This is a genomic window from Fluviispira multicolorata (genome assembly GCF_009208585.1).
Lineage (GTDB): Bacteria > Bdellovibrionota_B > Oligoflexia > Silvanigrellales > Silvanigrellaceae > Silvanigrella > Silvanigrella multicolorata.
Genome location: NZ_WFLN01000007.1, coordinates 115,344 through 173,014 on the forward strand (window position 1 = coordinate 115,344; position 57,671 = coordinate 173,014).

At 32.0% G+C, this 57,671-nt stretch carries 47 protein-coding genes and 3 tRNA genes (2 of these 50 cut by a window edge); 12 read left to right on the plus strand and 38 right to left on the minus strand.

Translation table 11 applies throughout. The annotated features are described in order from the left end of the window. Positions 1-1,232 carry the 3' portion of a methyl-accepting chemotaxis protein gene (locus tag GCL57_RS09530; RefSeq protein WP_152213116.1) on the plus strand. It extends 745 nt beyond the left edge of the window, so only the last 1,232 of its 1,977 coding nucleotides appear in the window; its start codon lies beyond the left edge, outside the window; its stop codon occupies positions 1,230-1,232. Continuing rightward, positions 1,233-3,254, plus strand: coding sequence for a methyl-accepting chemotaxis protein (locus tag GCL57_RS09535; protein ID WP_152213117.1), 2,022 nt, complete (start codon positions 1,233-1,235; stop codon positions 3,252-3,254). An 11-nt stretch (positions 3,255-3,265) separates the two neighbouring features. Here the strand turns inward: GCL57_RS09535 and GCL57_RS09540 are convergent, their stop codons facing one another. The 9 genes from GCL57_RS09540 to GCL57_RS15080 all read right to left on the minus strand — a co-directional run bounded on the left by GCL57_RS09540 (position 3,266) and on the right by GCL57_RS15080 (position 14,824). Beyond that, positions 3,266-4,339, minus strand: a complete 1,074-nt coding sequence (locus GCL57_RS09540; protein WP_152213118.1) for a response regulator — start codon at positions 4,337-4,339, stop codon at positions 3,266-3,268. Positions 4,340-4,390: 51 nt separating this feature from the next. Further along, the gene (locus GCL57_RS09545; protein ID WP_152213119.1) at positions 4,391-5,224 is read right to left on the minus strand and encodes a CheR family methyltransferase; all 834 of its coding nucleotides are present in this window, start codon (positions 5,222-5,224) and stop codon (positions 4,391-4,393) included. 5 nt (positions 5,225-5,229) lie between these two features. Beyond that, positions 5,230-5,598: a response regulator gene (locus GCL57_RS09550; protein ID WP_152213120.1), complete on the minus strand. Its 369-nt coding sequence runs from the start codon at positions 5,596-5,598 to the stop codon at positions 5,230-5,232. A gap of 3 nt (positions 5,599-5,601) precedes the next feature. After that, positions 5,602-6,414 carry a hypothetical protein gene (locus tag GCL57_RS09555; protein WP_152213121.1) on the minus strand — a complete coding sequence of 271 codons (813 nt, stop codon included), beginning with the start codon at positions 6,412-6,414 and terminating at the stop codon, positions 5,602-5,604. Positions 6,415-6,422: 8 nt separating this feature from the next. After that, positions 6,423-7,523 (minus strand): chemotaxis-specific protein-glutamate methyltransferase CheB, encoded by a 1,101-nt coding sequence (gene cheB / locus GCL57_RS09560; protein ID WP_152213122.1) that lies wholly within the window; start codon positions 7,521-7,523, stop codon positions 6,423-6,425. Between the two features lie 45 nt (positions 7,524-7,568). After that, positions 7,569-8,054 carry a chemotaxis protein CheW gene (locus GCL57_RS09565; protein WP_152213123.1) on the minus strand — a complete coding sequence of 162 codons (486 nt, stop codon included), beginning with the start codon at positions 8,052-8,054 and terminating at the stop codon, positions 7,569-7,571. Between the two features lie 2 nt (positions 8,055-8,056). Next, positions 8,057-10,891, minus strand: a complete 2,835-nt coding sequence (locus GCL57_RS09570) for a hybrid sensor histidine kinase/response regulator (protein ID WP_152213124.1) — start codon at positions 10,889-10,891, stop codon at positions 8,057-8,059. Positions 10,892-10,929: 38 nt separating this feature from the next. After that, entirely contained in the window at positions 10,930-13,473 is a 2,544-nt protein-coding gene (locus GCL57_RS09575) for a chemotaxis protein CheW (protein ID WP_152213125.1), read from the minus strand. 163 nt (positions 13,474-13,636) lie between these two features. Beyond that, positions 13,637-14,824, minus strand: coding sequence for a methyl-accepting chemotaxis protein (locus GCL57_RS15080; RefSeq protein ID WP_152213126.1), 1,188 nt, complete (start codon positions 14,822-14,824; stop codon positions 13,637-13,639). A 335-nt stretch (positions 14,825-15,159) separates the two neighbouring features. Here GCL57_RS15080 and GCL57_RS09585 point away from each other — a divergent pair, with 335 nt between their 5' ends. Then, positions 15,160-15,531 (plus strand): response regulator, encoded by a 372-nt coding sequence (locus GCL57_RS09585; RefSeq protein ID WP_152213127.1) that lies wholly within the window; start codon positions 15,160-15,162, stop codon positions 15,529-15,531. A gap of 29 nt (positions 15,532-15,560) precedes the next feature. Here GCL57_RS09585 and GCL57_RS09590 read toward each other — a convergent pair whose 3' ends face one another. The 6 genes from GCL57_RS09590 to GCL57_RS09610 all read right to left on the minus strand — a co-directional run bounded on the left by GCL57_RS09590 (position 15,561) and on the right by GCL57_RS09610 (position 21,618). After that, the gene (locus GCL57_RS09590; RefSeq protein ID WP_152213128.1) at positions 15,561-17,030 is read right to left on the minus strand and encodes a FecR family protein; all 1,470 of its coding nucleotides are present in this window, start codon (positions 17,028-17,030) and stop codon (positions 15,561-15,563) included. Beyond that, complete coding sequence (locus GCL57_RS09595; protein WP_161597686.1) at positions 17,011-18,516, minus strand: methyl-accepting chemotaxis protein; 1,506 nt, start codon at positions 18,514-18,516, stop codon at positions 17,011-17,013. The genes GCL57_RS09590 and GCL57_RS09595 overlap by 20 nt, the downstream gene beginning before the upstream one ends. A gap of 77 nt (positions 18,517-18,593) precedes the next feature. Next, positions 18,594-20,417, minus strand: coding sequence for a bifunctional 2',3'-cyclic-nucleotide 2'-phosphodiesterase/3'-nucleotidase (locus tag GCL57_RS09600; RefSeq protein WP_152213130.1), 1,824 nt, complete (start codon positions 20,415-20,417; stop codon positions 18,594-18,596). Continuing rightward, positions 20,414-20,968, minus strand: coding sequence for a translation initiation factor IF-3 (infC, locus tag GCL57_RS09605; protein WP_211363250.1), 555 nt, complete (start codon positions 20,966-20,968; stop codon positions 20,414-20,416). Before infC ends, GCL57_RS09600 begins: the two co-directional genes overlap by 4 nt. Before the next feature lie 197 nt (positions 20,969-21,165). After that, a complete protein-coding gene (locus GCL57_RS14800) occupies positions 21,166-21,315 on the minus strand; it encodes a hypothetical protein (RefSeq protein ID WP_161597687.1) in 150 nt (49 codons plus the stop codon). Between the two features lie 217 nt (positions 21,316-21,532). Next, positions 21,533-21,618: transfer RNA gene (locus GCL57_RS09610), tRNA-Leu, on the minus strand. A gap of 167 nt (positions 21,619-21,785) precedes the next feature. Between GCL57_RS09610 and GCL57_RS09615 the strand changes: the two genes are divergently transcribed. Next, positions 21,786-22,253 (plus strand): STAS domain-containing protein, encoded by a 468-nt coding sequence (locus GCL57_RS09615; protein ID WP_152213131.1) that lies wholly within the window; start codon positions 21,786-21,788, stop codon positions 22,251-22,253. 9 nt (positions 22,254-22,262) lie between these two features. Further along, a complete protein-coding gene (locus GCL57_RS09620) occupies positions 22,263-23,258 on the plus strand; it encodes a sensor domain-containing diguanylate cyclase (protein ID WP_152213132.1) in 996 nt (331 codons plus the stop codon). A gap of 1 nt (position 23,259) precedes the next feature. Here the strand turns inward: GCL57_RS09620 and GCL57_RS09625 are convergent, their stop codons facing one another. The 4 genes from GCL57_RS09625 to GCL57_RS09640 are packed head-to-tail and all read right to left on the minus strand — an operon-like array spanning position 23,260 to position 26,148. Then, on the minus strand, positions 23,260-24,060 hold the full coding sequence (locus GCL57_RS09625; protein ID WP_152213133.1) for a hypothetical protein: 801 nt from the start codon (positions 24,058-24,060) through the stop codon (positions 23,260-23,262). A gap of 60 nt (positions 24,061-24,120) precedes the next feature. Continuing rightward, a complete protein-coding gene (locus tag GCL57_RS09630) occupies positions 24,121-24,774 on the minus strand; it encodes an RNA polymerase sigma factor (protein WP_161597688.1) in 654 nt (217 codons plus the stop codon). Continuing rightward, positions 24,767-25,831 (minus strand): AI-2E family transporter, encoded by a 1,065-nt coding sequence (locus tag GCL57_RS09635; protein ID WP_152213135.1) that lies wholly within the window; start codon positions 25,829-25,831, stop codon positions 24,767-24,769. Before GCL57_RS09635 ends, GCL57_RS09630 begins: the two co-directional genes overlap by 8 nt. 2 nt (positions 25,832-25,833) lie before the next feature. Next, positions 25,834-26,148 carry a hypothetical protein gene (locus GCL57_RS09640; RefSeq protein ID WP_152213136.1) on the minus strand — a complete coding sequence of 105 codons (315 nt, stop codon included), beginning with the start codon at positions 26,146-26,148 and terminating at the stop codon, positions 25,834-25,836. A gap of 395 nt (positions 26,149-26,543) precedes the next feature. On the opposite strand from GCL57_RS09640, the gene GCL57_RS09645 reads away from it, so the two are divergent. After that, positions 26,544-27,428: a hypothetical protein gene (locus tag GCL57_RS09645; RefSeq protein ID WP_152213137.1), complete on the plus strand. Its 885-nt coding sequence runs from the start codon at positions 26,544-26,546 to the stop codon at positions 27,426-27,428. A 20-nt stretch (positions 27,429-27,448) separates the two neighbouring features. Here GCL57_RS09645 and greA read toward each other — a convergent pair whose 3' ends face one another. The 8 genes from greA to GCL57_RS09685 form a co-directional block, all read right to left on the minus strand. Further along, the gene (gene greA, locus GCL57_RS09650) at positions 27,449-27,949 is read right to left on the minus strand and encodes a transcription elongation factor GreA (RefSeq protein WP_152213138.1); all 501 of its coding nucleotides are present in this window, start codon (positions 27,947-27,949) and stop codon (positions 27,449-27,451) included. A 282-nt stretch (positions 27,950-28,231) separates the two neighbouring features. Continuing rightward, positions 28,232-28,480 (minus strand): DUF1844 domain-containing protein, encoded by a 249-nt coding sequence (locus tag GCL57_RS09655; protein ID WP_161597689.1) that lies wholly within the window; start codon positions 28,478-28,480, stop codon positions 28,232-28,234. Positions 28,481-28,558: 78 nt separating this feature from the next. Next, positions 28,559-29,359, minus strand: coding sequence for a hypothetical protein (locus GCL57_RS09660; protein ID WP_152213140.1), 801 nt, complete (start codon positions 29,357-29,359; stop codon positions 28,559-28,561). A 70-nt stretch (positions 29,360-29,429) separates the two neighbouring features. After that, positions 29,430-31,244, minus strand: a complete 1,815-nt coding sequence (locus GCL57_RS09665; RefSeq protein ID WP_152213141.1) for a phospho-sugar mutase — start codon at positions 31,242-31,244, stop codon at positions 29,430-29,432. A 10-nt stretch (positions 31,245-31,254) separates the two neighbouring features. Continuing rightward, positions 31,255-32,256 (minus strand): hypothetical protein, encoded by a 1,002-nt coding sequence (locus tag GCL57_RS09670; RefSeq protein WP_152213142.1) that lies wholly within the window; start codon positions 32,254-32,256, stop codon positions 31,255-31,257. A 75-nt stretch (positions 32,257-32,331) separates the two neighbouring features. Next, positions 32,332-33,576 carry a hypothetical protein gene (locus GCL57_RS09675; RefSeq protein ID WP_152213143.1) on the minus strand — a complete coding sequence of 415 codons (1,245 nt, stop codon included), beginning with the start codon at positions 33,574-33,576 and terminating at the stop codon, positions 32,332-32,334. An 87-nt stretch (positions 33,577-33,663) separates the two neighbouring features. After that, positions 33,664-36,396 carry an alkaline phosphatase family protein gene (locus GCL57_RS09680; RefSeq protein WP_152213144.1) on the minus strand — a complete coding sequence of 911 codons (2,733 nt, stop codon included), beginning with the start codon at positions 36,394-36,396 and terminating at the stop codon, positions 33,664-33,666. Between the two features lie 9 nt (positions 36,397-36,405). Continuing rightward, entirely contained in the window at positions 36,406-38,325 is a 1,920-nt protein-coding gene (locus GCL57_RS09685; protein WP_152213145.1) for a hypothetical protein, read from the minus strand. 85 nt (positions 38,326-38,410) lie between these two features. Here GCL57_RS09685 and hutH point away from each other — a divergent pair, with 85 nt between their 5' ends. From hutH to GCL57_RS09700, 3 genes are read left to right on the plus strand one after another with little or no spacing between them, the layout of a single operon-like run. Continuing rightward, entirely contained in the window at positions 38,411-39,976 is a 1,566-nt protein-coding gene (gene hutH, locus GCL57_RS09690) for a histidine ammonia-lyase (protein ID WP_152213146.1), read from the plus strand. Continuing rightward, entirely contained in the window at positions 39,973-41,043 is a 1,071-nt protein-coding gene (locus tag GCL57_RS09695) for an SAM-dependent methyltransferase (RefSeq protein WP_152213147.1), read from the plus strand. Before hutH ends, GCL57_RS09695 begins: the two co-directional genes overlap by 4 nt. A 1-nt stretch (position 41,044) precedes the next feature. Then, positions 41,045-41,683, plus strand: coding sequence for a YigZ family protein (locus tag GCL57_RS09700; RefSeq protein WP_161597690.1), 639 nt, complete (start codon positions 41,045-41,047; stop codon positions 41,681-41,683). Here the strand turns inward: GCL57_RS09700 and GCL57_RS09705 are convergent. Then, positions 41,649-42,332, minus strand: coding sequence for a peptidylprolyl isomerase (locus GCL57_RS09705; RefSeq protein ID WP_152213149.1), 684 nt, complete (start codon positions 42,330-42,332; stop codon positions 41,649-41,651). The genes GCL57_RS09700 and GCL57_RS09705 overlap by 35 nt on opposite strands. 31 nt (positions 42,333-42,363) lie before the next feature. Between GCL57_RS09705 and GCL57_RS09710 the strand changes: the two genes are divergently transcribed. Beyond that, positions 42,364-43,470 (plus strand): S1/P1 nuclease, encoded by a 1,107-nt coding sequence (locus tag GCL57_RS09710; RefSeq protein WP_152213150.1) that lies wholly within the window; start codon positions 42,364-42,366, stop codon positions 43,468-43,470. Positions 43,471-43,476: 6 nt separating this feature from the next. Here GCL57_RS09710 and GCL57_RS09715 read toward each other — a convergent pair whose 3' ends face one another. The 3 genes from GCL57_RS09715 to GCL57_RS09725 all read right to left on the minus strand — a co-directional run bounded on the left by GCL57_RS09715 (position 43,477) and on the right by GCL57_RS09725 (position 44,133). After that, positions 43,477-43,812 (minus strand): TM2 domain-containing protein, encoded by a 336-nt coding sequence (locus tag GCL57_RS09715; RefSeq protein ID WP_152213151.1) that lies wholly within the window; start codon positions 43,810-43,812, stop codon positions 43,477-43,479. Between the two features lie 109 nt (positions 43,813-43,921). Continuing rightward, a tRNA-Pro gene (locus GCL57_RS09720) sits at positions 43,922-43,996 on the minus strand. A 62-nt stretch (positions 43,997-44,058) separates the two neighbouring features. Further along, positions 44,059-44,133, minus strand: a tRNA-Pro gene (locus GCL57_RS09725). A 109-nt stretch (positions 44,134-44,242) separates the two neighbouring features. Between GCL57_RS09725 and recD2 the strand changes: the two genes are divergently transcribed. Further along, entirely contained in the window at positions 44,243-46,591 is a 2,349-nt protein-coding gene (recD2, locus tag GCL57_RS09730) for an SF1B family DNA helicase RecD2 (protein WP_152213152.1), read from the plus strand. Here recD2 and GCL57_RS09735 read toward each other — a convergent pair. After that, positions 46,588-47,922: a deaminase domain-containing protein gene (locus tag GCL57_RS09735; RefSeq protein WP_152213153.1), complete on the minus strand. Its 1,335-nt coding sequence runs from the start codon at positions 47,920-47,922 to the stop codon at positions 46,588-46,590. The two genes, recD2 and GCL57_RS09735, sit on opposite strands and share 4 nt — an antisense overlap. Beyond that, positions 47,919-50,879 carry a TcdA/TcdB pore-forming domain-containing protein gene (locus GCL57_RS09740; RefSeq protein WP_152213154.1) on the minus strand — a complete coding sequence of 987 codons (2,961 nt, stop codon included), beginning with the start codon at positions 50,877-50,879 and terminating at the stop codon, positions 47,919-47,921. The genes GCL57_RS09735 and GCL57_RS09740 overlap by 4 nt, the downstream gene beginning before the upstream one ends. A 317-nt stretch (positions 50,880-51,196) precedes the next feature. Between GCL57_RS09740 and GCL57_RS09745 the strand changes: the two genes are divergently transcribed. After that, positions 51,197-52,102: a sterol desaturase family protein gene (locus GCL57_RS09745; RefSeq protein WP_152213155.1), complete on the plus strand. Its 906-nt coding sequence runs from the start codon at positions 51,197-51,199 to the stop codon at positions 52,100-52,102. A gap of 90 nt (positions 52,103-52,192) precedes the next feature. Here GCL57_RS09745 and GCL57_RS09750 read toward each other — a convergent pair whose 3' ends face one another. The 5 genes from GCL57_RS09750 to GCL57_RS09770 form a co-directional block, all read right to left on the minus strand. Further along, on the minus strand, positions 52,193-52,720 hold the full coding sequence (locus tag GCL57_RS09750) for a hypothetical protein (RefSeq protein ID WP_152213156.1): 528 nt from the start codon (positions 52,718-52,720) through the stop codon (positions 52,193-52,195). Between the two features lie 106 nt (positions 52,721-52,826). After that, entirely contained in the window at positions 52,827-54,653 is a 1,827-nt protein-coding gene (locus GCL57_RS09755; RefSeq protein ID WP_161597691.1) for a HEAT repeat domain-containing protein, read from the minus strand. After that, entirely contained in the window at positions 54,650-56,308 is a 1,659-nt protein-coding gene (locus tag GCL57_RS09760) for a hypothetical protein (RefSeq protein WP_152213158.1), read from the minus strand. The genes GCL57_RS09755 and GCL57_RS09760 overlap by 4 nt, the downstream gene beginning before the upstream one ends. Further along, on the minus strand, positions 56,305-57,438 hold the full coding sequence (locus tag GCL57_RS09765) for a hypothetical protein (protein ID WP_152213159.1): 1,134 nt from the start codon (positions 57,436-57,438) through the stop codon (positions 56,305-56,307). Before GCL57_RS09765 ends, GCL57_RS09760 begins: the two co-directional genes overlap by 4 nt. Before the next feature lie 55 nt (positions 57,439-57,493). Next, positions 57,494-57,671: the 3' portion of a hypothetical protein gene (locus GCL57_RS09770; RefSeq protein WP_152213160.1), read on the minus strand. Its footprint extends 614 nt past the window's final position; the window shows 178 of its 792 coding nt (coding positions 615-792); the start codon falls outside the window, past its right edge; its stop codon occupies positions 57,494-57,496.

A 57,671-nucleotide genomic window follows, 5' to 3' on the forward strand; every position in this document is an offset into this window, starting at 1 on the left:
ATTCTACAATGGATAAAGAAAATAACTATAAAAGGGATATGGAAGTCATTTTAAAACAAAATCTTTTAATAGAAGGCTTTGAACCTTCAAAATTTCTTTCTGTAGGAAGAATTGGTGAAGGTGTTTTCCCATTGGGTAAAGAAAAAAAAGACATGATAGTTTCTTACTCCCCCATTAATTCAAATAAATTTTTAAGAAGTTTGAATTGGAGTATAATGACAATGGATCCTGCAGAAGATGTGTTTAGTGACCTCAATCGTTTATCATATATTTCAGTTTTTATTATTATTTTTCTACTTTGTTTTTCAATAATATTTGTTTTAAAATTCACAGGTACTTTAACTAAAAGCTTTAATATTCTTTCTGATAAATTAAAGAAATCTTCTTCAGAGAGTGAGAATACGAGTAAAAAATTAAAGACTTCATTTACCCATGTTGCAGATACAGTTCGTGAACAGACGAAATCAATAACAGAAACAAATCAAATTATGGGAACCCTCACGGGTATGATTTCGCAAACAACCTCAAATGCAAATGAATGCAGTAATATTTCAAATCATGTTAAAAATGAAATCACTGAAGGCAATTTAATTATGGAGAGACTTGCAAATGCAGTTTCTGAAATAAGAGAGACAAATAAAGAATTAGAACAGATATCTGAAATGATAAATCAAATAAATACTAAGACAAATGTTATAAATGAAATTGTTATGAAAACGGAACTTCTTTCTTTAAATGCATCAATAGAAGCGGCTCGTGCAGGCGTACAAGGAAAAGGATTTGCCGTTGTTGCTGAAGAGGTTGGTCAATTAGCTAAAACAAGTGGAAAAACAGCAAGTGAAATAAGACATCTTATTGAAGGTGGAAAACATCAAGTAAATGAAATAATTGCAGCAACTAAAAATCGCTTAGAAGTGGGACAGAGTGCAAGTGATGTTGCACAAAAAATATTTGTTGAAATTGCAAATGAAATAACAGAATTACAAAGTAGAACAGACAATATAAAAGAAGCTACTAAGGAACAAAAGATTGGTATTTCGCAAGTAGCAAGTGCAATGACACAGATTGATAAATCAACAGAAAAAAATACGGTTGAAACACAAAAAGCTCAAAATGCTTCTGAGCAAGTTCATAAACAGAGTGAAGAATTATTTCAAATTATGACTGCAATTCAAGTTCTTGTTTATGGTGCTAAAAATGAGTTAATTAATTTAGAAGAGAAAGGAAAGTAAATGTCATTTTTATCTTTTCTTTCAATTAAAAAATTCAATACATTAAGGCTGCAGTCACGAATTATTTTTGTGTGTTTAGGTCTCTTATCTGTAATAGCTTTGTTCACAATTATCTTAAATTTTTTAGGTTGGTTTCATTCAAGAAAAGAATTAGTTGAAAAGCAAAATGTTTTACAATCTGCAACAACTCAGCTTATTTCAGGACGTTTTGCCAGTCGATATAACGAAGTAAAATCTTTTGCAACGAATCCAATTTATGAAACCATGAATGAAAATGCTATAACACATGTGCTTAATCATTATAGAAATTTCCAAGACATATATGATATAATTCTTTTTGTTGATAAAAGAGGAAAATTCATTGCAGCAAACTCATTAGGTATGGGCGGATCTAGAATAAATGAGGACGTTTTAAAAGAAAAAACATATGAGAATGAAGATTGGTTTATAAATGTAATGGAAAGTAAAACTTCTGATGACCCAGAAAGAAAATTAATGGGGACTTATGTTGAAGATGTACAAATTGATTTGATCTCTTCTATTGCTTATGGGGTTAAGAAATTAGGAAATAGCTTTAGCACTGCAGTCAAAAATTCAAAAGGTGAAATAATTGGAGTTCTTTCTGTTCGAGCAAATTTAATTTGGATGGAAGGAGAAATTCAATCTGCTTTTGAGTCGATTCGAAAACAGGGTGTTAATGAAATGGCAATAATGGTTATTAATAAAAAGGGACAAATTATTGTTAATTATGATCCTCATAGTAGAGGTGGATCAAAAGAAATTGTACGTGATTTTAGGGAAATATTAAATGTTAACTTAGCGAATGCAGGCTATGAACCAGCTATTCACTTAATTACAAAAAAAGAAGGAATGGGTGTTTTCGTAAATCCTTTGTTTGAAAAAAAGAAAGATATTGTTGTTTATTCTCTTTTAAAATCAAAACAAATTTTACCGACTTTGGGATGGGGTGTGATCACGCGTATTCTTGAAGAAGAAGCCTATCGTAGTGTTAATAATTCATTTCTTGAGACAATATTTATAATATTTATTATTTTTATAATTTCTTTTGTTTCATTATTTTTAATTGCTTTTTCTCTTGGGAAAAAATTTATTTTTGTTTCTGAAACTCTCGGTGATTCTGCATCTCAATCAGAACATACTAGCCTCGAACTTGATAATTCATGCAATGAAGTAAAGAAAATGACTATTGATCAGTCAAATTCTGTAAATCAAACTGCAGCGGCAATGGCTGAAATCACTTCTATGATCACCCGTACAGGAGAGCTTATAAATGAAAGTAAAGCAATTTCTGATCGAGCTAATGAAAAGTCTGTTGAAGGAACTATTTTAATGGATAAAATGGCCGAGGCAATTGCAGATATAAAGTCGACAAATCTTGAGCTCGAAAAAATGGAACAAATGATTTCAGTTATTATTAATAAAGCTTCTACCATCAATGATATTGTTTCTAAGACAGAACTTTTATCATTAAATGCATCCATAGAGTCCGCACGTGCTGGTGAGTATGGTAAAGGATTTTCTGTCGTTTCTGAAGAAGTTGATAGCCTTGCAAAAATAAGTGGAAATGCTGCAAAAGATATCTCCGTTCTTCTCACTGAAAGTCATATAAAAGTGAGTCAAATAATAAAAATAACTCAAGAGCGGGTGAATGAAGGATTGCAAGTGAGTCGGCGTGCTGTTGAGTCTTTTCAAAGAATTTCACTGGGTATTACAGAGATTAGGGATAGAACTAATGGAATTTATGATGGAACGAATGATCAGAAAGTAACAGTTCAGTCATCTGCTGTGTCTATGGATCTTATGAGCAATTCTGTGCATAAAAATAGTAAAGAAGCTGAAGAAACATCTAAAATTGCAAATGAAATGCGTAAACAAAGCAAAGAATTATTTAATGTTGCAAGTGAAATTCAAAATCTTATTTTGGGTGAAGGACAGCGCCAATTTAATAATATATCCGTAAAAAATAAAGAAATACTAAGAATTATTGGTAAAATTAAATAATAATAAAAAGATTATTTTAGATTTTCTTTTGAATAACTTTGCTGAGAATTTTTTTCAGCCGCTAAAAGTCTTGCTGTTGTTTGTTGAATTTCAGCTAAACATTCTTTTAGTAACTCTCGTTCTTTTGAGTGTTCAAATTCTGGATTTTTATCACTTATAAGTGAATCAATTTTTTGTATAAAGACAAATATTTTAAAACATGATTTTGAAATAGTTATGAGTTCATTCCATAAATTTTTTGAGCGCATAGCTCTTCCAATAACAAGTAAAATACTATCAATGGTAAATGGTTTGTCTATAAAATCAATAACTCCGAATCTAAGAAATTTCTGTACATGTTCGCGTGATATATTTCCAGAAACAAATACAATTGGTATATAAATATTAATATTTCGTACTTTTTGTGTAAATTCAAGCCCATCTATTCCTGGCATTTTAAGATCTGTCATTATAACATCAATATTTTGAGTTTTTAATATTTCTAAGGCGGTTGCTGCGTGGTCACATGTTGTAACATAATAATTTTCATTTTGTAGCATCTCTTGAATGCTTTCTAGAAGTTCATTATCGTCATCACAAACAAGTATACTTCCTTTTTTGTTTTCATTATTTTTTGATTGACTCACCTTGGGAATAAATTCAGTAGTAATTTTGTTTTCATACTTATTATTTTCTATTTTTTTATTTAATTTTTCTTCTAAAATAGCATCAATTTTATTTTCAGTTTTAGTTAAATGAATGAGTATAGCTTTTAAATTTTTATGCAGTATGGAAACAGCTTGTTTTAAGCAATCGTTGCCTTCTAAAAGTAGTTCAATAATTTCTTGAGTTGTATCTATTTTTCCATCACGAATTCCAACGAGAAGGGTTTCAAATTTATGGGTAAAGTTTGCAATTTCATGGTAACCAACTGTTGCACTCGATCCTTTAATTGTATGCATAATGCGTAATAATTTTGGCATTTTTGAAAAATCTTGAGGATTATTTTCCAATTGCATGAAAATGTTTTCTATGTCCTCAAGCATTTCACTTGTTTCTGCTAAGAACGTATAACGTATCTCAGATTCAAATGTTGCTTCGTTCATAATTATACTTCCTCAGAGGAATTTCAAAGTTATGAGCATTTTTAAAAAGAATCACTTTAATCTATGTACGCATATATTGCCATAAGTTTCAAAATCAAAGTCATTGGAAAGTTGCAATAAACTTTCTGCACCACCTAAAATTAAATATCCCCTTGGATTTAATAATTTTGCAAAACGTGCAATAATATTTTTTTTATTTTCTACGCTTTGATAAATTAAAACATTTCTACAAAATATAATATCAAATGTTCCGATATTAGGCCAATCATGTAATAGGTTTAATTGTTTAAATGTCATAAAAGTTGAAAGTTCAGGTTTGGCTTTATAACTTGGTAAACTAGATGTCTCTGTTATAATTTGCTCAAAATACTTAATCATCAAGTTTGCAGAGAGTCCCCTTTGTATTTCAAGTTGAGAAAATATTCCGCTAGAAGCCTGTTTTAATACTCTTTCGCTGATATCCGTTCCAAGTAATTCATACGATTTATTTATCCCTTTGGCTTTTAATTCTGCCATTATCATTGCTAATGTATAAGGTTCTTGCCCTGTACTTGTTGCTGCGCACCATATCCTAATTTTTTCACTCTTTTCCATTATTTTAGGAACAAAGTGCGATTTAAAAAAATCAAAGACTTTTGGATCTCTAAAAAAGGATGTTTCATTATTGGTAGCGGTGTCAAGAATAAGTAATTTTGCAGATTGATTGAGTCCATTTCTTTGAATGTCATTCCATAAAGAAAGAATATCTGGGAAATTTAAAAATTTAATTAGATTTTGCAGTCGACTGAATAATAAAAATTTATTTGTTTCATCGTATTGTATGCCTGTTTCTTTTTCAATAAGATTTGAAAAATATTTAAAAATATTGTCATTAAATTCTTCCATATTATTTAATATTCTCCTTCAAGGAGGGAATTGATTTTGCCTATGATTATATCTTTTGTAAAAGGTTTTATAATATAGTCTTTCGCGCCTTTTTGCATTGCATCTGTAATTTCGGGCATAGAATTTTTTGTTGTCATCATGAAGATCGTTTGGTTAGGATGATTTTTAATTATAATAGGTAAGGTATCAATACCGCTTAATTCTGGCATTTCCCAATCAAGTAAAATAAGATCTGCTTGAAAATTTGTTTCTTTTATTGCACTAATTGCTTCGAGTCCATTGTAAACATGTTGAAATTCTAAATTAGGCAAGTCTAGCATTTCTTCAAGCAGGCGATGAACAGATTTTGAATCATCCACTATGAGAATTTTCATGATTTATCCTTTTATTCTAAATGTTTCATTAAATTTATTTATCAGTATTTTTTGATTTTCATCTAAATTTATTTCATTATTAAAATTTTTAAGACAATTACAGTAATGAATAAGTACTTGTGCTGCAAGATCTATTATTTCAATAATTTTTTGTAATTCAATAGGTCCATTATTATCTATTATTTTTTGGAAATATTTTACGACTTCATTTGCAACTTTTTGACTATATTCTGCACCTAGAAAATTAGCTGCAGCTCTGACTGCAACAAATTCTGCTAAAGCTTTTCGTGTTTCTATTTTGATATTTTCAGCAGAAATATTTTCATCCTTCAATGCTATTATTATTTTTTGAATATTTGGTAAGATATTGTTATTAAAACAAGCAGTATATTCATTTGATAATGTTGGATTATGGGCTTCTGGGATTTTTATTTCTTTTATTGATGACCCTTTGAGTGTATTTATAATATCTGTATAGTGAGCAAATGCTGTTGAAAGAGAATCTAAATTAAAATATCCTTTTTGAATTAAGATTTCTCCAAATGGTTTATGTGTGCTTTGAATTTTTTTAGACACTTCTTGTGAGAAATTGTATGTCCAAAAACCTAAAGATTTAGCGCTACTACGAAAATCCATTCCTTCTTTTTGCTGATGAATTAAAATTTCTAATAAATCATTTTTACTTAGCATATTTAAACTGTAAATTATCTCCGCAGTAGAAGGAATATGACTTAGATGTTCTATAAATGCTTCTAAAAGCTGTTCAGGCTCAATTAACTTTTTATCTAAAAGAAATTCACAAAATAATTTAGGCATTGTTGGCCTCACGAAATCATTTTTATTAAATATTGAGCACACTCATCTAAATTTCCCATGCCATCATAAGCACCTGTGGCATGAACAGATCCAGGCATGCCCCAAACTGTTGATGATTCAGCATCTTGTATAATAATTTTTCCAGCAGCTTCTTTAATGGCCTTTGCTCCTATCATTCCATCTTCTCCCATTCCTGTTAAAACAAAGGCCACACAATTATTTCCATAAATTTTTGCGAGTGATTCAAATAAGGTATCAACTGCGGGGCGGACAGAATTGCGTTTGGGGCCTTGATCTAGGCAGATTACAATGTTTTGTCCATCTTTTGCCTTATCAATGCTCATATGAAAATCACCCGGTGCTACATATATGTGTCCTGCTAAGGCTGTTTCTCCATGCTTTGCTTCATGAGTGGGATGCCCGCTGATGACTGCAATTCTATTTGCAAGAGCTTCAGTAAATTTGGGTGGCATATGTTGGGTTAAAAATATTGGGATATTGAGAGGAACATTTTTTATTTTTTCAAATATCTTTTCAAGGGCAGTGGGGCCGCCTGTAGAAGATCCAAAACCAATAACTTTTGGTTTAGTGTTTGTAAGATTTTGATATGAGAATTTTTTTTCATAAATATTTTCTTGAGGTATGTTTTGAGTAGGTTCAATTGTTATTTCTTTGTCTTTTTTATTTATGTAGATTAAATTTCGATCAATTTTTGATTTAAACTGTAAAATTTTAGGAATCAATTCTTTTTGAATTCCTTCAAATGCTTCATCAAGTGAGCCTGAAGAGATTGGTTTTGAGATAAAATCTGAGGCACCTGCCCTTAACGCTGCGAGTGCGAGATCAATTCCTTCTCCTGTAGGAGTTGCAAAAACAATGACTTTTTGTAGAAATGATTTTTTTTTCATTTCTTCGAGCATTGTTATGCCATCCATAACAGGCATTTCTAAATCTAAAATTATAACATCAATTGTATTTTGCTCTAAACGTTCCAGTGCAATTTTACCGTTTGCAGCGCTTGTAACTACAACTATATCATTAATCCCTTCAAGTGCAGATTTTATTTGTGAGCGAAATACAACGGAATCATCTACTATAAGGACTCTCATATCCGTTCCTTTAAAACAAAAAAATATACAGTGCTTACAATAACTCTAAGTTTTATGATTTAAAAATTTTATTATATTATCAACATCAATAGCACTTAATAACGAATTAGAAATTTTATAAACGCCGATCATATAACGACGAATATTATCAGAAATTGTTTGAGGAGTTTGCTCAAAGTCTTCTTCAGATACTTCTATTACGTCGCCGATTTCATCAACTTGAAATGAGATTAACATACCATCAATTTTACAAACAATATTTATAAATTCATCTGGTAGCTGTTCATGAAAACCAAATAACTCCCTTAAACCAATTGCGGTTGCAACTTGCCCTCTTAAATTTATAAGACCTCTTACATAATCAGGAGCCAAAGGAATGGGGGTCATTGTCATGGAACGAACCACTTCTTGAACACGGCTCACTTCAATTCCATAGAGGCGATTGTCCAAGTAAAATGCTGAAAATTGTTTTGTATTAACTGACTTGTTATTAATTAATACTTCTTGGTTTTTAGATATATCTTCATGCATTTTTAATTCTTCTCCTTTGTTTTATTTTGAATAAGGATTAAATCCAATTCAGCAATAAGCTTTTCAGCACGAAGTTTTTCCAGATAACTTGAAAAACCAACACTTAATCCTTCTTGAATTTCGTTTTGAGTGTATTTTGTAGTAATTGCAATCATAGGAATTTTACTATGATTTTTTGAACTTCGGACGTGTTTTGCAAACTCAAGTCCATCCATTATTGGCATTTCAATGTCAGATAAAATAAGTGAAAAATGATTTTGTAAAGAGCTTTCAAGTATTTCTAGACCATTTGCTCCATCATAAGCCGTTTCTACTAAATATCCCGCTTCTAAAAGAATAGAATGAATGTATTTTCTAAAAAAAGAGCTGTCTTCAACAAGTAAAATTCTATGATTTTGACGTTTAATGATTTCAGTGACAATTTGAGGTTCGTGAACAATTTCTGAGTGAGGATGACTTTGTGATTCTAGATTTGATTTAACAATATCAATCATGCCAAATATATCTGCAATGACAATTATCTGCTCATTTGTTACGATTGTTCCTAAAATTCCAGGTCTGTCTTTAACAGATTGATCAATTTCAGATGATACTTCAATTATATCATAAATTTCTCTCACTTCAATTCCATAAGAAAAATGCCCTCTTTTAATAACAACAATAGGAGTTCTTTCTTTAATAATTTCTGTTTTAGAATTTTCAAAAGGCAACTCTAAAAAATCAGGAAGTGATAAAATAGGAAGGAGTGAATTGCGATAGCGAATTACTTTTTGTTCTCCAGAAAGTTCAAATCTTTCTGTTTCAAACTCTTCAAGTCTATTTACAATTGATAATGGAATGGCGTATGCACTTGGTGCTCCTGCGTCGATTAATAAATATTCACATATATCGGAATGATAATGATTTACTAATTTATTTTGAAAATGGCTTGAGGGTCGATCGTTTGTATGTACAATTGAAATTTTTGCTATTTCTGCAATCCCAAGTACATCAATTGTTAAAGCAACTGTGCCATCTCCCATTATTGTTGCACCTGAAAATACTTTTAAATCTTTTAAAAATTGTGATAATGACTTTACTACGATATCTGCAGAATCATTAATTTCATCAACAATAAGTCCAAATAAGAAATTATCAGCATTTAAAATAACAACATTTGATACTATATTTTCTTGATTTAATTTATTGTGCTCATCTTCAGCAAAATTAAGATTATTTCTCTTATTAAAAAGCACTTGTGCAAGAGAAATAACCGGTAATAATTTACCACGTAGTCTTAATACAGCTTGACCTTGTAAGTTTTCAATTTTTTCAGAATTTGTTTCAGAGTTATCAATACGTAAAAGTTCAACAAGTTTTGTTTGGGGAATTGCGAATTGTTGTCCCTCTGAATGAACAATAAGTGCTGGTATAATTGCTAGGCTGAGTGGAATTTTAATTATTATAGTTGTTCCTTTACCGGGTACGCTGAAAAGATCAACCAATCCACCAATGCGTTCCACATTGGTTTTAACCACATCCATTCCAACGCCACGACCTGAAATATTTGAAACAACATCTGCCGTTGAAAATCCAGGCGTAAAAATGAGCAGCTGAACTTCCTTTTCTGTCATTTTTGATAATGTTTCTTTAGTAATAATTCCTTTTTCAACAGCCTTAGCCCCGATTTTTTCTTTATCTATTCCTCGTCCATCATCTATTATTTCAATAATAACCTGTCCACTCTCATTATAAGCCTTTAGTATTATGAGCGCTGTTTCTTTTTTCCCTTCTTTTTTACGCTCTTCAGCCGTTTCGATGCCATGGTCAACTGCATTTCTAACAATGTGCATAAGCGGATCTTTTACGGCTTCAATGACAGTTTTGTCTAATTCTGTTTCGATTCCTTGCAAATTTAAATCAATTTTTTTTCCAAGTTCTTTAGATATATCTCTAACAACTCTTGTAAATATTGTTAATACATTGCCGATGGGTTGCATGCGTGTTTTCATGACTTCATTTTGCAACTCAGCCGTTAGAAGATTTAAGCGCTGACTCATTTTTAAAAAGTCTGTATCATCATCATTGAATTTGGCGTGCTGTAACAATTGATTGCGAATGAGAACAAGCTCTCCTACAAGATTCATTAGATTGTTGAGGAGATTGACTTGGACACGAATTGTTTCTGAAATTTGCTCATCTGAAACATTTTTTTTGTCACTTGTTTGAGGCTCTTCTAACTTGCTTTGAACAACGGGTCTTGTCGCTGAAGTAACCGATTGAACAGGGTTTTCAGCCATATCAAAAATTTCAAAGCTGGGTATTTCGGTATCATTTTTGTTTTCCACAGACACTGGTGTTGTCTCCTCAGTGCTTGGTTTTGCTTTGATGTATTCGAATGTTTCTTCGGTAAGCAGTATTTTATCTTTAGAAAGAGACTTTAAATTTGTAATGCTAAGTTCAACAGATGAGAGAAATTTAGCAAATATTTTTTCAAGTTCTTCGTGGCTGTCTGGCTCTTTTTTTAAATCTTTAATCTGATCAAGTGTAAATGTAATGAAGTCAAGGCCTATGTAAATGCTATCTAGTAGTTCTGGAGAAAGGTTTGTTTTTCCTTTGCGAATTGGATCTAAACAGGTTTCCATTACATGAGCGAGTCTTCCAATTTTGGCAAATCCAAATAATTGTGAAGAGCCTTTTAATGTGTGCATATCACGGTAAATAGCGGCTAATATTTCTTTATCTGATCCATTTTTCTCAACAATAGAAACATTTTTATTTAATCTTTCAAGCATTTCATAGCATTCATCGAAATATTCTGAAAGGGCAGATTGTTTTGCTTCTGGTGTTAGTGCCATTTTTTTAATTCCCTTAATACCTATAAATATGCAAAAAACTAAACTTTATACTTTTCTGAATTTTGAATGACAGTTGGGAGATCTAAAATTGTGACTGTTTTATCATTTATAAAAGTATTGCCAAGCACTCCAATTCTGTCCCTTATTTCGTCAAGTAAATTTTTTTCTCCTGCAGCAATATCAATAACATGTGGTACTTCTAAACCCATGTACCCTTCAGAATTATGGGTTACAATAATTGAAATATGTTCTTTATTCACTTCAGTGCTTGGCTTTTTTATATGGATATTTAATAGTTTTTCCATAGAATAGATTGGCATAACACTCTCACGATAAATAATTGCTCTTTCTGCACCACAATATTGAATTTTTTTTTCTTCGATTTTTTCAAGTCTAAATACTTGATTTATAGGTATTCCATAAAGTGTTTTTGATTCTAAATCAAATAGTAAATAGTCTTGCATTGAAGAATTTTTTTTATTAATTTCTGTAAGAAGGGTAGGTTCATTTTGCTTTTGAGTTACTTTAGTTTCAAAATTTTTAATTCCAGAATATTCAGCTAAGTTTTTAATATCTAAAATGAGTGAGACAGATCCATCTCCCATAAATGTAGCACCAGTATAAACTCCTTTATAATTAAAGCATGCATTTATTCTTTTTACTACAATTTCTTCAGAATCAAGTATTCCGTCAACATGGAGGGCAAATAAATACTTTTCTGCTTGTAAAATCAGTATTTCTGTGATGTTGTCAATTGTTAATTCTTGATTACATTTTGATATATTTAATAATTTTTTTAAATCAAGCAAAGGATAAAGAGTATTATTATAGCATAAAACTTGTTCTGAAGCAACTTTTTGAATCATAGTATGATAATTTTTATTTTCAATTCTTAAAACATGAAGAATATTATCTTGCGGAATTGCAAAACAGCGATCCATACACTTTACTAAAAGAGAGTGAATAATTAAGACAGATTTTGGTTTAGGTAAACGTATTTTAAAACTTGTTCCAGCATTTATTTGTGACTCAATTTCAATTTGACCTCCAACGGATTCAACAGAAGATTTAACCATATCCATACCAACTCCTCTGCCTGAAACATCTGTTAATGTTGCAGCAGTACTAAAACCAGAGGAAAATATTATTTCGAAAATTTGTTGATCACTCATTGCTTCAAGCACTTTTTCACTGAAAAGTTCTTTTTCTAAAGCTTTTTCTTTGATTTTTTTGGGGTTTATTCCTCTGCCATCATCACTTATTAGAATTTGTAACTCATTATTATCTTCAGAACAAAGAATATTAACTGTTCCATGCGCTGGTTTTTGTATAGCTAACCTTTCATGTGGCATCTCAATACCATGGTCAGCACTGTTTCGAATTAAATGTATAAGTGAGTTGCTACAAACTAAACTGAGACTATTTGCAACACGAATATTTTCTCCATTTATATTTATTTGGATTTCTTTTCCTAAATCACGAGCAAGATCCCTGAGAATTCTAGGAATAGGTTTAAAAATACCAGAGAGAGGCACTTTGCATAAATCAGTAATACTATTTTGTATGGTGCTATTTATTTTGTGCATTTCATCAAATAATTCTTCAAGAGACTGAATATCTTTATCATTATTGTATTTAACATTTAACGTATAGATAATCTTATTTATCATATTGCGAATTACTGTTATTTCTCCAGAAAATCCTGAAAGTTCATCGAGCATTTGAATGGGAACTGAGATGGCATCTTTGGGTTTTTGAGTTTGGAGGGGTTCTTGCTTCTTCTCAATTATGTTTTTTTGAGGAGGTTTTTGGATTTCGTTTAATTGATAATTAAGATCATTTAATAACTCTTGTAATTTAAATAAATGTAATTTTTTATCTTTAATACTTATAATTAACTCTTTAATTCTGTCTAAACCTATAAAAAGTATGTCATAAATATCATCCGTTAATATAATTTTTCCATTTAGCACAGGAGAGAAAAAATCTTCATATTTATGAATGTATTTTGCTAAAATATTGGAACTGAGACAGCTACTTGCTCCTTTTAATGTATGAACACCTCTTGCAATTGCTTTCATCGCACTAATATCTTGCCGATTGTAGTTTAGTGAAAGTAAATGAGGTTCTATTTCATCTAAAATACCGGATGCTTCTTCAATAAATGTTTTTTCAATAGCCCTATTTTCTATTATTGATTGAGCTCTTTTTTTAGATTCCTTTAGAATCATTATAGAAATGAGTTCTTCATTGAAAGGTTTATCAAAAAAACCACATATTTTAAGAGCAATTCCTTCGAGAGCCATATCTTTGGTAATTTGCCCGGACACAATTCCAAAAGGCACTGTTTCATTTATCTCGAGCATTTTTTTACGAAAATCAAAGCCCGTCATTTTAGGCATCACATAATCACAAAGAACTAAAACAATATTTGGCATGTCATTTGAAAAAATTTCCAGAGCGTTTTCTGGGGAGGAAGAATAAATTGGAATATATTTTGTTTTTGAAATCATATATTCAATTGCATCTTGATTGTCTTCTTCGTCATCTATCCAAAGAACTTTTAAATCTTCATTTTCCATTTAAAATACTCTTTATAAAATTGTATTTTAATATCGGCTCATATTGTTGATTTGTAATATTGAGAATAATTTTATAATTTTTTCCTATGCAATTTTTATCTAGCTTACTAATTTGAAAATAATTATTGAAATAATAAAACTTGATAAATTAATAAATTATATATTAGACCTTAATATTTTTTACGAGATTTTCTAAATTTAATGCCAATTCACTTAATGACTTTGATGCTAAAAGAAGTTGTGAAGATCCATTCGAGGTTTGCATAGCCGCTTCGGAGACAATTTTAACGTTGTCCGTAATATTTGATACGCCTTTTGCTGATTCTAGCACGATACGAGACACTTCATTTGTTGTTGCTGATTGCTCTTCTACCGATGCAGCGATTGCATTTGCAATGCTTGTTAATTTTTCAATAGATTGACTAATTAAAGAAACAGCATCGATTGAACTTTTTGAATCCGTTTGAATTCCTGTAATTTTATTTGTAATATCTTCGGTTGCTTTTGCAGTCTGTTTGGCAAGTTCTTTTACTTCATTTGCAACCACCGCAAATCCCCGACCTGCATCGCCTGCGCGTGCAGCTTCAATGGTTGCATTTAAAGCCAATAGATTTGTTTGTTGAGCTATAGAGCTAATTACTTTAATTACATTTCCTATTTCACGGCTGCTTTCACCAAGTTTAATAATAATTGTGTTTGTATTTTGGGCTTGTTTGAGAGCTAAAGAGGTATTTGTTGATGCTTCTGTTGCATTGCGTGCTATTTCTTTAATTGCCGATGACATTTCTTCCGCATTCGTTGCTACTGAACGCATGCCATGAGAAACCTCTTCAGATGATGCAGCCGTTGAGTTTGCGACTCCTGTTGTTTTTTCAGCGTTCACACTCATCTGTTTTGCTGTGGCATTCAATTCTTCTGCTGCTGCTGCAAGTTGGCGTGAAGCTTCTTTAATATTTTCTACCAGTTTTACTTTATCCGTAACAATATCCCAAGTTACCATGACTCCAATATATTTATCATTCTTGTCATAAATCGCAGAAACTAAAAGATCTAATTTTTCTGGTCCCACATTTATAATAGCCCTGTGGGGTAAATTTTTATCATTAGATAAAATGCGTCTTTGATGCGATGGAACTTTATGAAAGACATCTATTGAAGAACCAAGTATAGCATTGACTCGAATAGGTAGATATTTTTCAATTTTTAAAAGGGTTTCTCTGCTCGTTGGGTTTATATATTTAATTGTAAAGTCTAAGTCGCAATACAAAATATTGATTGGAGAGTTTTCAGCCATTCCAATATATTCTTCTTCGTTCAAAGTTTTGAGTGCAATCAGTTTGGCTTCTTCCATTCATTGCTCCTGACTTTCTTGAACTTTATAAATATCTAAAATTAATTTTCAATTTTAGATATTTATAAAATAACATTTTTTTGAGTGCCTCTGATATGAGTGTTAAAAATGAAAAAGTGTTAGAATTATGACAGTTATTTTAAAATAGTTTATGATAGGTAGATATTTATTTTTAAAATAAAGAATAAACAATTATATTTTAAAATAACAGGATAATTAGTATTAAATCGGTAGGATTTAGGAAGAATATTTTATCTTTTGAAAATAATATATTATTATTTTATAATAAATTAACAATATATCAATTCATATGATTTTAATTTAAAGAGGATCAAATGGGTAAAAAAATATTAATTGTTGATGATGCAAAAACAATACGCCAACAAGTTACTTTTACTCTTACAAAGAGTGGATTTGAGGTTATTGAAGCAGAAAGTGGTAAAGATGGTATTGCATTGCTAAACGCACATAGAGATATCGATGCAATTATCTCTGATATCAATATGCCTGAAATGAATGGTATAGAAATGATAATTGCAATCAAAAGCAATACTAACCTACCGCATCCACCCATACTCATTTTAACGACTGAAGGAGCTACTGATATTGTTGCGCAGGCAAAAAAAGCGGGAGCAAGTGGGTGGATTGTAAAACCATTTAAGCCAGAAATTCTCGTTGAAGCTGTTAAAAGATTAACGGGGTCTTAGAATTGAATTTAAGTTGTAAAAAAATCATATCAAAATAGCCAACCTATTTTTAAAATATTCCAAAATGGTAAAACTTGATGAGTAAAATAATCACTCATGTTATTTTGCACAGTGTTTTGAAAGTTTTTGTAAGTAGCAGAGTTTATAGCTTGAGAATATGCGTTTGGGTCTTGTGTATTTAGGTTTACGTTATTACTTTGACCACTCGCATGAAGAGGTATTTGTGCACCAAGTTCTGTACCAATTGTAAAACCATTGTCCCAAACAAATAACCAACCAAACTGCGGAGTAAAATAAGTTGTATTTAATTTTAAATTAGCATTAGCAGGAACACAAAAGTTTTGAGAACTGACTGTAACAAAAACACAAGTATTTGCTTCTAAATCAATCTTTCTTAAACCAAAAGCCGATCCTATAAAAAAACTTCCACGGAAAGGATAAATAACAGCTCTCACTTCAAAGTGCATAAATGAAGACTTAATATCATTTATGGGTGTTTGACTGTTATCATTTATTTTCTTTCCTGAATTTGGAAAGTCTTTCATATTCATTTTACTTGGAGATCCACCAATATTTGCGCTTAGCCCTAGAAAACGAAATAGACGCGCTTCCAGTCCAACAGAAAAGTATTGATAGAGTCCAACACTTAAGGTTGGCCCTAACCTAAATACTTCATTTTCTTCGTTTTTACTGCTGCTATTTACACTCTCATTTTCTTCTTTCTCATCATCATCATCATCATCACCAGCTGCCGCACTTCCTGCTGCCCCTGTAGCCGGAGTTGCTGGGGGAGTTGAATTTGTTTCATTTGATTTTGTATCTTCGTCTTTCTCATCACCACCGCTCTTTGTAAGCTCAAAACCTTCGGGTAAATCGAGAGCAAGATTTTTTATAAGTTCTGGTGTAACGGGTTTGGGTGGTGCGGGTGGTTTCTCTCCACGCATTTCACCCCATTGATTTTCCTTTACTTGGATAATTTTATTAGGGGCTGCTGGGTTGCTAAAATCAACTGTTCCCGAAGTAACAACAAGCTGAGTTTTTTCGAGCCCTTGTGCAACTATAACACCACCTGTTCCACGAATTCCCATGACAGCATTGTTTGTCTTATATTTTACGTCATTTTCAACATTTTTATCAGGCTTAACAAAAAAACGAATTTTTCCTTTAATATCTTCAAAAACACCGCTTAAATTTTTTTTATTGCTATCAAGTTTAAATTTATATTCTTTAATTTTGAGTTCGCTGTTATCATATAAAATAATATCTGCTCCATCAAAAAAAAGAATTTTAACTAGGCTTTTATCTTTGGTGACAATAGTATCTGAGGGATGTACAGGTAAATCTTTTTCAATAGGTGTTCTAGTTTCTTTATTAACGATTTCTGCAATTCCAATAACGTTTTCAACTCTTCCAATTTCTTCATCATCTGCAAATGCAAATAAAGAATAAAAAGTAATAATATAAATAAAAATAATTTTTTTAACGAGGTTTAGAAGCAATTTTCATTTCTCCAAAAATTATGTTTTCTGTTTTGAACGCTATATCTTTTAATTCTTTACTAATTTTAAATACATCGGTGGATGCAGAAATAGACTTTTCGGCGCTCTCCGTATTTTGAATTGCAGATGCGTCAATTTTTGCCATTGCACTTGCAATTTGTTTAACCCCTATTTCTTGTTCTCTTGTTGCATCTGTAATTTGAGTCATCTGAGCATTTATATCGTTCACATCTGTAGTTATTTTTTCAAAGGTATTTTTTACTTCAATTGTTTTATTTTGTCCTTCAGAAACTCTTTCTACAGTAAGTTGTAAAATTTCTTGTACACTTCCTCTGCTTTTTTCTAGCAAGTCTCTTATTTCATTTGAAGAACGACCACTTGTGTTTGCGAGATTTCCAACTTCTTCTGCGACGACAGCAAAACCTTTTCCATACTCACCCGCTCTTGCTGCTTCGATAGAGGCATTGAGTGATAGAAGTTCTGTTTTTGTAACAATTTCATTAATTACCATGGTTTTTGTTTCAATTTGCTTAATAATGGCTTCTATATCTGAAAGCCTTTGACTTGATTCTTGAATAGCTTCCATGGAAGTGACCATCCTATTTACGGATTCACCTCCTTGAGCAGTCCCCTCTGAAATTTTATGGGCTAAGGTTCCTGATTGAACAGTCAGAGCTGAAGTCCGTGTGATCATGCTTGTGACTTCAGCAATAGCCGCAGCTGTTTCTTGTATTGAATTTGCTTGTTCCTTTGACGAGTTTCCAACATTTTCACTCATTTGAGTGAGATATTTTGATTTTTTTTCCATGTTTTCAGCTGATTGGATAAGATCTTTGGATAATTTTGCAAGTGGAACAGAAATTAGATTGGCAAAGAATGTTCCACCAAACATTAGAAAAATCGCTAATATAGAAGAAATAGTAATAAGTTCAATAATATATTCAGTTCGCTGCTCATCAATATCATTGATATAGGCTCCTGTTCCTACAAACCATTGCCATTCAGGTATAGGTTTTACGAAAGCAATTTTTCTGAAAGTTCCTTCAAATCCAGGCTTTTTAGTAAAAAAATTAAAGTAATCGCCCTCCTTATTTTGTTTCATACTGCTCACAAGCAGAGCCATGGTCTCAGGTGGAGTGGGTTGGAGCTGTCCTTTGAATTCTGGGCGGGTTGGATTGACGATTTGGCGTTGATCAATATCATCAATAAAAACATAATTTGTCCCGTCATAGCGAGCATTTTCAATAATACCTTCAGCAGTTTCCATCGCGACTTTACGGGTCATCTTTCCATCTTGTTCTAACTTTATATACTTTTTTATTATGTTATATGAAGCTTCGGTGATATGTTTAATTTGAATTTCTTTTTCGTGCACCATTCTATCAAGAGCATTATTCATAATAAAGTATAGTATGATTGCGAAGATAATAATGATTAATATATTCCAGTAAATCATTTTTTTCTTAATACTGAGTTTATTAAACATCATTATCTCCCTAATCCAGTTTCAGATATAATTTTAAACGATGAATAGGAATAAAAAATGAATTGCTTTTAAGGGAATCAAAATTTTGTCGTATCGACTAAATATTTGACTCTTTTTGTTTTTGGTTCAGTGGATAAAACACTTAAGAATGGGGGGTGAAATGGAATGGAATCCATTGTGCTTTCAAAAAACACTTTTGCTTTGCAATAGGGTGTTGGAATAAGGGACCAACTTTTTGTGAGTTCGAGATCGAGAACTTTAATTCTTTTTATTTTATCGATCAATATATCTCTAAAAAATTCGGTTGAATCAACAATTGTTTTAATTTTATCAAAATTTGGGAAATTTCCTCCCCCTGATGCACGATAATTATTTGTGACGAGTGCAAATTGTTGTCTAGGCAATATTGGCTTGGAGTTATAAGTGAGATCTTTAATTCGATTTCCGAGTGGTTCCGTAACATCTATTTTATATTCAATATTTGAAATGCAATCGAAATTAAAAGAAGGATAAAAAGGATTTAAGAGCGAGATTTCTTTTTCAGAATCGATATCAATTTGTTGAAATGCTTGTGCCGAAAACTCAAGCCATTCTTTGATTTGATTTTTATTTATTAAAACAACTTTGAGTTCATTGTCATAAGGATAAAGATTTGAAATATCTTTTATTGCTAAAGGCCCTTTCTGGATATGAATATAAGGACTGCCATGTCCTCCTGTATTTACAGGTGCAAATGAACATAAAATAGGGAGGTTTTTCCATTTGCTATATTCAAGAATTCTTTTAGCAAACTCAACACCTGTTTCTTGAATGATTTGTGAAGTTAAAGTGTGTTGAAGAGTTGAAAACCAAGAATGAATATGTATGTTACTTTCTCCAACATTGGATCGAATATGAGAGAGCGTTTTTTCATTATCTTCTTGAATTATTGATAAGACTTCGGAGTCAGCTGTTGTTTCTTTTACATTATAAATTTCAGAAAAGCTTTGTTTTACTTTCCATTTTCCTTTTGTTTTTTCAAGTAGGAAACGGATAATTCCGAGATGACTTCCCCATGCTCCGGGCATGACGACAGGAATATCATTGATTTTACCTATGGTATTATCAACATTCATGTTTTCAAGTTCATTAAAAATTTTGCCACCCGGAAATACGCTGTGTGCATGTCCTGAAAGTATTGCATCAATTCCTTTGATTTTACTAATTTCACAAACGGCATTTTCAGTGCCCAAATTATATTTTAAAGGTAAAATTCCACTGTGAGCTAAGACAACAATAAGATCTACATTTTTTTTCTTTAATTCTTTAACCTGTTCTTTAACGGCATCAACTATTTCTTGAACAACTACTTTTCCAAGTAATATATGCTTGTCCCAAGTCATAATTTGGGGGGGAGTGACGCCCAGGAATCCAATTCTTATTGTTTCGTTACAAGTGAGTTTTTTCTCTAAAATAAAATGAGCTGGTAGAATTCTTTGCCCTCTTTTATTTTTAGCTTTTTTATCGAAGAAATAAACATTTGAACAAATATAAGGGAAATTTGCTTTTTGTATCACTCTTAATAAAAAATCAAGCCCATAATTAAAATCATGATTGCCAACAGTTGCGATATCATAATTAAGGGAGTTCATAACTTTAAATATAGGGTGGATTTCTGTTTCTTTAAGGGGATGCACCCTTGTTACGAGATCTGCTAAAGCGGAGCCTTGTAAAAGATCTCCATTGTCAACAAGGATATTATTCTCATATATTTTACGAAATTTTTTAATCAGAGTTGCGGTTTTTGCGAGCCCAAAATGTTCAATTTTGACATCATTGTAATAGTCGTGTGGCACGACATTGCAGTGAAGATCAGAGGTTTCTAATATAGCTAGCTCACAACTCTGATTTGGTGATGTCATACCTTGTCGCTTTTTGGAAGGAGAGTTACGACGAGGCGACGTCCTTCCATACGAGGTGCAGCCTCTTGTGTAACGATATCTTCAAGTCCAGTCATAAGCTCTTGTAAAGCTTTGTACCCAAGGTCAATATGGGACATTTCACGGCCACGGAATTTGACTCCAACGCGGACACGTGCTTTTTCGGATACCCATCTTTTGATGTGATTTTGTTTTGTTTCGATGTCATGTTTATCAATATTAGGAGTTAAATTGATTTCTTTGACTTCAATAACTACTTGTTTTTTCTTAGCTTCTTGTGCTTTTTTACTTTGTTGGTACTTGAATTTACCATAATCGATTAGACGGCACACAGGTGGTTTCGCGTCAGGTGAAACCTCAACTAAGTCCAGCCCTAACTCTTCTGCTCTCATGAGAGCTTCGCGGATTGGTAGAACACCAACTTGTTCACCCGTATCTGAAATGAGGCGAACTTCTGTGGCTTTAATACGATCATTAATACGTGGACCATCTTGAGCAGGGGTACGAGTTTGTTGGTTTCCCATTGGACGCATATTGTGTGCAATCTCCTTAAAAAATTTAATAAGATGAATGTATAGCATTTTTACTATATCAATCAGAATCTATCATGTCTTCTGCAAAAAATAAAAAAAGAGAAGAAAATTCTCAGCATAAACAGGTGAAATGCAATATTTAGCCTGTCGACGATTGAGAAATCTCTTCCCTAAAATGATAACTTTTAACAAGAATATTAATTTTTAAGCTCATTTGGCGTAGGCTTGTTAAGTGTGTACAAGCTTGGGGTTGTACCAGTTCTACGAAGTTTATTTTTATCTTTCTTGCCCATTTTTACCTTTTTGGCTTCGCGGCAGCGATTTGTCTTGTCGGTAGGTGAAGTCATGTCTAACCCCTTTAATTTATTGATAAAATAGAAATAGAACGAGTTTTCATTTGAAAATCATTCCTAGAAACCGAAACCATGCCTCATTTTTTCCCGTTTGACAAGGAAAATTTGGTATAGAATTGCTTATGGATGAACGGATATCTTAGAGAAAATTTAATAAATGAATGAAATAGAATAAGGTGAATAATAAGAATTTTAAGACAATTTCTTAAAATGGTGCTCCCGGGGAGAATCGAACTCCCACTTCCAAAGGAAACGCGATTTTGAGTCGCGCGCGTCTACCAGTTCCGCCACAAGAGCATTATTCACGAAAAGCTGCCTTTGCAGTATTTCTACGATCTACCTCTAACTCATTTAGTAATCGTTTCCTATAATGTCAAGAATCTCTCTTAAAAATCTTACTTCATTAAAAAATTGCTAAACTCTATTGAGAATACGAATGTGATTCTCTACGGGAGGGGAAAAAAGTGGAATACTCCATCATGCAGCAAGACGATGGAAAAATGATAACTTTAATGGGTCTTATAAATGAAGATTCAGAAATGACATTTAAAGATCTCGTTCTTGAGATTAAAGATATCAAAAAAGTTGGATTTAATTTTTCCCAAGTAAAAAGTATCAATTCGCTAGGTGTGCGTGCCTGGGTAAGTTTTTTACGATCTATTGAAGAAGGTCGGTCGCTTGTTTTTTATGAGTGTACTCCTGATGTTATTATGCAGATAAATATGATTCCAAGTTTTCTAGGGAAAGCATCAGTTTCTAGTTTTTTTGTGAATTATATTTGTGAAGTTTGTAATAAAGAAGAAAAAAAACTTATTGAAACCGCATCTCTTCCACCTAAAACGATTCCAAATGCTCCTAAATGCGAATCGGATGAGTGTGGAATGCAAACTGAAGAACTAGAAGATGAATATTTTGTTTTTTTAAAGCGCTGAGGTGATGATTTGGAGAATCAAAGTGTTCTCGACTCACGACTTATAGAAAAGTTTGAAATGCATCGAGACTTCACTCGAGTTTTTCTTGATGCATTTATATTAATAAATAGAGAGCAGAAAGTTTTAAAATTTAATTCGGCTTTTTGTCAGATTATTGAGCAAAGAGCAATCGACGTACGGAGAATTGGTTCGTTAAAAGAAATGCTTTTGACAACAATGCCCGGTACAGATCAATCTGCTATTGATCAATTATTAGAATCTTCTAATCCAACTCGAATCGATGAAGTTGCCGCAATTAATGTAACAAATAGAAAAGAAGTAACATTAATAATTAGCAGTTATCCATATTATGAAGATGATGGAAAAATGCTTGGTGCTTGTTTACTAATGCGAGATGTAACTGCTGAAACAAATTTGCAGACTAAATATAAAGATAAATCATTGCAGTCAATAACCGATCCTTTAACAGGATTATACACACGTCGTTACTTTGAAGATCAAATTTCTAAAGAAATTGAACGCTGTAAAATTAATAATATAAATCCAAAACTTGCTATAATTATGTTTGATCTCGATAAATTTAAAAATGTAAATGATACGTATGGTCACCAAGCGGGGGATTTTGTTTTATCAGAAACAGCAAAAATATTGAAAGAAAATGCACGAAGATCGGATATTTTAGGTCGCTATGGTGGTGAAGAGCTCTTAGTTGTTCTTTTTGATGCTAATGAACGTGGTACAGCTGTCACAGCAGAAAAATTTAGATCTGCTATTCAAGAGCATAATTATTTATTTCAGGGGACAAAAATTCCTGTTACAACAAGCGTTGGTGTTACTTTAATAAAAGCTGTGGATGATTCAAAGGAAGCTGCAATTAAAAGAGCAGATGAGTGTCTTTATCATGCTAAGGAAAATGGTCGCAATGTTGTTATTCTTGATTTCGGTGCAGGAAAAATTAAGGCTTTGGATTTTATTGCACAAACTCCTGATATTCTCCCACCTTGATTTAAGGATTAACAATTGAAGGATCTTCACTTGTTTGGAAAATATCGGAAGATGAACCGCCATCAGAAATATTTTGGGGCTGAACCATTGCATATCCATAGGCACCATCTTGCCATGCATAGATACGTCTTACTTTTCCGGTAGAAGATATGATTTTACGCAAGATTCTTTTCTTAGGGAAATCACTCTCATTTTTTTGTGATAATTTAACAATATACAGTGTGCTTGGACGATCCATATGAATATTAGAAGTTGCGTGTGGTAAGCCTGCTATTGGTTGCATAGAAATGCTCACACCCTGCTGTCCTTTTAAATAAAAAAAACGCCCTTCATTTGCTGTGTACTTTTGAGTGATTTTCTTTGGAATCACAGGCTCAAATGATTGATTTGGCAGTGACTCCAATGACAACTGGGGAAGGGCTGTTGCATCTCCTACAAGATCAAAGTCAGCTGGTAGAGTGCCCGCATCAGGTAAAAAAGCCATTTCCGAAAGAATGTCGTGATGGTTATTTTCGAAGCCACCTAAAAGCGAAAATGTGAGAAGGGCAGCTGCACTTGCGGCTACGCAGTGAGTCAATATATATTTTTGATTTTTTAATAGAATGGCTTTACATGTTCTAAAATATAATTTTCCCTTATTTATCGAAGATATTGATTTTAAGGGAGAGAGTTGGCGTTGTAAAAGCATTTGTTCAAGTTGTATCTTTTTATCTTTTGATAAGGAGTGTGTATCAAAATGACTTTTAATAGTTTTTTTCCAGCTATCGACATCCTTTTTATAGTTATTCTCATTTGGTAACATAAAACACACCTCAATGCTGAGACCATACTTATATAAGTATAAACGATTAAAAAAAGTTTTTTATTCCAAATTAGGTGAATTTGACTTCAACTTCTGGAGGGCACGTGAGAGCGTGCTCATAACGGTTCCCATGGGAATATCTAATATGGCAGAAATCTCTTTATAAGAATAGTCTTCAGCAGCAAGAAAAATGATGCTTCGTTGTCTATCATTTAATTGAGAGAAGCGTTTTTTCCATTGGTCATCTAGTGCAAGTTGATAAAATTTTTTTTCTTCATTTTTTAAATCAGAAACTGATGAATTATTTCCTTGTGTCAAATTAAAATCGCTTTGGTTTGTTAATTTTTCAAGTGTTTCTTCAGATGAATCTAAACTCCATTTTTTGTTGGATTCTAATTCATCAAGATAGGTGTTTTTTATTATTCGGTAGAGCCAATTTTTAAAATGATACTGTGTTTCAGTCTTTAAAAAAATTGAGTCGACATCTTGTTCATTTATTATTTGTGGATTGTATTTTAATACAAACTTTGAAAATGATTTAAGTGCTTTGAATAAGGCTGTTTGATGAATATCTTCTGCATTGACTTTATTGTTTGTTAAACTTACACAAAATCGAAACATTGGATCCCAATATTTTTTAGAATGTTGAACAAATAAGGAGTTCCAATTTAACTCATAATCAATAATATTTTCGACAGATTTTACATTATCCATTGTTACCATTTTTGAAAAACACCGATTCTTTGTATGTTCTTAATATTAACTTAAAAGATACTTTTCCAACCGCAGCAAGAGGTATTGCTAATAATATTCCATAAAATCCAAACCAATCTCCAAAACAGAGAACAGATAAAATGACGAGTGAAGGATGCAATCCAGAAAATCTACCAAGAATTCTTGGAGTGATAAAAAGGCCATCCAAACATTGTACAGCTAAAAAAGCCAATGACACAGATAAAATAAGATGGCTATCTGCAGCATTTGTAACTAACACAAAGAAACATAGAAAACTTCCTACAAGAATATCCATATATGGAACAAGTCTAGATATTCCAGTGAGTATGCCAACAGCAATAGCAGCAGGTAATCCTGCAATTAAAAATACGGTTGGATATAAAAAACAAAGTATCAAGATTACCAATGATTGTCCACGTAAAACGGAGCGTAATTTTTTATCTACTTCTTCAATAAATTCGATGAATATTGGTTTTATATCGATTGGTACAAGATCGAATATTTGTTTATGTATTTTGTTAAAATCCCTCATAAAGAAATAAGAAAAGAGAGGGGTAAATACTGTCATAATTAACAATGAAGCAATAAAGCGCGTACTTGCTCCAATTCTTGAGAGAAGCGTTTCACCAAAGTTTTCTAAATTTATAGGAATAAAGTCATAAATATTTAGTATTTTATACTGTTTTTGTCCTGTTATATTTGAAATAAGAAGCTGAATTTTTGGAACAAGATTAAGTTCAATATAGTTTTTGAAAGCCGGTAGTTTAGTAATTAAATTTTCTATTTGATTAAATAATAATGGAAAAAACAACCAGATTGCAAGGAAAGTAAGAATCCCAAGTATAATTATTGTAATAAAAGAAATAAGAGCTCTATTAATACCTTTATTTTCTAAGTATTCAAATACTGGATTGATAAGATAGGCTGCAACGAATGAAATAATGAGAGGGCCTATTACTATATTTATAAATGCAAATATAAAAACAAAGATAATGAAAAAGCTAATAAAAAATATTTTTCCTCTATTATTTTTCATAATTATTCTTTTTCTAAGCCCCTCAGTTTAAGAAGTTCTTCATCTGTTTCTTTTATCTCTTGGATAATCTCATAAAGTTCAGTTTCTTTTAGAAAACTATTAATTTCTTTTGGTAATCCATCCTGTTGTGCCTCATAAAGATTTCTCCCGAGTTCTGCAAAGAGTTCTTTTCTTTTTTGAATAAGTTTTACTTTGCCATACTGTTTTTTTGCTTCTTCAACTCCTCTTTTGATTTCACGTGTGCTGATTGTGGCTGCATCTGCAATGGACTCTTGAACTTTTTTCCAGTTGAATGAGAATTTACTTTGAGTGTTCATATTAATCACCTTTTCTCTGATTCTGCTTTTTCCGTTTCTACCTTAAGCAGGTTCCCAAAACTCATAGCAAATATGAAAAGTGGAATGTAGGCAAGTACTATCGCCGGAAAGGAGAAGGTATGAGAAACAATCGCAATCAACAATGCTGCTGTTGATAATGGAAATGTGTGATATAGAACAATTGATATTTGTCTATCGGGCTTTATTGCTCCTAAATCCCATAATAGACTTGTTCTGGAATTCTTTTCTCCTCTTTCTTTAGCGATCAAAATAAATTCGCGAATTAGAATAGAAAGAATAGAAAAAATTGCAATTTCGGGGAGTGGATAAATAAGATATAAAATGATTGCAATAAGATGAAAAGATATAAACGATAAGTGATGAAATTGGATTTTATGCAATATAAAAAAAAGAATGAGCAAACAGAACGACAAAATACTTCCATTCAGAGATACAAAAGGGTGGTGGTTGGAACTGAAAAAGATTGTAAAAAAAAGAATAAAAATAAAAGCGGAAAGAAGTTTATTTTTTATAATACTCATCATGCGATAAGATCTCCTTCTTTCTTTTCTTTTGTAAAGTTAATATCTTTACTCCTACTGAGTTTTAATTCTAACACGCTCTATGCACAAGATGAAACGGAAGAAAATACCTCCTATACACCTGTATTTCGTTCAGGGCATACTTTGTCTCTCTTAACATCTTGGGATCATTCTACTTGGAATGTGAGCCAAAACAGTGCTTCGAGCTTTGGAACAATATCTTCTCTTTCTGAGACACGTTTAGGAGTTGGACTGTATTTAAGATATGCTTATCACATAAATATAGTTTCAAATTTTGGCTTTTTTCTGGGTACGACGGCGGGACTGCTTTTACCTGTCTCAAATTATGGTAGTTTAAAACCTGTTTACGGGTACGCTTTTCCAACTGTTATGGGAGGGCTGTCATTAAATTTCAGTCAAAATTATCGACTCCTGACAGGAGCAGAGTATGGTGCGGCATGGTTCCCAGATATGACGATTTTAACCGATACAACATCTACTGCAGCATCAACATCACGTGCTCTTGCTCCTGTCCCTGACGTGTTTTCTTATTTTGTCGGTTTAGATTATTTTTATAAAAAAAACTTAGCACTTTCTTTTCAAACAGGATATCGTTTGACTAAGATAACTTGTCTTAATAATTGTTCATCAACCTCATTTTTAAATACCTTGTCAATTAATAATAAAAGTATATTTGCACAGTTGGGACTGACATTTCAGGTAAGTGAATTTCGATAGCAGAAGTAAACATAAGAGAATTAATCTATAAAGCGGATATCTTTAACTTCATAGTATTTTTCACCCCTTGGTAAGTTTACTGTGACTATGTCTCCAACTGCTTTATTAATAAGTGATTTTGCAAGTGGACTTGAAATAGAAATAGCATTGTTTTTAATGTCTGCTTCGAGATCTCCTACAATTCTATATGATTTTTCTTCACCTTTGCTATCGTCACTCACATCAACGAGAGAAACAAGAGCACCAAATACGACTCTATCGGTTCTTCCTTTACCACCCGTAATAACTTGTACACGTCCAAGCTTATCTTCAAGCTCCATAATTCGACCTTCGATAAAGCCCTGTTTTTCACGCGCAGCATGATATTCTGCATTTTCTGAAAGATCGCCTAAGGCACGTGCTTCAGCAATTTCAGAAATAACTTTTGGGCGATCGAGGGTTTTAAGGCGTTTTAGCTCTTCTTTTAATTTCTCATGACCAATCTGAGTAATGGGAATGGGAGCGTTTGTATCTATAGACATAAAAAATTACCTTTTTAAAATCTGTATAAAAAAAGAAACAAATCGATTGATTGCCATCTATGATGGAATAGCAAAATTCGATTCGCTAAAAAATTATCCCAAGTAAGAACTCAAGAATTTGTTTGGTTCATTGTAGTCTGAACCGAGCTCCTCTTCAATTAGGAAAGCATAATAATAAATTGCTCTGCGGGCTGAAGATTTACACCTTCAGCCCGCATAACAAAAATAATTGTATGCCATATCATGAGTTGGGATCAATGACACATAAATAGGATAGCATGCTTACTTCCGTGCTTCAACATACTTAAGTCGAAGGTCATAAAGTAAGCTTGAGAGCATTTCTTCTTCAGCTGCGGTTAGATTCCCTTTTGTCTTTTTCAGAAGAGTATCTAATATTTCTATATTTAAATGAGCAGTTTCAGTGTCTTTGCTATAGGTGTTGGTACCAGGAGTGGGATATAAACCCATAGCGACAAGAGCTGCATTGCCTAACGAGAGAATTAATATACTGAATGTTGAATGTTCTTGCATTTGCTTTGGCTCCAAGAAGAAAATACATTCTTGAGAACTACATTCACACAGTATCATGAGTCAACAGGTAGGCAAAGCTCAAGATGCGCGATCTGTTGCTTTATAAGATTTTAGTTTTTTCTTATCTTTTTCACGCAAGGACTGAGGGATTTTTTCTATGCTAAAAGCAACCCAGAGCTTTAAAATCACTCTCGATTCTGATGAACTGCAATCGATACCAAAGACTTTTTCAAACTCCTGTTCAAAAAGGCTCGACAGATGATTTTTGGGAAAGATAACCTCAAGGTAAATAGTATCATCCCAAACTACTGATAAGCTGGGAAAAATTTCGGCTTGCTTGGAAAGGTAGAGAGACTCTTCGAGAAAATTAAAAATAGCGGAATGTGTATGTGTTTCATTTTGTAACCAAGTATAAAAATGAATTGACTCTCTTGGAACTCTTAACACATGAATAGGATGGATTTTTTCAAATTTGGATTTGTATTTTAAAAAAATCTTCCTTAAAATAGGGGCCATGATTTTTTCAGTTGAACTTTGGGACTTAGAAAACTCATGCCAAGGAAAGCCAGAAAATCTTGAAAATATTTTTTCTCGTTGATTCATCGAAATTGTAAACATGTTAATTTGCCACACTGTGTGTGGTTCCTCGAAATGAATAATATAGCTTTCAACTGAAATACTTTGCCAGTCTGTCACTGAATAATGAGTTTCATCATAAGCATGTAAATCAGACTTGTCCAGATGTTGGTTTTCGCCAAATACTTTAAAGCGTATTCCTGATTCCCTTAAATTTAAAATCAATAAAAACGCTGCTCCAATAATGGCTGCAAACACAAGGATCACATCTCTGACAAGAATATCTTGTTCAAGACTTAACATAGAAAAAGCCCTCACAATTTTACTTTTCGGTAAAATAAAGGGCTTTCTAAAATAATTTCTTTATGTTCAGTTAAGGATTTTTTTGAACAAATTCATGGATTTCTTTGCTGAGAAGCTCAATTTTCATTAAAGTTTCTTTGTAAGCAAGCTCTACATCTGGCTTTTCTGTACAAACAGAAACATAAAATTTGAGTTTTGGTTCGGTTCCACTGGGACGCATTGAAATTTTACTCCCATCTTTGAGTAAAAACTGCAATACATTTGAATTTGGTATAGAAAACTTTAGCTGTGTACTTTTCTCAGTATAATCAAGTATTTGATTTACTGAAAGACCTCCCCAGCTTTGCTTGGGATTTGTCCTCATTTCTAACATCATGCGAGCAATTCGCTGTGCTCCTTCTTCGCCATAAAGATCAATGTTTATAAGCTCTTCGTGCCATGCTCCATGTATTTTAAAAAGATCAAAAAGATATTCGCAGACTGATTTGTTGTTCATTTTTAAAACAGAAATCATTTCAGAAGCTTGGCAGATTGCAGCGATAGCGTCTTTGTCTCTTACGTTGTTTGCAGGCATAAAACCAAAACTTTCTTCGGTGCCAAAAAGGTATTTATGGCTTTTACCCTCTGTTTCCCAGCTGCGTACAAGTCCTGCAATCCATTTAAATCCAGTTAAAGTATTAAAAATTTCAATATCATAGTGAGCACAGATGCGTGAGTGTAAATCAGAAGTGACAATGGTTTTTACGATTTTGTGCGTGCTTTCAAGTTTTCCGCTTTTTTTCATAAGCCCTAAAATAGAGTCTATTAAAAGAGCACCCGTCTGATTGCCATTTAGTAAAACATAGTCCCCTTGGGCTTGGTGAGATAAAAGCCCTTTGGCCATTTTAGGATCATAAACTGCCAAAGCCAATCTGTCAGAGTCAGGATCTGTTGCAAATACGCAGTCAGCTTTACGGTTCGTTGCATATTGGATTGCAAGAGAAAGAGCATCTCTTTCTTCTGGATTTGGTTTTTTGACTGTAGGGAAATTGCCATTGGGTTCCGCTTGTTCAGGAACAACAAACACATTTTTAAATCCCCATGACTCAAGCGCTCTCAATGCGGGAATTTTTCCGGTTCCATGTAGAGGAGTGTAAACTATATTTAAATCTCTTGTTATGTTTGGTGCTAAGGATAACTTTTTAATTTCAGAAAAATAATCAGTTAATAAATCATCATTAATATAATGAATTAATTTTTTATTCTCCGCTTCTTTGAAATCAATATATTTTGCTTCAGAGAAAGATAATACTGAAAACACTTCATTTAAAATACCTGCATCTTGCGGAGGAATGATTTGTGCGCCATCTTCCCAATATATTTTAATTCCATTGTACTCAGGGGGATTATGGCTAGCAGTGACACAAACGCCACTCAAGCAATTTAATTTTCTAATTGCATAAGATAAAGCAGGAGTTGTTTGTAGAGTTGGAAAAATATACACTGGAATATTATTTGCGGCTAAAACACAGGCTGTTTCTTTAGTAAATAAAGGTGAATTGTTTCTACTGTCATATGCAATAGCAACACCTCTATGAGTGTCTTTTGGGCAGTGCTTTGTAATATAATTTGCAAGCCCTTGAATTGATCTCCGAATAACGTAACGGTTCATGCGATTAGAACCCATACCCATCACTCCACGCATTCCACCTGTGCCAAATTCGAGATCACGATAAAAACGATCTCTTAATTCTTTTATATTTTTTTCTTTAATAAGTTCGCTAATTTCATTTTTATTTTCGATTGAAATAGAAGAATCGTTTAACCAATCAGCAATTCTTGATTTACAATCAGTGAGTGGTGAAAATAGTGGGGAGTTTAATTCATTTAAAATAGCGCTAAACATTTTATACCTTTCAGGGCTTGCTCATTTCTCTTTGAACCTGTTTTAAATTATTTTGAACTGCTAACATATCCGAGTAACCAGGGTAGTTTTTAATAATTCCTTGTAAAATTTGTAAGCATTGACTGAGAGTGTCTTTTCGAGTTGCCCCTGTTTGCTGACTTGCTCTGACAAATAATGCTCGTACTTTAAAACGTAAATTCATGACAAGATTTTTTTCTGCATCGGAGCGCAAGCGTTTTATGGAATCGCTCCTTTTATCGTTTGGAATGGTGTCTATTAATGCCAACGCTTGTTCAGGTGAATCATTGTCAAGCATTTGTTTTGCACTGCTGACGATTTGATCGATTGTTTGATTGGGAGCATCTGTTAATGCGCCTGAGTTGGTCATTTGTAAGCCGGGTTCTTGTGGGTTGAGTTGTAAGATTTGTGAATTTAAAGATGAAATATCAAGTTGTTGTGCTAATATTAAATCGCGTGCAACTCGTTTTTCTGTCAGTGCATTGTCTTTTTCACCCAATGCGATATAAAAATCAGATATGGTATTTTTGAGCCAAGCTTCATTGATAATTGGATATCTTAATTGAGTTGCTTTTAAAACGGCAATGGCATTGTGTAAGCGATTGGGATTATCAAGGCCCGCTTTTGCGTCGCACACATAGACAGCGGCTTGCGATAATGTTGGGTAAGAATCGATAGGAAAAGTTTTAGAATATTTATCTAAAGATTTTGCCAAATCAAGTACTGTTGAACAATTTTGTGAGATGAAATTATCTTCAATTTCTTTAAGTGTTGAAAGGATTTTTTCGAAATCTTTTTCAGTTAATACTATTCTTATAGGAGTTTGGGTGGTTGAAGAAGGTGGAGGATCAATTACAGAAGGAGCTGGTTTAACAGCCGGAGCATTTACAATACTTACGTTTTCTTTTTTACCTGTAAGGCTTGTGCAACCCGAAATAAGAAAAATAAAACCACTCAAAAGAATTGATTTTAAAAATATTTTTTTTTCTGACATACGAACCTTTTTTAAATAACAAAAAAATAAAAATACAAACTCAATCAAATAAATTTGTATTACATGGAATGAATGTTACCAGTGACAGGAGAGTCCTAGCAAGTGTCTGCGTTCAACAAACGTTTGTGTTGTGCTATTCACTGGCAATGAGTCGTTAATAACATAAGATGAATAATCGATCGATAAAAATGCAGCGTTAATTGATATGCCCCATGTTGCCCCGCCTTCCATGTAGCCTCCTCTGATTGAAAATCCTTGTTGAATAAGGACTTTTCCAAAGTAAAGCTCGGCACCTGCATGTAAAAGTCTATTTAAATCGACATCCTTAACTCCATAATTGTTGCCACCAAATGAAACTGGAATGGGATAAACATCGACTGAGAGTCTTAAATTCACTTTAGATTTTGCAACTTTTCCCCTTGGAGTTAAGGACAGTCCTATCCTAAGTTCTGTCGGATCAATTTTTGAAGTGTTTGGTGAAGTATCTGTACCTCCCTGTCGAATTGCCCCGCAAATATTTTCTGTATTTTGTGTCACTGGATTTTTATAAGTATTGATGCATCCTGTTGGAATATTTCTAACAGCAATTCCTAGAGTGGGGAACCAATAATCTGCAGCTGTGAACATCAAACCAGCATCGATTCCGACGGATGTGGTTTGGATCCCATTTTTCGTAATTTCGCTTGTGAGATCATTTGTTGAAGTAACATGGGTGGTATCCATTGTGCTGTTTTGATAATCCGTGCGATAATTGGGACGTATGGAAAGCCCATAGCGAAAGCCTCCGCGTTGGGTTGCGTTAGAAATTGCAATGGCAGCAGTGGCCGTTGTGGTGGAAATGGTATAAGCGTTATTCGGATTTGCCGTGTCTAAAAAAGCTACCTTATTCTCGCTTCGTATTGGAAATCCAATCATAAATGTTGGGGCAAATTTTCCTCCAAATATTATTTCTGGAAAACTCTGTAGTTCTAAATAGGATTGTTTTCCTGGTGTGTTTTTTGCTGCATTTATGAGATCAGTCCCCCATTCCAATGGATTTGCTTTCATATTATTGAGCATCAATTCATTGGCACCTATTTCAAAATCAGGAAATTTAATATCGCTTATAGCTTTTTTTGAAGCTGGGTTTCTTGTAGAGCTTAAACCTGCAGGATTTGCATAAATAGCTGTTTCATCATTGGAGAAGGCCGTAAAAGATTCTCCCATCCCCATGGCGCGCATACTGTGCCAATCCACTGGTAAAGTTTCTGCAAAACAATACATAGAAGATAATGAAGAAATGTATAAAAGCAGATATTTTTTCAGAAAACTTAACTTCATCCCTTCACCTCAAATAAATGAATCACTTTCATAAGGTGTCGGCATTTAAAATTAATTTTAGAAATGAAAAATTTTCCTAGGCAAGATTCAAAGCGGAGTCACAAAAAAGCCTATTTTGGTTCGATTTGTTAAAGTTGGATTGTCTAAGTTTTTTCCTTCGAAGATATCGATAGCATAAAAATTATCTTTGATTGCTTTTTGACTTTTCTTTAAATTTTTTTCATCAACTATAAAAATTTTTTCAAGATTTTGTTTAGTTACTGAATCAAAATAAAAGGGAATACTTTCTGAAGAGGTTAAGTAGTTTCCAAAATAAAAGTAAGGAAGTGAAGTGATATTTTTACGATATGAAAAACTTCCACCTAAAAATTCATCAATATTTGAGTAAAATGCATTTGCACCCTCATTTTTTTGATACCAGGTAAAAGTTATAAATTTATTTTTAATGGAGCAGGGAAAGAACTCTATCGATTTTTCTAAAATAATTTGATTCACAGGATAATTAGTTTGTACCCCAAATATCTGTTCCTTTTTTGGATTCCATAAAAATGAAGCACAATTATGCGCATCAGGCTTAATGAGCAAAGTGTATTTAAAGAATTTATTTATATTTATTGGTTCAAGAGATGTTTTTATATTTTCTTCATAGTCTTTTTTCTTTATATTTTCTAGCATATAACCATCAATTTTTGATTGCTTATTTGCGATGTTTTTTCCTACTGGTATTCCAACGTTAGTCAAAAGAGTAGCTGTAATATCATTGATATTTAAATTTTCAAATGTTAAATTTTTCTTAGGAATTAATCCTGGAATTTTCAATATTCCAGTGGCAATACTTCCCTTTTTTGAATCTACTTTTTCTAAAGGTTGTAAAATAAAAACAATTGTGCGATTTTCAATTTTTCTTGCTTTAATGGTGTCCATGATTTGTCCAAGTGCGCGATCAATATAAGATACTCTTGCTATGTCATCAATCTGAAAAGGATTGACAATAGAAGAAAAGCCTAGGGTTGAAATTGATTTACCGAGATCTTTGAGTGTAGGACGAATAAGTGTGGGATCTGTGTCGAGTAGAATATGTGCTAAAAATCTGGACTGTTGATTTTCTTGTGTCCAATTCTGAAAAGCCTCTACTGTTCTTGGAATATAAAGAGTTTGGTTATTTATTAAAATATATTCATTTGGTCCCCAGTTTGGAACTGCATCAATATTTTGAGATACGCCAGATAAATATGAAGAAATTACTTGGAAATCCTTTTGAGAGATGGAAGGTGATATATCTTTTGATTTTGTTTTAAATATTGCATCTAAGCCTTGAACTGGTAAATTTCTGTCATCAATTTGCATGTTTTTTCTTGAAAAAGCCCATTCGCTTTTTTCAAGCCAACGTCCATAAAAATTTGAAAAACCAGCTGATTCAGAAATTTGTTTATTAAAAAAATATGTTTCAGGATTTGCAATTCCAACGACATCGTATCCATATTTTCGCAATTCTAAATATGTATTTTTTTCTTTTTCATCATCAACTTCTTCTCTTGTTATTGGGATATTATCTGAGCTTAAATATTTTGAATCTGAGAAAATGAATCGTCTGAAGTTTTCACTTGAATTTTCAGATATCGAGATGCTTTTTGAAAAAACGGCTGATTGTTCTAATAAAGAATTTAATGTTGGGGATATTTTTGCAAGTTTTTTTCTGTTTTTTAGTAGTGATTCAGATATTTTTGGTGTTTGAATAATTACAATATTATAACCAAAAGCAGTGCTATAAGGCTCATCGGTCATAATTTGTGGATTTGTAATTTGAGTTAACGGATCTATAATTGTAACAGATTTTTTTGTTGGTTGATTTAGTTGAATAGGGGTTGGAGGTAATTCTTCAGGTTTTAAATCTTCTGGTTTTTGTTCATCCACAAACTTATCTACCTCTTCATCATCTTCTAATATTGTTTCATCTTCATTTGCTAATTTTACGGTCTTTTTTTGATTTGCTATAAGTATGGTTTTATTTACATTCCAAATTTTACTTTGGCTAGAAACACGAATAGGTGAACGAGCATTGTGCTCAGTGTGATTTACACTTGCATCTAAAATATAAAAGCTAGAAGATATGCTTATGATTTTTATATTTGTTGCGGTTGAGTCATTAATGGGAATAGAGAATTTAACTCTTTTCTGTACATCATCTTCTGTAAATGTCTTTGCCCAAATATATTGCCCAAGATTTATTCTAATACTACCAGGAGTTAATAAAAAGAGAGTAAAATTAAATGATCTTCGACCTCGCACAACAGGAATTGTTGCTTTTATTTCTTCTCCACCTAAGAGTATAATGCCTTCAATCAAGCGACTCCAATGGCTGTAAGGAAAAACAACTTGTGATGATTTTCTAAAAACGTTTGGATTGAGTGAGTTGTAAAATAATTTTTTTGCTGGGAGCATTGGCCATAAAAAAGAAGTGTCTTCAAGGGAAGTCATAAAGCGTGTATTTGATATCTCAGCATTTGAATCTAAAAAGAGATCATAAATAGGAGTATTTAAAATCTCCATTCTTTGCAGTTGCTTTTCCATTCTACGCAACTGTTCTGACTTTGCATAACGTTTGAGACGACGGCGTTCAAGGTTTTCTTGCTCTAATGCTGAAATTGGCCAAGGAGCTATAAAGCGGGAGGAGCGAGCTGTGCTAAAATTATTTGATATTGTTTGAACTGGAAAAAAGAATGAAATAATTAGAAAACAAATTAAAAATGTAAAAACAGTAATTGATGAGACTATAATATATAGTGATAATTTAGATAGTCTTGATGTTTTTAGAGCCATAACATTAACCTATTTAATTGAATATTGAATATAACTATAAAATTTACTTTTGACTTCACTTCCATATTTTTTTATAAACTGTTCTTTGTCTAATTCACTGAGGGTTTTAAACCCTATAGGGGTACCAATTATAATTTGAAAGACATCAAATTGTTTATAAAAATCATTTAAATTTCCATCTGTGATAGGATTCATCTTTTCAAAATTTTTGTAACTTCTTGCTGCCAGAAGTTTTTCAGATTCATATTTTTTAAGTTTATTATCTACATTTATAAAAATTTGATTGTGAATATTTTTATAAGAAAATTTATTTATATAATTGCCTTTATTAAAAATTCCTTCTCTCCGTAAAACTATATAAGATAACCCACTTTCGTTTTGGCAGAGTACTCCATATTTTACAGCTTCCTTTATACTTAAATAAAAATCTTTTTTTATTACTGGGAAATTATCTTTTTTTGAATCAATAGTATCCATAAGAAAATAAAATTTATTTTGAATACCTTGATTATGTGAAGTGAGTTCAAAATTAAAGAACATTGAATTACAATTTGTATTTGGGCTTTTTTTGATTAATTTTTGATAAATAATTTCTGGTGTTAATAAGACTTCTTGTGAAAATGAGTGTGAGTATCCTTTTGCTTGGTTTAATGAATTATTTTTTTTATTATATGGCATAATAATTATCTCTTTTTGGTTTGCATCTTGAAGGCCTTTAATAACAAAAGATAAATAATAGTCAATTTTATCTGTGTTATAGTCAAATTCTTTTTTTGAAATATATTCAGGCCATTCGATGGTGTTGATAAAGCTATTTTCTTTAATATGTTCCATTTCAGGTAAAAATATTATAAATGTACTTAATTTTTCATTCTTACTTAAGATTTTATCGGCATAATTTTCAAGTAAATAGCTGTTTGAATCTATTATGTTTTCCCATTTCCAGGTAGAAAAGAAAAATCCACCCAAACCAATTCTAAAGAAAAACATTAGTTGAGGCTGAGAAAGAGCGATTCGGTTTAAATATATATTCATCCAACTGGGATTGATGTTATTGCTTATTCTATTTTTATTAAATATTTGAGAGAAAGTAAAACTGCTTTTGCCATTTATTCCTATAAAATATTTATTAGTTTCTTCTTTTAACTCACTTTTGCTTCGATTAATATTTTGAAAACTCTGTAAAGGTGCTGGAGTAAAAAGTCTTTCATCTGTTAAATAAATATCTCCCAAAATTGTGGCACTTATTGATGCTTTAGTTGGAGAATACAGAAACCAATTGTTTTCATTTTTTAAAAGTAATTTTGATTCCCTAAAAGAATTATTATGCGTCAGAAGATAATCAGGTACAAGAAAAATAAATTTAGAATTTTGTTCTGAATTCTTACCTATAATATTCCACTTATTATAAATCTCTGTTTTTTTAATTTCATAGAGTTTATTATAAAAACTCTCTTGCAATTCATAGATATATGAGTTTTTATCAAACCATTTTCTCATCATCTGTGGAGCGGCACTTGTGCTTATGAGCAATGCCATAAAGTGGATATAAACACAAAATAAAATTGGTAAATAGGTTGCAGCGAAGGTAAAAATAACGGGTCTTTGCCCCTTGCGTAGTTTTTTATCCTCTTGCACTTTCATGAGAATCTTTAAGAAAATTGCAGGAAGAGATAAAGTGCCGCCTAAAATCCCAGAAAATATTATTATTATTAAAATAATACCGATAAATTGAATTGTTAAATTGAATGAAGAAAAAAAAGAAAGATAAGATTTCTCGCCATATGTAGAATCATATAAAACAATAAGAAAAAAAAGTGAGATTAATGACCAAAAAAGACTTGAGTAAATAATATAACGCCAAAGTACAGTTATAAATGACGTCATTTTATCTGTTCTTTTTATCATTGGACTTCGAGCACGAAACATTGTCTTTGCGCTCCCAACCGAATTAGAGTAGGATTCAAATCCTTGAAAATCTCCAATCGGTTAAATTATTTATAGGATACAATATATGTCTTTTTTAAATGATAACATATCACAAAAGAAAATAGTTCTTGGCAGTGACAATCTGACTTTAGAGAATCTTATAAAAATTTCCAGAAACGATGTTAAAATCGATTTATTTGAGGATTCTCTAAAAAGAGTTGAAGCAGCTCGAAACTGTGTAGAAGAGAGGCTTGAATCAGGTGGAACGTATTATGGAATCAACACAGGTTTTGGTGCATTAGCAAATGTCAAAATACCTTCGGATAAGTTAGATGAATTACAAATCAATCTTATACGCTCGCATGCCTGTGGAGTTGGCGAACCTTTAGCGGAAGATATTGTTCGCGCGACTCTCGTTTTAAGAATTATGAATATTTTAAAAGGAAATTCAGGCGCAAGAAAAGAAACTGTTTATATAATGCAAAGTTTTTTAAATCTCGGAATAACGCCTTATGTTCCTTCGAGAGGTTCAGTTGGCGCAAGCGGAGACCTTGCTCCACTTGCACACATTGCTTTAAATTTAATTGGTGAAGGTAAAGTTTATTTTAAAGGAAATCTTGTTTCTACTCGCGAAGTATTAGATCACTTAAAAGTTGAGCCATTAAAGCCAAAAGCAAAAGAAGGATTGTGCCTTATTAATGGTACACAAGTAATGACTGCAATTGGACTTTTATGTTGTTACGATGCGTTAAATTTATTAAAAACAGCTGATATCACAGCAGCAATAAGTTTAGATGCCGTTAAGGGGACATTGACTGCATTCAGGCCTGAAATTCAGAATGTAAGACCTTATAATGGGCAGAAAATCGTTTCAACAAATATATCAAAAATTCTAGTAGATGATGGAATACGTTTAAGTCATATGAACTGTGATAAAGTTCAAGATGCGTATTCATTTCGTTGTGTGCCACAAGTACATGGAGCAGCACGCAATGCATTTACGCATGTGCTTGACACTCTCTTGCTTGAAGCACACTCAAGCACCGATAATCCTTTAGTCTTTCCAGAAACAAATGAAATATTAAGCGGAGGGAATTTTCATGGAGAGCCCGTTGCTTTAGTGCTTGATTATTTTGCTTTGGCAATGTCTGAAATTGGAAATATTTCTGAAAGAAGGCTTGAGAAACTTGTCAATGCACATATGAGTGGTTTGCCACCTTTTTTAACTTTAAATTCAGGTTTATGTTCTGGCTTTATGATTCCACACGTGGTTGCAGCAGCTCTTGTGAATGAAAACAAAGTTTTATCGACACCCGCAAGCGTTGACTCCATTGCGACTTCGGCTGAAAAAGAAGATCACGTCAGCATGGGTATGACTTCTGCAAATAAAATGCGACTTATTTTGAAAAATGTATCTTTTATTCTTTCTTTAGAATTGCTTGCTGGTGTAGAAGGGGTAGAGTTCCATTTACCTTTAGAGCCTGGCGCAGGAGCGCGTGCGGGCGTAGAGTGGACTCGAAATTTAGTTCCTGCCGTTAAGAATGCAGATCGATCTCTTTCCGAAGAAATAGAGGCTGTTGCGAGCAAACTTCTCCGTGGTGAACTTGTCCATTTTGTTAATCAATCGCTTTCAGGATATACTTTGCAATGACTCTTAATAAAAATGATTCTGTCCTCTGGCTTGCGCATGTTGCGAAAGAATTTTTCCCTGCATGGCAGGATCGTTTGAATCGTTCCGAAAAACAAACCATTAAATCTTTAGGACATAATTTTTATTCTGTTCAATTTAGTTCAACTCCCACAAGGGGATACTTATCAGAATCTATTTTTTCACGTTATTGGTTACCTGTTCAATATATGTGGCCTACAAAGTGTGAAGAAAAAGGATATATCGAAAAATGCGCTCAAGGATTGCTCGCAAAATTTAAAGATAAAAACTTTGGTAACGTCGTTGTCTTTTCGTTAGATCGCAAACAGCAAAAATTAGCATCCAATTTACGCGGGCGAATTTTGCAAGTATTTAGTGCAAAATTAAAAGAAAAATCTCCAACAAAATTATTAACAGAGTGGACTAAAAAACCAGTTTTACAACCTATTTATAATCAAACTCTTATAGTCGCAATTTCTGATAAATGCACGTGGGCAGGGTTGAGCACACCAAGTGAAGCGGGCTCTTTTTTTGCAGGTGGGCGTCGTTACGTTGGTGTTTCTAATGAAAGTATTGCCAGCCGTGCCGCTGCAAAATTTGTTGAAGCCACTGAGTCTTTACAATTAAGTGGAATCAAAACAGATAATGCAAAGAAATGGCTTGAATTGGGGGCTGCTCCTGGGGGAATCACTCACGAATTGATTGAAAAAAAATGTGAAGTTTGGGCAGTCGATAAAGCTGATATGGACGAAGATATAGTTGAAAATCCACTGGTTCATTTTTATAAAATCGATGCACGTGAATTCAAAGTCAGAATGACTTTCGATGCCCTTATGTGTGATTTAAACGGACCTGCATTTCTATCAGCAAAAATTTGTAGCGAGAAGACCTCTCTTCTTAGGAAAGGTGGCATTATTATACATACTTTAAAAATACATTCTGCAAATGAATTTGAAAAAGATTATGAACTGACACTTAAAGAATTCGCTCTTCAAAATTGTCAATTTTTATATGCACGCCATTTGTATAATAATAAACAAGAAGTCACTCTTTTCTTTAAAAAGAAATAAAATGAGTTCCACTTGTTTTAAGACAATATATCGCAATGCTGTTGCAGAAATTGTAATTGAAAAATCTCGTTTTATTTCATCAATTGTTAAAGTCAATACTGAAGAAGATGTTTTTGAGTTCTTTGCTTTGATAAGAAAAAAATATTTCGACGCAACTCACAATTGCACTGCATTTATTTTAAAATCAGGAACAATGCGATCCAGTGACGATGGTGAACCTTCTGGGACTGCTGGCAGGCCTATGCTCGAATATTTAAAAAAGAATGAAGTTTATAATGTAGCTGTTGTGGTCACCCGTTTTTTTGGTGGTATTAAACTTGGTACGGGTGGTCTTGTACGAGCCTATAGTGCTGCTGTGAATGATGTACTTAAAAAAGCTGGTACAGTTGAATATACTCTGCATAAATCATATATTTTAGCCTTAGAATATACTAATTGGAAAAGAGTAGAAAATCATTTAAATTCAAATCTTATTTGTTTTGAAAAACCAGAGTTTCTTCAAGATATTCAAGTTAAAGTATATGTTAAAAATGAAAACACTTTTTTTCAAGAAATAAATGATTTATGCAATGGTCTTGTTTTAATTGAGCGTAGCGAAGATAAATTTATTGAGATTCTTTTATCGAAACCGTCTGAATAAGGGCTTCTTTTGGATAAAAAGGAACATTGTACATACCTTCTCTTTGTCCAATTTTTATTTTAGCAATTTTTTGGACGACTTCCATTCCAGATATGACCTTTCCAAAAACAGTATATCCGTCTTGATTATCTTTGCAGTCTAAAGTGTTATTGTTTGCTAAGTTAATGAAAAATTGTGAAGTTGCAGAATCGGCTGAATTAGGCTTCCTTGCCATTGCTATTGTGCCTGTTGTATTTTTTAAACCAAGAGAAGACATATTTTTTATGGGAGCTAGTTTATTTTCCTTTTCTGTAAAGTTAACGTCATAAGCCCCTCCTTGAATTATAAATCCATCAATAACCCGATGAAATATTGTATTATTATAATAGCTACTTTTGACATAGTTTAAGAAATTATTTACAGTGATCGGATCTTTCTGTTTAAATAGATCGAGTTTTATTTCTCCCATACTCGTGACAATAACAACCTCAACATTTCCTTTTGGAACTGTCGGTTTAGGAGGTGTTTGGTTTTTTTGAGCAATTAATTTTTTCTTTTTCTTTTCTGATTTGATTCCCTGAGTTTTTTCAACTTGTGAAAATACTGATAACGAGTTGAGCCATATTGGTAGACTTAAGCATAAGAGCAAAATTTTTAATTTGTATTTCATTTTTTTTAATGATCCTTATAAGGAGGTGATAATGAAAAGACATATCAAATCATTCGGAATATTAGTAACATGCTTTGCAATGCACACACAAGTATTCGCATTTTGGGATCAATCTCATCAGCTCATTGGTGAGATTGCAGAAAAAAAAGTTAATAATGATTCATTAGTTAAGATTAATAATTTATTAAAAGTTAAAATTTCCTATCCGGGGAGTGAGGTCTTATCGCAAAATACAAGTTCTTTAGACACGGCGGCTTCTTGGGCGGATAGTATTAAGGCGTATTTTTATCAAAATGTTAATAAATCACTTTCTCAGTGTCATTATGTAGATATTAAACTTAATAAAAGTGATATTAATAAGGAAAAGAGCGAAGCTGAATTAAAAGGACTTTTAAATGATGAACTATCAAAGGAACCATATAATTCTGTTTCTTGTTTGAAAAGTGCAATTAAAACCTTAAATACTTCTACAGAAAGTGAGGTTAATAAAGCGATTGCATTAAGGCTTGTCGTTCATATTATTGGCGACATTGGTCAGCCACTACATAATGTTTCATTAGTTAATGAGAACTTTTCTGATGAAGGCGGAAATAAAATTAAATTTGATGAAAAGGTTGAAATTAAAAATCTTGATGGAAGTTTAAATCAAGTAAATAATTTACATTCAATGTGGGACTCTTCGCTTTCAATGTATTTGCAATTTCCCTATAGTAAAGAAGATTCAAAAATTGGATTATTTAGTGAGGATGAAAGAAATTTAAATAAATCATATGCAAATAAAATACTTGGAGATAATGAACTGGTATTGCTTGCAAAGAAAGAAAATAATTTATTAGATCCTCAAAGTATAGAATCATGGGTTATTGACTCTCATAAAATTGCTATAAAGTATGCTTATACAGATCTGAAATTTGATAATGGGAGTAAAAATGTATTAAAAGCAAGTTTTACAAATGGATGGAATCTTTATAAAGCGAATAGAATAAAGCTTATGCAGCTTCAGATATTAAAGTCTGGAATGCGTTTAACAGAAATATTAGATGCTATTTTTTCAGATAAAGTAATAAATAATGCTTACAATAAAATTGTTGAAGATATTATGAACGATGATTCTATAAAAACGATTGATATTAAATAAAAATTTTTATTCTTTATTATTATATTTTGCATTAAATTTTTCGTCAGACATTATTAAATATAAAACACCTTCTATAAGTGCTATAAAAGCTGGAATAAATGTCCAGCAGAATAAAATATACAAGACTCCTTGCCCTTTTTTCCCCAAATAAAATTTATGGATTCCAAGGCCTCCTAAAAATAATGCGAAGATTGCGGCAATCACTTTTGATTTTCCACTTGTAATGCCAAGAATTCCCATTTGTCGACAACCGCAGAAAGGACAAATTTCAGCATTTATATTAATATTTTTTCCGCAATCTTTGCAAAATTTTTCGTTTGCTTGTTTACCATAGATATCCATTCCAAAAACTCCAATATTGGTCTTCTTATGAAAAATAAATTTACTATAAAATTTAGAATTTTTTAATTCCACTCTTTTTTATTTTTAAGTAATGATTTAATTTGAAGAATGGTCGGGGATGCGGGATTCGAACTCGCGACCCTCTGCTCCCAAAACAGATGCGCTACCACTGCGCTAACCCCCGACTGGAGAATTTATACTTGCCATATATTAAGAAAAAAGACAAGTTTGATTTACTTTAAAGAATGGTCGGGGATGCGGGATTCGAACTCGCGACCCTCTGCTCCCAAGACAGATGCGCTACCACTGCGCTAACCCCCGACTGATGAAGGGATACTTGCCACATAAAAAAAATAAGTGCAAGCTTTGAATCTGTTTTTTTGATTTTTTCGTTCCATTTTTATTTACAAGCAATTACAAGAGGTTACTTGTGTCCCTAGAAGTCGTTGGCATGCTTTCAAAAGTTATCTTTGAATCAGAAAGAGGCGACTTTCTTGTAGCTGAGTTTATTGATGCTCTTTCTGCTAAACGTTTTCGCGCTTCTGGTAAAATCCAAGTATCACCAAAAGCAGATGCCAAACAGCGCTATCGCATAATAGGACAGTGGGAGAACTCTCCAAAATATGGTGAAACCTTTGTCGCCATATATTCTGAACCGACAAGACCTCAAGAACTGTCAGGGATAGCTCCATACTTAGCAAACAACGTAAAAGGAGTGGGTGAAGTTACGGCGAAAAAATTAGTCGATGCTTTGCAAATTAAAAATATCGATGATCTTGTTGCTATTTGTCGAGATGAAAAAGAAAAAATATTCCAATATTTTGGTGGGAAAAAAAGAAAAGTAGCTGAAAATGTCATAACCGTTATGGTTACAGATGAAGTCTTTCGTAATGTTATGATTTTTTTACATGAACATAATATTCCCCCACGTTTTGCTAAAAGAATCTATGAAAAATATGGAGTTGCTTCTTTAACAAACTTAATGGAAAATCCTTATCGTCTTATAGCTGATTTTAGGCAGGTTGGTTTTCTACGTGCTGATGCCATTGCACAAAAATTGGGTTTACCAACAACCTCTCCTTTTAGAATTGAAGCTGCTTTTATTTATGCTTTAGAAATTGCCCAAGAAGAAGGTCACTGTTGCTTGCCAAGAGACAACTTAATAGACAAAGCGCGTGATCTTTTGGGGGGAAAGTTTGATCCCACTTTTTCGCGTGAATTTACTCTTGAACAATTGCGCTCAATTTATAAGAAAAATCGTGAAGAAAAAAAAGAGACTTTTTTAATTCGGGAAACAACAAATTTTAAATCTCTTCAAAATAATACTATACAAGAAATATTATTTTATTTGCCAGAAGTTCTTCGTATGGAAGATGAAGTCGCAGGCTTTATTCAAGGTTTATTAAAAATACCTCCTTTATTTGAACACAAAGAAAAGCTTGTGCAAAGTGATATTGTGAAGGGTGAAAAGACGTTTGAAGAGCTTTTCCCAGGGGTCCCTTGGGAAAAACTTTCAAGCGAGCAGCAAGCCGCTGTGCAAATGAGTTTAAGTTCTCGTTTTATGGTTTTAACAGGAGGGCCGGGTTGTGGAAAAACTTTCGTTTTGAAGGCTATTTATGGTGTGCAGCGAGCACTCAATAGAAGGGTCGCTCTTTGTGCTCCTACTGGTTTAGCAGCAAAAAGAATGACTGCATCTATTGGTGAACAGGCAAGTACTTTGCACAAAATGCTCGGTCTTGGGCGCAGAAATAAAGATGAAACCCAAAATGTAATCGAAGAACTTGAAGGAAATACAGGCGCACTAGATAACGTGGACGTAGTCATTGTCGATGAAAGTTCCATGCTCAGTTTAGACTTACTGCATTCTCTCCTGTCAGTGCTTGGACCGAATAGAAGACTTATTCTTGTGGGGGATGTAGATCAATTGCCCAGTGTGGGTGCAGGCAACTGCTTGCGCGATATTATTTCTTCGGCACAGGCGCCTATTGCGAGGCTCACTCAGATATTTAGACAGAGTTCGGAAAGTCCTATTCCACTTGCTGCCCGAGAAATCATTTCAGGTAAGAAACCTGAATATAGCTATATAAGCCGTATTCCCGTGTTTCCACGTCCCGAATCATTTGCTTTTATTCCTTGTTCACAACAGACATTTTTTGATGTGCTCATACCTTTTTTATGTGAGACTGTTAAAAATATTTATGAACTTGATCCATTAAAAAATTGCCAAATTTTAGTACCTATGCGGCGCACTGAAGTCGGACAAGAAAATATAAATAAAATTATTCAAAATCATCTTAATCCTCCATCAGAGAATAAAAAAGAATATTCTTTGCCATATGGAAGTATTTTACGTGAAGGCGATAAGGTTATTCAAATAAAGAATAACTATGAACTTGATGTTTTCAATGGCGACCTTGGTTATTGTAAAACTATAATAAAGACAAAAGAAAAAGTAGAAGCCACTGTTGAATTTTCCGATCGTGTCGTTATTTACGAAGATGAAGAAATTGATGATTTGCAACTTTGCTATTCTATGACTGTACATAAATCACAAGGTTCAGAATTTCCATTGTGCATTATTCCAATGTTTGGAGTCTATTTTACTATGCTCGATAGAAATCTTTTATACACGGCGATCACTCGAGCAAGTAAATATGTTATTTTAGTTGGAGAAGACTGGGCTGTTAAAAAAGCTGTGGGCAGTCAAAATGCAATTAGACGATTTACATTTTTAGATAGACTTCTCTTAGGGCATCAAGATCAAGAAATAAAAAATTAATAGCTAATCTTGTAAAGATTTTTACTATCAACTTCTGATAAAGTTAATATTTTAAGATTAATATTTGGTCTTAATTCTTTAAAATAGTTATATACATTTCGGCAAGATATACATGCAGGTTTCGAAGTATAAATTTTTAAAGTACCTTGAGTGCTTTTTCCAGTATCTTTTGTTTTATCAACAATTGCTTCTAATATTTTAGCTTCTGAATCTGAATAACGAGTTGAACTTAAATTTTGGAATTCTCCATTACGGATTGCTTTTGTTGCCTGAAGAATTCTTTGCATATTTTTCAATGGGTTCTCTGCTGGTGTCGTGTAAGGAAAATTAAAATTATTTTTTTTAAGATTCACAAATATTTTATTTGAGTTTTGGGGAGTGACAAATTTAAAGTTTTCTCCGCTTATAGAGTAATAAAGTTGTTCGGGATAATTTTCATTTTCACTTATTAATTGAAATTCTGCGTATGAAATAGTCTTTTTAGCATTGTGACTTCGAGTATTTTGCTTGGAATCAACTTGGCTTTCATCAAGTCCCTGTAATATTTTTTCTCTTGCTTCAACTAATTTTTTGATTGTAAGCTCATCAGAACTTTCAATGGAATCTGATTGTTCAATATTTTTAATAACCATAATTGTTTTTGAAGGATCTTGAACAGTTTGTCTAAGAGTAAATAAGGCATTTTTAAATTTTTCAAACTTATTTTGACCATCAAGAGTTTTCGTATTCACTATTTCTTCATTAACTTTAGGTAGATTATTTTCGCTTTCATTTTCAGTATTTAATTTTATTTCAGCGTAAAGTTTTTTAAAGTTTAATAAATACTTTACCGACGTTTGATTATCAGAGCTGTTATGATTAATAAGAATGGTTTTTCTTGCATTTATTTGCTTTAGGGCTTCACTAACGGGTATACTAATAACATCGCTTGGTTTTAAAGTTCCTGATGCCACTCTAAAAGAGCCAAGTCCATCTGATTTTAAATAATAATTATTTTCATAATTATGATTAATTTCAGAGTTAATTCTGGATATTTCATCTGAAAAAAAGTGCATATATGTATCACTTTGATTTGTTAGATAATTATTTAACTCAAGCTTTACTTCATAAATTTTTTGAATTTTTCCAAATTCTATTGGATCTATATGCACTTTATTGTTGACAATTAAATATAATTTATCTGCAGAACTGCCTAGTGAGATAACTTTGTTTTGAATTGATAATTTTGGTTTTTTACTTGGGGAAGAGTCACAGGATCGATTTGTAGCGTTGCTTGCTTCAAAGTTGAAAATTAAAATACAATAAACTATTTTTTTAAATATTTTTTTCATAAATGAGGAGCCTCTATATGATTATTAATTTTTTTAATATCCACGATTAAATCTATATGGGTAAGGTACCAAGCATAAAATTTATTATTTTGATTAAAAAGAAGTATTTCATTGTTTAATTTATATCTCTTCTTTTTTGCAATTTTAAGAATCATTTCTTTTTTTAAATCGTCTTTTTTTATTTCAAGTAATGTTTTATCTTGAGGATTTTTAACTGATATGACAAAGCCATCTTTTTTTTCTATAATTAAATGATCTAAAAAAAATGTTATATTTTCTATATTATCTTCTAATAGATAAATATTTGAAGTAAGGTCTTTCTGGTAATATAATTTATAATTATTTTTGTCATAAAAGTATAGTTGATTTCCAATTCTACTCACTAAAGAAAGAGTATTTTCTTGAGTGTAATCACCTTGGGTTTCTCCTAGACTTTTTAAATTATTTATATTTATTATTTGATTATTTTTGATATCATACCAAACTTTGCCAGAATGATTTTCAAATATTGGATAGTTTTCAATTTCAATAAACCCATGTTCTTGTTTGTTCTCTAGAACTCTTGATTGTAACATTTTTTTAAATTGAGCGAGATTCAAGGCTAATTTATTAAAATCAAATAAGGTGTAGGTTTGTTTTTCTTCATCTAATTGAACTGAAGTGATTTCTCCCAATTTATGCAATAAAAGTATTTCTTTTGGTTTTTTGAAGGTTAAAAAATTTATTTGAAATGAGTCTGCTTTTATACTATTTTTTTCAATTATAATTTTTTCAGTCAATGTACTTATGTCGAAAATCCATTTATCATTATCACCTAAAGTATGAATATTATAATGCGCCTCTTTGTCTATCTTCAAAAAATAATGTCCATTATTTCCAAATAAATTATAGGTGATTAGATTATTCCACTTTTCTGGAATCTTGGGTGTGTATAAAAATCTGCTGTTTTCTGCGAGATAAATTGAAATATCTGTTTTTTTATAATCAAAAAAAAGTTCGCGAATTGCAAATTCTGCAAAAATTCCAGTCATGTATTCAAAAAGAAATTTACCATTTCTTTGCATTTTTAAAACACTTGAAAGCTCTGCATCGTGTCTTGCTAAAATCCCAGGTGTATAGTGGAAACTGTAACTGATATCTGTTGTTGGAACGACTGGCAAAATAATTGGCTTTTCTGATTTGATATTGTTTAAGACAACGGAATCTTCATTTCCTAAACTAAAATTTAAAAGATTTTTGATTGGTAATAAATGTTGATTATTAATTATTGGCGCTGGATTTGGACCAAACGATGAGAGATAAGTGTGGCTAATTGTATCAAGAGAATCATATCGAGAAGTTTGATAAACATAATGATCTCCAAAATGAAGGGTCATGTTATTGGCTGTTCTTAAATCTAAACCTTTTATCATTACATTATTAAAACTTGCTGATTGAAGTTTATTATTGATAAATTGATTGTTCTTATAAGCAAGAGGGACAAAAGGAAGATTTTTAATTTCATTTTGAAAAGCACTTTCATAAGATGGAGAAGATTTGTATTTTTTAATTTCTTGTTCATAATGATAAAAGTAACTTGCTAAATTAACGGATTGTTCTTGCGCATGTGCTGAAGCATTTGCAAATGCATTAAATCCAATAGCAAGACCTGTAAAGGGAACGGCCATTGTGCTGAGCGCAGCTGATGCTGTACTTGCTCCAACAAGATTTAAAATAGAACTTCCCACTCCTAGGCTGAGTCCGGCAGAGTCAAAGGAGAGTTCAGTTCCAAATTTTATTTTCTGCGTCGCAGATTCAGCATTTGCCAATTCAATAGCATCAAGAACTATATTTGTGGTATTTAATCCCAAGCTTATTTTTGCGCCTACTTTACTAATGGCATTAAAAAAGTTGATATTATCTTCTAGAGCAGTGCTATTGAGTGTTCTAAAAATATGATGAATTTTTTCAATTTCTGTTAAATCATCAAATCCTGCCTGTGCTATATTGATAAAAGTATGAATTTTTAACATTTTTGAAAGATTTGTTTCATCACTTCTAGAAGAAAATAAGATATCTTTTCTATGATTTGAAAAATAATCAATGATAGTTTTAATGCCAAGCCCAGCGCTTAAACTGTGCATAGAATTTATATCCTGTAGATGTAAATTACCTGAGCTATCTTTTTTTACGTAGAAAGACAGATTATTGATATTTTCATTAATGTATTTTTTAAAGTCATTTAGCTTTATAAAATCATCAATATTTTCTAGTGCAATAATTTTAATTTCACCTGATTTAATATTTATTAATTTAATGCTATTTGTTTTTATGGAGTCAGGAAAAGGTATAAAGTTTTCATCAAGATTATGGAGAGTGATATATTTTTTTATAGTATTATTAAATTGAGCTGCTTTGTCTTCGCTTTCTAATGTAATTAGATATTTCTCAATTGAAAAATCAGTGTTATTTAATGCTCCAAATACAGGTTCTTTCTTGTATTTTATTAAAGAAGAATTGTTTGATTTATTGACTTTTTTAACCGTATCAATGTAAATATCTGAAGTTTTATTTATATACTCTTCTATATTGAATAAACTTTTAATACTTTGTTTATTTAAAATATCATGATATTTATGCATAAGTTCTTCTAGGTGCGATAAAAGATTTGCAATGGGCTCAACGTCCTTTTCTTTTCTCGAATAGTATTGATTCAGTGTTTCTTTTAAAGACTCTTTTTCATCAGCTGAAATTGAATTTTGGAAAAATAATACGATTTTATCTTTTTCTAAACTTTCTTCCTGACTTATTTTATCTTCATTTAAAGGCGAGCAGGAGTTCGAAGTTTTAGTTATACTTTGAATAAAAATAAGTTCTTTCCCTTTTTCATTTTGATATTGTTTGTTGCAACTACAGGCAATTCCAGAGAGTGAGAGGGTAAGTATTTTTTTTTGAATAGATTTTTTTATGGTAATCAATTTTAACTCCTCTATTTTAATTTTTTTATCTGATCTTTAGATTTTTAATAACTTAAAAGTAAACAGTTAATAGACTCTTTTTTATATAATTTTCAAATTTTTAATACTATTATTTTTGTCATTTGTCAAATAATTACAAAAATATTTTTTAATTTGTTAATTTTTTATTAAAATAAAAATTAATAGTATTTCTGTGCTATTAATATCTTAAAGATATCAATAGTAATTTATTTACTGTGCACTCCAGAAAAGCATGCTATGTAAAGTTGAAAAAGAATTAAGTGTAAAGTTCAAATTTTTTCTTATTTTGGTGAATTATGGATATGTTTTTGCTTTATACAATTCCAATTTATAATCTCGCTATAGCAGTTGAGTATTTTTATGTACGCAAAAAAATACCTAACTCCTATTTTATAAAAGATACTATCGCAAGTTTATCAATGGGAATAGGATTTCTAATAATATCTGGTCTCTGTAATATTTTTGTATTTAAAATTTTTACTTTTTTTAATAATTATAGTCTTTTTCAAATTCCTTATGCCCTCTCTGCAATTGTATATGGAGAAAAAATAAATTGGCTGGTTTTTTTGCTACTTATTTTTGCAGAAGATTTCTGTTATTATTGGTTTCATAGAATAAGTCATATTTGCAGGTTTTTCTGGTGCGCACACGAAACACATCATTCTTCAGTTTATTATAACTTTGGCACGGCACTTCGACAAACTTGGCTTGGTTCACCTTTTACTTGGATTTTCTGGGCACCCTTAGCAATTTTGGGTTTCCGTGCGGAAGATATTTTATTACAATCAGCCCTTAATCTATTTTATCAATTTTGGGTTCATACACGCCTCACGAAATCTTTTGGTGCCTTTGATTCTATATTTAATACACCAAGTCACCATCGAGTTCATCATGGGTCTGATATCGCTTATCTCGATAAAAACTATGCTGGAATTTTTATAATTTGGGATAAAATTTTTAAAACATTTCATCCAGAAGATAATGAACCAATCTACGGTGTCTTGCACCCAATTCGATCTTTTAATCCTTTTATTATTGGCTTACATATGCTCAAAGAATTGTATTTAGATATAAAAAGTGCAAATCAAATTCGCGACAAAGTAAAATATCTATATAAACCTCCTGGTTGGAATCATTTAGGAACAGGAAAAATATCAAGAGATTTGCAAAATGAATACTATTATAAAAATTTAAAAAAATAATTATTTTGTTTAAATTACACTTGAGTGAATTTAATTGCAAATTTTATCCATATAGAAATATCAAGTGAAAATATATTTAAAAATAAAATGTTAAATGCTTTGAGCAAAATTAATAAATTTAACTTCCTTTTCTATTGGAAGAACTTCAATATTAAGAGAGTTGATGGAAATTTCAGTTCTTTTTGAGATATTTGAAATACAAAAACTCACATAACCGCTTTTAACAGTGTTGCTTTCAGATATAAGTTTTGAAGTAGTGATATATTGATCATTATTTGATTTAGCTTCTATATATCGATCATTTCCATATTCAGAGTAAGTTGTTATGTCAGTTAATTCAGATAACATAAAGGGAACAGAGAATAGTTCACTTTTAATTCCAGCAGTTTCCGAAAATACTTTTATTTTAAAAAGCTCAATTTTGTAGATTTCTTGAGGTTCCTTAAGCCATGTAAATACACTTAATTTAATATTTAAAGAAGGAATTAAATGAGATTCTTTTGGCAAAAAAATAGCTTTCGTAGTCAATGCACATGGCTCGTAAGCAGAAATTCCGTGATAGTGCCATTTAGAATTGTCTAATATGCCAATTTTAGCTGAAAAATCTTTCGGACTCATAACCAATCCGTTAAATTTTTCTGATTTGAGAGGAGCACAGCTTGTTAATATTAGGAGTGAAAATATATAAAAAATTTTTTTAAACATATTGAGCTTTTTCGTATAATTACAAATTCATATCAAATCGCGTGAGTAAATTTTCAGCATAAGTTCTGACAGATTTTGAAAGATCATTTTGCATAGCATATCTTATTTCATCTTTTTGTCCAGCCTGCGCAAGATTTTTTAATGTTTGCATTCGAATTTTTTCGGAAGAATTATTTCGCAATATTTGCTTTTGCAGGTCTACTATATCAGCTCGTTGTACTCTAAATGACAGAGCCTCAAGGGCTGCAAGTTTGACGGTATCGGAACTATCATTTTGTAAAATATTTTTCAAATAATTATCGGGCTCGCTGCGATTGATAAAGCGTAACGAAAATGCAGCCGCTTTACGAATATCTTCTTTAGGAGAGGAAAGTTTAGCGTTAATATTATCTAATGCCCGTTCATCAGATAAGTTCCCAAGAGCTAATAAAGCAACCCCTTGTCCATGAGCGTCATTTGTATTTTGTAATTCGTTTACAATATCAGTTAATATTTTATTTTTTCTTTGTGAGTCATTTTCATGTAAATTTTTTCCAATATTTCCAAGGGCTAGAATGGCAGTGCTTTTGAGATCAATATCATTTTCAGACCAAAGTGAGCGTGTAAAACTTTCCGTTTCGAGAGCAGGTTTTTCACAGGTAGCTAAATTGGCAATTAGAACCATTTTCGCTTTTTTATCGGAGAGAGAATAAAATGTTTCAATAAGAGCCTGTTGACTTTCAATGGTGCCTGCGCTCACAAGTGCTGACAGCACGAGGGAAAATTCGTCACTCATTTTATTTATTTTAATTAAAAATCCAACCGTATCCCGAGCTGATTTAGGTTCTAAAACAAAGAGTGATTTGAGTTGTAAAAAATATTCTGTATAATTATCTTTTTTTTCTAAGTTAGAATTGCTTATGAAATCTGAAAAATTTGTATATTTAAAATTTTCTAAAAGCATTTTTTCTTTCAAACGGTCGTCAATATCACGTGCAAGCAGATCGGTTTTATAAAATTCATTTGATTTTAGAATATCCGCATTATTTTTAACACTTGCTAAATCTTTAGATTTGGTTTGCTGTAATTTTTTTGTAAAAGAGCTTTCTTCAAATCCTATTTGCTTATTATTTAAAAATATAAGTGTATTTCTTTTCATATTAATTGAAAAAGGAATATTGTTTGAAGCGAGTGTGTAAAGTGTGAGTGAATCTTTACTATATTTCTTTTCAATATTTTTCGTTTCTTCATATAGGTATGAGTTTTCAAGGGTGTGTCTATCTATAAAACTTCGAGTCACACGCGCATTTTGAATTGCATAGTGAAAGAAGTTTTTTCCAGAGAAATTTTCAATTTCATTTTCCCAATTATTTTCATTGTCTTTTTTATTTGTAAAATCTACAAAACTATTTGCAATATAGTCTCTATAGATATTACTTAAAGTTGGGTCAATGTATTTACTAAAATGAATTTCATTAATGAGGCCAATATTTGAAACAGTAACAAGAACTAAATTTGTATTAATATGACTTTCATTTAAGCTTAATGAAACTTCTTGATTCTTAACAAAGGCCTGAGCTTCTTTAAAATCATATTGTATGATTAAATTACTGTTATTATTTTCAATGCAAGTTTCTTTTACTTTTCCTTTAAATTCAATTTTAAACTTCTGTTTAGAAGCTTGTAATAAGGATAAATCACTTGAGCCACTTGAAAAGTAAGAAATATCATAAATTTTTTTTTCACCTATATTACAGCTCAAAATATATTGTCTTAAAAAGTATTTTCCATTAATGACATAGGCAATAAATAAAATTAAAGAAACAAGCATGAATGAATAGAGTATTTTTTTTCTAATAAACATCATATTATTGGTCCAGACCATTTTGCAAGTTCATTTAAGTAATCTGCGATTACTTTATCCATAGATTTTTCAGTCTCTGAATAAATTACCACATCTTTAAATAATTTTAAATTATTTTCGCTCTTTAAATCGTTTACGATGGCATTAAAGGTCTCATTGAGCTTTTCTTGAGTTTTATTTTCAAGTGAAAGTATTTTATTTTCTCTCTGCAGTTTATTGTCTATTTCAAGCTCTTCGGCAACATCGCTCACGCTTAAATCACCTTTTGCGCGAAATCCTGTTGGAGTCAGGGTTGCGGAATAATCAAATATATTTCCTTTTTGTACATACCCAGCAAAGCTCCATAAAGAAGTGGACCATTCTTTGCGTTCAAAAAATGCTTTCCAAAACTTCCAGGTTGGTACATATGCATAAACATATATACGTAAGTCTCCACTTAATGCATTGAGTTCGGTGGTGCCTATTAATTCTAGTTTTAGTTCTGGTGCGTCATTAAATTCAACAAATGCGCCTGCCGTCACGCGAGTGTCAAGTGCTACAAGAAGAAGTCGTCCTGTTACCCCAGCACCTGCAACAAATATATCGACTGCTGCAGAAGCGTACGCATCTATTCCTGCATAATGTTGTAAATAAGTTTGAACTTGTAACGGAACAAGTTCAATTCCCCAGCGCATAAAATTATTGCCTCGAATTCCTGCAGCTAAGCGCACTGGGATAGGACCAACCATAAAACGCACTGAGCGTTCTAATTGCACGGGGGTGTTGAATAACATTTTTTCATCTTTATATCCTGAACTGCTCAGCTCTTCTTTGTATACAAAAAGCGTTTTTCCAAATACGCTTGCATTTACGTCTAAAAACCCTTTTTGGGTTGCTGGGGAATTTGCTTTAGCATCTGCATTTGCAACATTACCTTCCCAAACGCCTAAAACGGCTGCATCGAGACCTGCATTTGCTTCGGTTCTAACTTCAACTTTGCTTGCTGCAATTTTATATCCAGCTTTTCCACCAATGTAAAACTTTGATTTTTGCCCCTTTTCAAAAGACCAATTTTTTTCTTTATTTAAGTTTTTCAATTCAGCTTTTTTAAGAACAGGACGGGGTACATCAAAAGCTTTTACCGTTGTAATAAAATCATCAAACTTTATATTATTTCCATATTTTGCAAGATCTTCTAAGCTAGGAATAGCAACTTTATATGCATCAAGTGCTGTTTCAATGTTTTTAACCCATTCATCATATGATGGTATTTTATTAAATGGATCTTTGTTTAATTCTTTTTCAATAATATCTTTTTGTTTGTCAAGAAGTTTAGCACAGACATCCAATGTGCTTAAATTATACTTTCCATCAGGATCTCGTAAGGAGTAACCCCATTGAGTCAGTGAATATTCCATTGAGTTCACATCATTAAAAAAATCAATTGCTTTAACTTCATAATTTCTTCCTGCCCTATCCTGAACAACAATTCTATCTTCTGGGAAAAGTGCTTTCCCAGTATCAGGATCTTTCATAGGGAATGGAACAAAAGGAATAGCTGGCTTTCTGTTCTCAATAAAATCTTTAGGACATTCATTTGCTAGCAATGAATATGCAAAGAAAAACTGTAATAAAAATGAAATAAATAACTGAATTTTAAAACTGTTCATATTTCTCATTTTTTATACTCCTGATAAATGCTGTCCAATTGATCTTCAATATATTCAAGCTTTGGTTCTGGCAGATTTTTTAAAGTTTCTTTTTCTAGGGAGTTTAGGACTGCAAGTTTATTACATGCAACAATATTGTTTTGTAAATCGCATTTAAGATTTATATTTGCATTAACAAGTTGGGAGTAGTTAAAAACATACTCATATTTTGGTGAATTTAAGGTTGTAAAAAATGTAAAGTGTTCTTCAGAGGCTTTACAAAGAGTGTCTAAACGCTCAATAGCAGATTTCAAATATATTTTGCTAATGGAACTTGAATTGAGTTCATTTTTTTTCTCAGCACATTCCTTTTGGACTTGAGTGAGTAATTTCTTTGCTTTAAAATATTGAAAATTTAAGGTGTATTCATTCATATTATTTTCATAATGCATAATATTTGCTAGAGCAGAATCGGCAAGTTTTGATGCTGCTAAGATATTTTGAAATTCTTGCAAGGTCTTCTCAAGCGGTATACGGGCATTGTTTAGGAGTTCTATTTTAAGTTTTGCAAGAGATGCTTTTTTCGATAAAGTAATTAAGTATTCTAATTTATCAATGCGTGTAATGGGAGAGCTGCCAAAGCTTTGCAAAACCTGTGTGAGTTTTTCTTTCATATTTTCTGTTTCAGCCAGAATATTTTTATAATTACTTAATATTTCAGGATTGTATTTAGGTGAATTTTCTAATAATCTAAGGGCACTATTTACATCCGATTGAATTTGTCCACAAGTTCTTTTTAATGATTCAGCATTTGAAACCTGCCGAGATAATATATTTTGCACTTGAACTTGCATGGTATTTGCATCAATTTTATTTTTCAAGTCTATTGTAGCAAAAATATGAGTCCAATCTTTAACCCATTGCCCCATATTTATAATACACTGCAAATATTTTGCTTGTATTCCATTTTCACCATGGAGATTTTTATCTCGGACGACTAAAAATCGACCATATCTTTCAGAAACGATATTAATTTCGGAATATAAATTCAGCGCTTTTTGCTCTCTTATGTAGAGTAAATCATCTTGATTTTGTGCATTTCCATTTATAAATATAAACAAATTTGTAAAGAAAGGTAAAATTATTATATATCGTTTCACGAAAACCTCCTAAAGCAAAAATTAACTTATTTTCAATTCCGTACTGAAACTTTATTTAGTTTATGTAATTTTTTATTTCTTCTAGTACTAAAGATAAATCCTTTTCAAGAACTACATTCCATTGTTTAAATATTTCAAGCATTCTTGTAGCATTTTCCATTTCAACTTCTAATTTTGTTCTATAATAAATACTAAGTTCTACTTTTGTTTCATTCGAAATTTCAATTTTAGGT

Bases quoted from the DNA above. Each gene is read 5' to 3' on its own strand.
- GCL57_RS09645 (WP_152213137.1), top strand. From the start codon at position 26,544: ATGCAATATAAAAAAAAGAATGAGCAAACAGAACGACAAAATACTTCC.
- GCL57_RS09675 (WP_152213143.1), bottom strand. From the start codon at position 33,576: ATGAAGTTAAGTTTTCTGAAAAAATATCTGCTTTTATACATTTCTTCA.
- GCL57_RS09595 (WP_161597686.1), bottom strand. From the start codon at position 18,516: ATGTTTAATAAACTCAGTATTAAGAAAAAAATGATTTACTGGAATATA.
- GCL57_RS14800 (WP_161597687.1), bottom strand. From the start codon at position 21,315: ATGACTTCACCTACCGACAAGACAAATCGCTGCCGCGAAGCCAAAAAG.
- GCL57_RS09545 (WP_152213119.1), bottom strand. From the start codon at position 5,224: ATGGAAGAATTTAATGACAATATTTTTAAATATTTTTCAAATCTTATT.
- hutH (WP_152213146.1), top strand. From the start codon at position 38,411: ATGTCTTTTTTAAATGATAACATATCACAAAAGAAAATAGTTCTTGGC.
- GCL57_RS09555 (WP_152213121.1), bottom strand. From the start codon at position 6,414: ATGCCTAAATTATTTTGTGAATTTCTTTTAGATAAAAAGTTAATTGAG.
- greA (WP_152213138.1), bottom strand. From the start codon at position 27,949: ATGTCTATAGATACAAACGCTCCCATTCCCATTACTCAGATTGGTCAT.
- GCL57_RS09685 (WP_152213145.1), bottom strand. From the start codon at position 38,325: ATGTTTCGTGCTCGAAGTCCAATGATAAAAAGAACAGATAAAATGACG.
- GCL57_RS09550 (WP_152213120.1), bottom strand. From the start codon at position 5,598: ATGAAAATTCTCATAGTGGATGATTCAAAATCTGTTCATCGCCTGCTT.
- GCL57_RS09705 (WP_152213149.1), bottom strand. From the start codon at position 42,332: ATGAAATACAAATTAAAAATTTTGCTCTTATGCTTAAGTCTACCAATA.
- GCL57_RS09750 (WP_152213156.1), bottom strand. From the start codon at position 52,720: ATGAGTCCGAAAGATTTTTCAGCTAAAATTGGCATATTAGACAATTCT.
- GCL57_RS09715 (WP_152213151.1), bottom strand. From the start codon at position 43,812: ATGGATATCTATGGTAAACAAGCAAACGAAAAATTTTGCAAAGATTGC.
- GCL57_RS09760 (WP_152213158.1), bottom strand. From the start codon at position 56,308: ATGAGAAATATGAACAGTTTTAAAATTCAGTTATTTATTTCATTTTTA.
- GCL57_RS09680 (WP_152213144.1), bottom strand. From the start codon at position 36,396: ATGGCTCTAAAAACATCAAGACTATCTAAATTATCACTATATATTATA.
- cheB (WP_152213122.1), bottom strand. From the start codon at position 7,523: ATGAGAGTCCTTATAGTAGATGATTCCGTTGTATTTCGCTCACAAATA.
- GCL57_RS09565 (WP_152213123.1), bottom strand. From the start codon at position 8,054: ATGCATGAAGATATATCTAAAAACCAAGAAGTATTAATTAATAACAAG.
- GCL57_RS15080 (WP_152213126.1), bottom strand. From the start codon at position 14,824: ATGGAAGAAGCCAAACTGATTGCACTCAAAACTTTGAACGAAGAAGAA.
- GCL57_RS09600 (WP_152213130.1), bottom strand. From the start codon at position 20,417: ATGACATCACCAAATCAGAGTTGTGAGCTAGCTATATTAGAAACCTCT.
- GCL57_RS09540 (WP_152213118.1), bottom strand. From the start codon at position 4,339: ATGAACGAAGCAACATTTGAATCTGAGATACGTTATACGTTCTTAGCA.
- infC (WP_211363250.1), bottom strand. From the start codon at position 20,968: ATGCGTCCAATGGGAAACCAACAAACTCGTACCCCTGCTCAAGATGGT.
- GCL57_RS09735 (WP_152213153.1), bottom strand. From the start codon at position 47,922: ATGAAAAAAATATTTAAAAAAATAGTTTATTGTATTTTAATTTTCAAC.
- GCL57_RS09635 (WP_152213135.1), bottom strand. From the start codon at position 25,831: ATGAAAAATAATAGAGGAAAAATATTTTTTATTAGCTTTTTCATTATC.
- GCL57_RS09535 (WP_152213117.1), top strand. From the start codon at position 1,233: ATGTCATTTTTATCTTTTCTTTCAATTAAAAAATTCAATACATTAAGG.
- GCL57_RS09575 (WP_152213125.1), bottom strand. From the start codon at position 13,473: ATGGAAAATGAAGATTTAAAAGTTCTTTGGATAGATGACGAAGAAGAC.
- GCL57_RS09745 (WP_152213155.1), top strand. From the start codon at position 51,197: ATGGATATGTTTTTGCTTTATACAATTCCAATTTATAATCTCGCTATA.
- GCL57_RS09710 (WP_152213150.1), top strand. From the start codon at position 42,364: ATGAAAAGACATATCAAATCATTCGGAATATTAGTAACATGCTTTGCA.
- GCL57_RS09625 (WP_152213133.1), bottom strand. From the start codon at position 24,060: ATGTTACCAAATGAGAATAACTATAAAAAGGATGTCGATAGCTGGAAA.
- GCL57_RS09670 (WP_152213142.1), bottom strand. From the start codon at position 32,256: ATGTCAGAAAAAAAAATATTTTTAAAATCAATTCTTTTGAGTGGTTTT.
- GCL57_RS09655 (WP_161597689.1), bottom strand. From the start codon at position 28,480: ATGCAAGAACATTCAACATTCAGTATATTAATTCTCTCGTTAGGCAAT.
- GCL57_RS09630 (WP_161597688.1), bottom strand. From the start codon at position 24,774: ATGGATAATGTAAAATCTGTCGAAAATATTATTGATTATGAGTTAAAT.
- GCL57_RS09700 (WP_161597690.1), top strand. From the start codon at position 41,045: ATGAGTTCCACTTGTTTTAAGACAATATATCGCAATGCTGTTGCAGAA.
- GCL57_RS09695 (WP_152213147.1), top strand. From the start codon at position 39,973: ATGACTCTTAATAAAAATGATTCTGTCCTCTGGCTTGCGCATGTTGCG.
- GCL57_RS09570 (WP_152213124.1), bottom strand. From the start codon at position 10,891: ATGGCACTAACACCAGAAGCAAAACAATCTGCCCTTTCAGAATATTTC.
- GCL57_RS09755 (WP_161597691.1), bottom strand. From the start codon at position 54,653: ATGATGTTTATTAGAAAAAAAATACTCTATTCATTCATGCTTGTTTCT.
- GCL57_RS09665 (WP_152213141.1), bottom strand. From the start codon at position 31,244: ATGTTTAGCGCTATTTTAAATGAATTAAACTCCCCACTATTTTCACCA.
- GCL57_RS09585 (WP_152213127.1), top strand. From the start codon at position 15,160: ATGGGTAAAAAAATATTAATTGTTGATGATGCAAAAACAATACGCCAA.
- GCL57_RS09660 (WP_152213140.1), bottom strand. From the start codon at position 29,359: ATGTTAAGTCTTGAACAAGATATTCTTGTCAGAGATGTGATCCTTGTG.
- GCL57_RS09640 (WP_152213136.1), bottom strand. From the start codon at position 26,148: ATGAACACTCAAAGTAAATTCTCATTCAACTGGAAAAAAGTTCAAGAG.